Annotated in this window: 60 protein-coding genes and 1 riboswitch (2 of these 61 running past the window's edge); of the genes, 43 read left to right on the top strand and 17 right to left on the bottom strand. The window is 41.2% G+C overall.

What is annotated here, in order from left to right:
* Positions 1 to 356: the 5' portion of a flavodoxin family protein gene (locus tag RSX31_RS14895; RefSeq protein ID WP_148995307.1), read on the bottom strand. 181 nt of this gene lie to the left of the window's left edge; 356 of the gene's 537 nt are visible here — the first part of the coding sequence; the start codon lies at positions 354 to 356; its stop codon lies beyond the left edge, outside the window.
* 78 nt (positions 357 to 434) lie between these two features.
* The gene (locus RSX31_RS14890; RefSeq protein ID WP_148995306.1) at positions 435 to 890 is read right to left on the bottom strand and encodes a hypothetical protein; all 456 of its coding nucleotides are present in this window, start codon (positions 888 to 890) and stop codon (positions 435 to 437) included.
* Positions 891 to 965: 75 nt separating this feature from the next.
* Here RSX31_RS14890 and RSX31_RS14885 point away from each other — a divergent pair, with 75 nt between their 5' ends.
* From RSX31_RS14885 to RSX31_RS14870, 4 genes are all read left to right on the top strand, one after another.
* Entirely contained in the window at positions 966 to 2,432 is a 1,467-nt protein-coding gene (locus RSX31_RS14885) for a DEAD/DEAH box helicase (protein WP_397548099.1), read from the top strand.
* A 185-nt stretch (positions 2,433 to 2,617) separates the two neighbouring features.
* A complete protein-coding gene (locus RSX31_RS14880; protein ID WP_315635029.1) occupies positions 2,618 to 4,198 on the top strand; it encodes a long-chain-fatty-acid--CoA ligase in 1,581 nt (526 codons plus the stop codon).
* 179 nt (positions 4,199 to 4,377) lie between these two features.
* Positions 4,378 to 5,235: a dimethylarginine dimethylaminohydrolase family protein gene (locus RSX31_RS14875; protein WP_315635028.1), complete on the top strand. Its 858-nt coding sequence runs from the start codon at positions 4,378 to 4,380 to the stop codon at positions 5,233 to 5,235.
* 176 nt (positions 5,236 to 5,411) lie between these two features.
* Positions 5,412 to 6,791 carry an alkaline phosphatase gene (locus tag RSX31_RS14870; RefSeq protein WP_315635027.1) on the top strand — a complete coding sequence of 460 codons (1,380 nt, stop codon included), beginning with the start codon at positions 5,412 to 5,414 and terminating at the stop codon, positions 6,789 to 6,791.
* A 65-nt stretch (positions 6,792 to 6,856) separates the two neighbouring features.
* Here RSX31_RS14870 and RSX31_RS14865 read toward each other — a convergent pair whose 3' ends face one another.
* A complete protein-coding gene (locus RSX31_RS14865; protein ID WP_148970097.1) occupies positions 6,857 to 7,036 on the bottom strand; it encodes an H-type small acid-soluble spore protein in 180 nt (59 codons plus the stop codon).
* A gap of 114 nt (positions 7,037 to 7,150) precedes the next feature.
* On the opposite strand from RSX31_RS14865, the gene RSX31_RS14860 reads away from it, so the two are divergent.
* A complete protein-coding gene (locus tag RSX31_RS14860) occupies positions 7,151 to 7,306 on the top strand; it encodes a hypothetical protein (RefSeq protein ID WP_187443631.1) in 156 nt (51 codons plus the stop codon).
* A gap of 57 nt (positions 7,307 to 7,363) precedes the next feature.
* On the opposite strand, the gene RSX31_RS14855 is transcribed toward RSX31_RS14860, so the two are convergent.
* The gene (locus tag RSX31_RS14855) at positions 7,364 to 7,504 is read right to left on the bottom strand and encodes a hypothetical protein (protein WP_187443387.1); all 141 of its coding nucleotides are present in this window, start codon (positions 7,502 to 7,504) and stop codon (positions 7,364 to 7,366) included.
* Positions 7,505 to 7,686: 182 nt separating this feature from the next.
* Here RSX31_RS14855 and RSX31_RS14850 point away from each other — a divergent pair, with 182 nt between their 5' ends.
* From RSX31_RS14850 to RSX31_RS14830, 5 genes are all read left to right on the top strand, one after another.
* Positions 7,687 to 8,685 carry a permease gene (locus tag RSX31_RS14850; protein WP_315635026.1) on the top strand — a complete coding sequence of 333 codons (999 nt, stop codon included), beginning with the start codon at positions 7,687 to 7,689 and terminating at the stop codon, positions 8,683 to 8,685.
* A 14-nt stretch (positions 8,686 to 8,699) separates the two neighbouring features.
* The gene (locus tag RSX31_RS14845; protein ID WP_315635025.1) at positions 8,700 to 9,602 is read left to right on the top strand and encodes a TIGR03943 family putative permease subunit; all 903 of its coding nucleotides are present in this window, start codon (positions 8,700 to 8,702) and stop codon (positions 9,600 to 9,602) included.
* A 109-nt stretch (positions 9,603 to 9,711) separates the two neighbouring features.
* Complete coding sequence (locus tag RSX31_RS14840) at positions 9,712 to 10,869, top strand: FAD-dependent oxidoreductase (protein WP_315635024.1); 1,158 nt, start codon at positions 9,712 to 9,714, stop codon at positions 10,867 to 10,869.
* A gap of 42 nt (positions 10,870 to 10,911) precedes the next feature.
* On the top strand, positions 10,912 to 12,096 hold the full coding sequence (locus tag RSX31_RS14835; protein WP_315635023.1) for a GTP-binding protein: 1,185 nt from the start codon (positions 10,912 to 10,914) through the stop codon (positions 12,094 to 12,096).
* A 188-nt stretch (positions 12,097 to 12,284) separates the two neighbouring features.
* Positions 12,285 to 13,709 (top strand): esterase/lipase family protein, encoded by a 1,425-nt coding sequence (locus RSX31_RS14830; RefSeq protein ID WP_315635022.1) that lies wholly within the window; start codon positions 12,285 to 12,287, stop codon positions 13,707 to 13,709.
* Positions 13,710 to 13,788: 79 nt separating this feature from the next.
* On the opposite strand, the gene RSX31_RS14825 is transcribed toward RSX31_RS14830, so the two are convergent.
* Complete coding sequence (locus RSX31_RS14825) at positions 13,789 to 14,103, bottom strand: thioredoxin family protein (protein WP_282138478.1); 315 nt, start codon at positions 14,101 to 14,103, stop codon at positions 13,789 to 13,791.
* 124 nt (positions 14,104 to 14,227) lie between these two features.
* Here RSX31_RS14825 and RSX31_RS14820 point away from each other — a divergent pair, with 124 nt between their 5' ends.
* Positions 14,228 to 15,268, top strand: coding sequence for an oxidoreductase (locus tag RSX31_RS14820; RefSeq protein WP_315635021.1), 1,041 nt, complete (start codon positions 14,228 to 14,230; stop codon positions 15,266 to 15,268).
* 43 nt (positions 15,269 to 15,311) lie between these two features.
* Here RSX31_RS14820 and RSX31_RS14815 read toward each other — a convergent pair whose 3' ends face one another.
* The 4 genes from RSX31_RS14815 to RSX31_RS14800 all read right to left on the bottom strand — a co-directional run bounded on the left by RSX31_RS14815 (position 15,312) and on the right by RSX31_RS14800 (position 20,703).
* Entirely contained in the window at positions 15,312 to 16,406 is a 1,095-nt protein-coding gene (locus RSX31_RS14815; RefSeq protein WP_315635020.1) for a Ger(x)C family spore germination protein, read from the bottom strand.
* Positions 16,403 to 17,491: a GerAB/ArcD/ProY family transporter gene (locus RSX31_RS14810; protein ID WP_148970088.1), complete on the bottom strand. Its 1,089-nt coding sequence runs from the start codon at positions 17,489 to 17,491 to the stop codon at positions 16,403 to 16,405. Before RSX31_RS14810 ends, RSX31_RS14815 begins: the two co-directional genes overlap by 4 nt.
* Positions 17,492 to 17,508: 17 nt before the next feature.
* Complete coding sequence (locus RSX31_RS14805) at positions 17,509 to 19,014, bottom strand: spore germination protein (protein WP_148995294.1); 1,506 nt, start codon at positions 19,012 to 19,014, stop codon at positions 17,509 to 17,511.
* Between the two features lie 726 nt (positions 19,015 to 19,740).
* Complete coding sequence (locus RSX31_RS14800) at positions 19,741 to 20,703, bottom strand: ABC transporter substrate-binding protein (protein ID WP_315635019.1); 963 nt, start codon at positions 20,701 to 20,703, stop codon at positions 19,741 to 19,743.
* Between the two features lie 225 nt (positions 20,704 to 20,928).
* Between RSX31_RS14800 and RSX31_RS14795 the strand changes: the two genes are divergently transcribed.
* The 5 genes from RSX31_RS14795 to RSX31_RS14775 are packed head-to-tail and all read left to right on the top strand — an operon-like array spanning position 20,929 to position 24,858.
* Positions 20,929 to 21,915 (top strand): FecCD family ABC transporter permease, encoded by a 987-nt coding sequence (locus RSX31_RS14795; RefSeq protein ID WP_315635018.1) that lies wholly within the window; start codon positions 20,929 to 20,931, stop codon positions 21,913 to 21,915.
* Between the two features lie 3 nt (positions 21,916 to 21,918).
* Positions 21,919 to 22,974: a FecCD family ABC transporter permease gene (locus tag RSX31_RS14790; RefSeq protein ID WP_148970084.1), complete on the top strand. Its 1,056-nt coding sequence runs from the start codon at positions 21,919 to 21,921 to the stop codon at positions 22,972 to 22,974.
* Positions 22,975 to 22,989: 15 nt separating this feature from the next.
* Positions 22,990 to 23,808 carry an ABC transporter ATP-binding protein gene (locus RSX31_RS14785; protein WP_315635017.1) on the top strand — a complete coding sequence of 273 codons (819 nt, stop codon included), beginning with the start codon at positions 22,990 to 22,992 and terminating at the stop codon, positions 23,806 to 23,808.
* 35 nt (positions 23,809 to 23,843) lie between these two features.
* Complete coding sequence (locus RSX31_RS14780; RefSeq protein ID WP_187443629.1) at positions 23,844 to 24,566, top strand: IucA/IucC family C-terminal-domain containing protein; 723 nt, start codon at positions 23,844 to 23,846, stop codon at positions 24,564 to 24,566.
* A gap of 28 nt (positions 24,567 to 24,594) precedes the next feature.
* A complete protein-coding gene (locus tag RSX31_RS14775; protein WP_397548098.1) occupies positions 24,595 to 24,858 on the top strand; it encodes a DUF2573 family protein in 264 nt (87 codons plus the stop codon).
* A 151-nt stretch (positions 24,859 to 25,009) separates the two neighbouring features.
* On the opposite strand, the gene RSX31_RS14770 is transcribed toward RSX31_RS14775, so the two are convergent.
* Positions 25,010 to 25,357: a spore coat protein gene (locus tag RSX31_RS14770; RefSeq protein WP_148970081.1), complete on the bottom strand. Its 348-nt coding sequence runs from the start codon at positions 25,355 to 25,357 to the stop codon at positions 25,010 to 25,012.
* Between the two features lie 16 nt (positions 25,358 to 25,373).
* On the bottom strand, positions 25,374 to 25,637 hold the full coding sequence (locus tag RSX31_RS14765) for a hypothetical protein (protein ID WP_148995288.1): 264 nt from the start codon (positions 25,635 to 25,637) through the stop codon (positions 25,374 to 25,376).
* 315 nt (positions 25,638 to 25,952) lie between these two features.
* Here RSX31_RS14765 and RSX31_RS14760 point away from each other — a divergent pair, with 315 nt between their 5' ends.
* From RSX31_RS14760 to RSX31_RS14750, 3 genes are all read left to right on the top strand, one after another.
* Complete coding sequence (locus RSX31_RS14760) at positions 25,953 to 26,870, top strand: proline dehydrogenase family protein (RefSeq protein ID WP_148995287.1); 918 nt, start codon at positions 25,953 to 25,955, stop codon at positions 26,868 to 26,870.
* An 84-nt stretch (positions 26,871 to 26,954) separates the two neighbouring features.
* Positions 26,955 to 27,470, top strand: coding sequence for a GNAT family N-acetyltransferase (locus RSX31_RS14755; protein ID WP_315635016.1), 516 nt, complete (start codon positions 26,955 to 26,957; stop codon positions 27,468 to 27,470).
* Positions 27,471 to 27,634: 164 nt separating this feature from the next.
* Entirely contained in the window at positions 27,635 to 29,098 is a 1,464-nt protein-coding gene (locus tag RSX31_RS14750; protein ID WP_315635015.1) for a potassium/proton antiporter, read from the top strand.
* A 111-nt stretch (positions 29,099 to 29,209) separates the two neighbouring features.
* Here RSX31_RS14750 and RSX31_RS14745 read toward each other — a convergent pair whose 3' ends face one another.
* The 3 genes from RSX31_RS14745 to RSX31_RS14735 form a co-directional block, all read right to left on the bottom strand.
* Positions 29,210 to 29,836, bottom strand: a complete 627-nt coding sequence (locus RSX31_RS14745) for a YczE/YyaS/YitT family protein (RefSeq protein ID WP_315635014.1) — start codon at positions 29,834 to 29,836, stop codon at positions 29,210 to 29,212.
* A gap of 472 nt (positions 29,837 to 30,308) precedes the next feature.
* Entirely contained in the window at positions 30,309 to 30,446 is a 138-nt protein-coding gene (locus RSX31_RS14740; RefSeq protein ID WP_148970075.1) for a YuzL family protein, read from the bottom strand.
* Positions 30,447 to 30,513: 67 nt separating this feature from the next.
* Complete coding sequence (locus RSX31_RS14735; protein WP_315635013.1) at positions 30,514 to 32,115, bottom strand: bifunctional metallophosphatase/5'-nucleotidase; 1,602 nt, start codon at positions 32,113 to 32,115, stop codon at positions 30,514 to 30,516.
* A gap of 245 nt (positions 32,116 to 32,360) precedes the next feature.
* Here RSX31_RS14735 and RSX31_RS14730 point away from each other — a divergent pair, with 245 nt between their 5' ends.
* From RSX31_RS14730 to sufB, 21 genes are all read left to right on the top strand, one after another.
* Positions 32,361 to 34,745, top strand: coding sequence for a 3-hydroxyacyl-CoA dehydrogenase/enoyl-CoA hydratase family protein (locus RSX31_RS14730; protein ID WP_315635012.1), 2,385 nt, complete (start codon positions 32,361 to 32,363; stop codon positions 34,743 to 34,745).
* A gap of 37 nt (positions 34,746 to 34,782) precedes the next feature.
* Positions 34,783 to 35,961, top strand: a complete 1,179-nt coding sequence (locus RSX31_RS14725; protein ID WP_148970072.1) for an acetyl-CoA C-acetyltransferase — start codon at positions 34,783 to 34,785, stop codon at positions 35,959 to 35,961.
* A gap of 70 nt (positions 35,962 to 36,031) precedes the next feature.
* The gene (locus tag RSX31_RS14720; RefSeq protein ID WP_148970071.1) at positions 36,032 to 37,816 is read left to right on the top strand and encodes an acyl-CoA dehydrogenase family protein; all 1,785 of its coding nucleotides are present in this window, start codon (positions 36,032 to 36,034) and stop codon (positions 37,814 to 37,816) included.
* A 157-nt stretch (positions 37,817 to 37,973) separates the two neighbouring features.
* Positions 37,974 to 38,753, top strand: coding sequence for an SDR family NAD(P)-dependent oxidoreductase (locus tag RSX31_RS14715; RefSeq protein ID WP_315635011.1), 780 nt, complete (start codon positions 37,974 to 37,976; stop codon positions 38,751 to 38,753).
* 32 nt (positions 38,754 to 38,785) lie between these two features.
* Positions 38,786 to 39,088, top strand: coding sequence for an ArsR/SmtB family transcription factor (locus RSX31_RS14710; protein WP_044338179.1), 303 nt, complete (start codon positions 38,786 to 38,788; stop codon positions 39,086 to 39,088).
* A 117-nt stretch (positions 39,089 to 39,205) separates the two neighbouring features.
* Positions 39,206 to 39,562, top strand: a complete 357-nt coding sequence (locus RSX31_RS14705; RefSeq protein WP_148970348.1) for an arsenate reductase family protein — start codon at positions 39,206 to 39,208, stop codon at positions 39,560 to 39,562.
* A gap of 128 nt (positions 39,563 to 39,690) precedes the next feature.
* The gene (gene gcvH / locus RSX31_RS14700; RefSeq protein WP_148970068.1) at positions 39,691 to 40,074 is read left to right on the top strand and encodes a glycine cleavage system protein GcvH; all 384 of its coding nucleotides are present in this window, start codon (positions 39,691 to 39,693) and stop codon (positions 40,072 to 40,074) included.
* Positions 40,075 to 40,172: 98 nt separating this feature from the next.
* A complete protein-coding gene (locus RSX31_RS14695) occupies positions 40,173 to 40,409 on the top strand; it encodes a YusG family protein (RefSeq protein ID WP_315635010.1) in 237 nt (78 codons plus the stop codon).
* Between the two features lie 182 nt (positions 40,410 to 40,591).
* A complete protein-coding gene (locus RSX31_RS14690) occupies positions 40,592 to 40,951 on the top strand; it encodes a toprim domain-containing protein (RefSeq protein WP_148970066.1) in 360 nt (119 codons plus the stop codon).
* A 5-nt stretch (positions 40,952 to 40,956) separates the two neighbouring features.
* Complete coding sequence (locus RSX31_RS14685) at positions 40,957 to 41,271, top strand: thioredoxin family protein (RefSeq protein WP_282138664.1); 315 nt, start codon at positions 40,957 to 40,959, stop codon at positions 41,269 to 41,271.
* Between the two features lie 278 nt (positions 41,272 to 41,549).
* On the top strand, positions 41,550 to 41,900 hold the full coding sequence (locus RSX31_RS14680) for an SCP2 sterol-binding domain-containing protein (protein ID WP_282138463.1): 351 nt from the start codon (positions 41,550 to 41,552) through the stop codon (positions 41,898 to 41,900).
* A gap of 111 nt (positions 41,901 to 42,011) precedes the next feature.
* Positions 42,012 to 42,118, top strand: a riboswitch (SAM riboswitch).
* Positions 42,119 to 42,267: 149 nt separating this feature from the next.
* The gene (locus RSX31_RS14675; RefSeq protein WP_315635007.1) at positions 42,268 to 43,290 is read left to right on the top strand and encodes a methionine ABC transporter ATP-binding protein; all 1,023 of its coding nucleotides are present in this window, start codon (positions 42,268 to 42,270) and stop codon (positions 43,288 to 43,290) included.
* Positions 43,287 to 43,955: a methionine ABC transporter permease gene (locus RSX31_RS14670; RefSeq protein WP_315635006.1), complete on the top strand. Its 669-nt coding sequence runs from the start codon at positions 43,287 to 43,289 to the stop codon at positions 43,953 to 43,955. The genes RSX31_RS14675 and RSX31_RS14670 overlap by 4 nt, the downstream gene beginning before the upstream one ends.
* Before the next feature lie 15 nt (positions 43,956 to 43,970).
* On the top strand, positions 43,971 to 44,792 hold the full coding sequence (locus RSX31_RS14665) for a MetQ/NlpA family ABC transporter substrate-binding protein (protein WP_282138460.1): 822 nt from the start codon (positions 43,971 to 43,973) through the stop codon (positions 44,790 to 44,792).
* 139 nt (positions 44,793 to 44,931) lie between these two features.
* Positions 44,932 to 45,297 (top strand): carboxymuconolactone decarboxylase family protein, encoded by a 366-nt coding sequence (locus tag RSX31_RS14660; protein ID WP_079532028.1) that lies wholly within the window; start codon positions 44,932 to 44,934, stop codon positions 45,295 to 45,297.
* Between the two features lie 553 nt (positions 45,298 to 45,850).
* The gene (locus RSX31_RS14655; protein WP_187443439.1) at positions 45,851 to 45,997 is read left to right on the top strand and encodes a hypothetical protein; all 147 of its coding nucleotides are present in this window, start codon (positions 45,851 to 45,853) and stop codon (positions 45,995 to 45,997) included.
* Positions 45,998 to 46,348: 351 nt separating this feature from the next.
* Positions 46,349 to 47,134 carry a Fe-S cluster assembly ATPase SufC gene (gene sufC, locus RSX31_RS14650; RefSeq protein ID WP_044338171.1) on the top strand — a complete coding sequence of 262 codons (786 nt, stop codon included), beginning with the start codon at positions 46,349 to 46,351 and terminating at the stop codon, positions 47,132 to 47,134.
* 17 nt (positions 47,135 to 47,151) lie between these two features.
* A complete protein-coding gene (gene sufD / locus RSX31_RS14645) occupies positions 47,152 to 48,462 on the top strand; it encodes a Fe-S cluster assembly protein SufD (RefSeq protein WP_315635005.1) in 1,311 nt (436 codons plus the stop codon).
* Positions 48,462 to 49,691 (top strand): cysteine desulfurase, encoded by a 1,230-nt coding sequence (locus tag RSX31_RS14640; RefSeq protein ID WP_315635004.1) that lies wholly within the window; start codon positions 48,462 to 48,464, stop codon positions 49,689 to 49,691. Before sufD ends, RSX31_RS14640 begins: the two co-directional genes overlap by 1 nt.
* Positions 49,681 to 50,121, top strand: a complete 441-nt coding sequence (gene sufU / locus RSX31_RS14635; protein WP_044338168.1) for a Fe-S cluster assembly sulfur transfer protein SufU — start codon at positions 49,681 to 49,683, stop codon at positions 50,119 to 50,121. The genes RSX31_RS14640 and sufU overlap by 11 nt, the downstream gene beginning before the upstream one ends.
* Before the next feature lie 39 nt (positions 50,122 to 50,160).
* Positions 50,161 to 51,558, top strand: a complete 1,398-nt coding sequence (gene sufB, locus RSX31_RS14630; protein ID WP_148970815.1) for a Fe-S cluster assembly protein SufB — start codon at positions 50,161 to 50,163, stop codon at positions 51,556 to 51,558.
* Between the two features lie 75 nt (positions 51,559 to 51,633).
* On the opposite strand, the gene RSX31_RS14625 is transcribed toward sufB, so the two are convergent.
* The 3 genes from RSX31_RS14625 to RSX31_RS14615 are packed head-to-tail and all read right to left on the bottom strand — an operon-like array spanning position 51,634 to position 55,230.
* Positions 51,634 to 52,878, bottom strand: coding sequence for an MFS transporter (locus RSX31_RS14625; RefSeq protein WP_315635003.1), 1,245 nt, complete (start codon positions 52,876 to 52,878; stop codon positions 51,634 to 51,636).
* 30 nt (positions 52,879 to 52,908) lie between these two features.
* Positions 52,909 to 54,087 carry a hypothetical protein gene (locus RSX31_RS14620; protein ID WP_315635002.1) on the bottom strand — a complete coding sequence of 393 codons (1,179 nt, stop codon included), beginning with the start codon at positions 54,085 to 54,087 and terminating at the stop codon, positions 52,909 to 52,911.
* Positions 54,088 to 54,090: 3 nt separating this feature from the next.
* A complete protein-coding gene (locus RSX31_RS14615; RefSeq protein WP_315635001.1) occupies positions 54,091 to 55,230 on the bottom strand; it encodes a ThiF family adenylyltransferase in 1,140 nt (379 codons plus the stop codon).
* Positions 55,231 to 55,743: 513 nt separating this feature from the next.
* Between RSX31_RS14615 and RSX31_RS14610 the strand changes: the two genes are divergently transcribed.
* The 3 genes in view from RSX31_RS14610 to RSX31_RS14600 are tightly spaced (at most 27 nt apart) and all read left to right on the top strand, a layout consistent with a single transcriptional unit that may run on beyond the window.
* A complete protein-coding gene (locus tag RSX31_RS14610) occupies positions 55,744 to 56,586 on the top strand; it encodes a DUF72 domain-containing protein (RefSeq protein WP_148970795.1) in 843 nt (280 codons plus the stop codon).
* A gap of 21 nt (positions 56,587 to 56,607) precedes the next feature.
* Positions 56,608 to 57,432, top strand: coding sequence for a sulfite exporter TauE/SafE family protein (locus RSX31_RS14605; RefSeq protein ID WP_148970794.1), 825 nt, complete (start codon positions 56,608 to 56,610; stop codon positions 57,430 to 57,432).
* 27 nt (positions 57,433 to 57,459) lie between these two features.
* Positions 57,460 to 57,481 carry the beginning of a bifunctional metallophosphatase/5'-nucleotidase gene (locus RSX31_RS14600; RefSeq protein WP_315635000.1) on the top strand. 1,331 nt of this gene lie beyond the right edge of the window, so only the first 22 of its 1,353 coding nucleotides appear in the window; its start codon is at positions 57,460 to 57,462; its stop codon lies off the right edge, out of view.

The raw sequence follows: 57,481 nt of genomic DNA, 5'->3' as shown, positions 1-57,481 counted from the left end.
GTTATCACTACATATGCTTTTTTCTTCGTAAGCTCTTCTTTTAAGTTAAAGCGCTCATCGCGCAGGTACTGACTCCATCGGTCAAAGAAGTTTTTCATGGGACCGCTCATTCCGTACCAATAAAGAGGTGTAGCAAATAGTAATACGTCATGCTCTTCTATTAATTGGACCAGTTTTTCGTAATCATCATCGACAGGAGAGAATCCACCTTCAGAGTGTCTTAAGTCTTCGATCGGTTCAATATGCAGGTCCGTAAGAGATACGACAGTGTGGTCGGTTCCTTCTACGATTTTTTTTGTAAGGTATTCTGAGTTGCCGTTTTTTCGCGTACTTCCTAAAAGGGCTAATACTTTCATTTATCAACACTCCTCAGTGAATTCAAATTTACAGCTTGGCCATTTTTTCTAGTATTGCACATGAAAATAGACCTCTTATCAGCGTCTGCGAAACCCTTCCTCACGTAAATACAACGCTGCTTCATCATACCCGCCAAAGCTGTCTTCCAGGTTATCGCCGGCATAAATATTCCAGCGGTCATCCTCTTCGATCAACATGAGGGAATGTCCTTCAGCATCTTTCCACATCTGTTCCACAGGAGGCACGATTTCTTCTTCCGTTGCCAAATGATCAATGGAAGCCCGGATAATTTCGCGCAGTTTTTCACCAGAAAAATCACGGATATTCACGAGACCTTTTTTATTGGCTTCATAATCGGGAAGCCCTCCCGTATAAACAAAACCGTTTCCGTTCGGATGAAGATGGTACACCACAGTCGTCTTTTCATAAAGACTTTCTTCAAAGTGGAAATTCACCCGATTCAGTGAAACGTCCTTCCGTGAAAGTTCAGGGAACTCTTCGATTATGGTTAATTTATCTTCATATGTCAGCATTATTACTCCTCATTTCATTTACGATTTTCCCATTATAACATAGAGCCCTATTTTCTAAAGACGATTAAAGGTATAATGGGGTACAAAGAGGTGACCCCATTGAATGATTTTACATCCTTAGGAATTGAGCCTAAGTACGTGAATGCGTTAAAAGAACAATCCATTTCAGAGCCAACACCGATTCAGAGTGAAACCATCCCTGTACTATTAAATGGTGAAGACGTGATTGGACAGGCACAGACCGGAACGGGGAAAACGATGGCATTCCTTTTGCCTATGCTTGCCAAAATTGATCCAACGAGAGATGAGATCCAATCTCTTATTGTGACTCCGACGAGAGAGCTCGCGATTCAAGTAACTGCTGAATTAAATCAGATTCTTTCTTCTACTGAAGATGACATACATGTATTAGCTGTGTACGGTGGCCAGGATGTCGAGAAGCAAATTAAGCGACTGAAGAATAAGGCGATTCATATCGTGATTGGAACTCCTGGACGATTGCTTGATCACGTTCGCCGGGAGACTGTGGACTTTTCGAATGTATCGTTTTTAGTGTTGGATGAGGCAGATCAAATGCTCCATATCGGATTTTTTGATGAAGTCGAGTCAATCATTCGCGAGACGCCGTTCACCCGTCAAACCGCGCTATTCTCTGCGACGATGTCAAAGGATATCCGTAAGATCGGAAAGCGCTATATGAACAATCCACATAATGTACAAATTCGCGAAAAAGAAAAAATTGTGCAGGAAATCCAGCAGGAAATCGTGGAAACGACGGATCGCCAGAAATTAGATGCCCTTAGTCAAACAATTCATGACGTTCAGCCGTTTTTAGGCATCATTTTCTGCAGAACGAAAAGAAGGGTCAGCAAGCTGCTGGGAGATCTGAAAACGAGAGGATTCCTGGTGGATGAACTGCACGGTGACTTATCTCAAGCGAAAAGAGAAGGAGTAATGAAGAAGTTCAGAGAAGCGAAACTTCAGCTTCTTATCGCGACCGACGTGGCTGCTCGTGGTCTTGACGTTGAAGGAGTCACTCATGTATTCAACTATGATATCCCTCAAGATGTGGAAAGCTATATTCACAGAATCGGACGTACGGGACGTGCCGGAAAAGATGGGCTTGCCATCACCTTTGTTGCACTAAAGGACAAGCAGGATCTGGAAATGATTGAAAACGGCATAGGCCGTTCATTGCCTCGTCGTGTCGTGGAGGTCGCTCCTTCTAAGGAAACCGCCAATGTCCATAAGGGATCAAATGAAAGTGCGAAGGATAGACGTGAAAAGAATATCCAAGCGAATAAAGAGCGAAAAGCAAGGTCTCCACGGGGAGGTCGGTCTCGTAACAGTGAAGGTGGTGACTCTTCACGCAGTCGTCGATCGAGAAGGGAAGAATCATCATCCCCACGTGGAGGAGACTCAGCCAGTTCCTCAAGAGGCAGACAATCCAGACCAAGTGATTCCGGCAAATCAAGAAGAAGCGACTCCAGCGCAAAAAGAAACAGCCAAGGCAAATCCTCTTCAAATAGAAGAGGCCGCTAACTCAAAAAGCATGATGACCAATGTGTCATCATGCTTTTTGGTTAGAAAATCTTTCAGCAAAATACTGACCCCTATAAAATCAGTACCTCCATATAAAATTTCAGAATATTCCCAATCTACTCCTGAATCTGCTAAAATAATGAATATAAATAGTCATTAACCAACAGAAGGGATGGGTTGTACATATGCATGTACCTTTAGTGTTAACGGATTTTTTAGATCGGGCAGTCGAGCAATATGGAGAAAAAGTTGCGATTATTGACGATGTGAAGCGTTTGACATATAAGCAGCTGAATGCCCGTGTGAATCAACTGTCTAGAGGACTAATGGAATTGGGGATTGAAAAAGGGGACAAGGTTGCGTATCTGGCTCCGAATACAACCGAGATGCTGGAAGGGTTCTATGGAGTCTATGGTGCAGGAGGGATCATGACCCCGCTTAATACGCGCTTAAAACCTGCGGATTATCAATTTATCCTGACACATAGCGAGAGCAAAGCATTATTTGTTGATGAGGAACTTTATCCTCTGGTGCAGCCGATTTTGTCTAAGGTGCCGAATTTGAAGCATATTGTGATCCATGGTGATTCCAGAGATGGATATCCCGGCTATGACGAGTGGCGCGGCTCATTCAGCAGCGAAGCTTTCGATCGCGTAGACCTGGAAGAAACCGATATCGCTTCATTATTATATACAAGTGGAACGACAGGGGATCCGAAGGGAGTGCTCCTCACACACCGATCAAATTATCTGCATGCCCTATCCTCCATGCATCATTTGCGTGTTTCCGATCAGGACACTTTGCTTCACGTGCTGCCAATGTTCCATGTGAACGGATGGGGGTCGCCCTTTTACTATACTGCCAACGGTGCGACCCAGGTGATGCTCAGAAAGGTAGAACCGGAGACGATTTTAGATAAAGTCGAGAAACATGACGTAACGGTTATGCATATGGCGCCGACGGTTCTGAATATGCTTCTGGAAAACTATCCGGACAGGGAGCGGACTATCTCTCGAAATGTAAGGGTTGTCATTGCGGGCTCAGCCCCTCCACCAGCCTTTGTCCGAAAGGTGGAAGAGGATCTGAAATGGGAGTTCATCCAGGTGTACGGAATGACAGAAATCTCTCCACTCATCACTACGTCCATCCTGAGATCTTCAGAACAGGACAGACCAAAGGAAGAAAAGTACCGGTTAAAGGCGAAAGCCGGATACAGTATGATCGGCAGCAAGGTGAAAGTAGTGGATGAGGTCGGAAACGAAGTGCCCCGTAACGGGAAAGCGATTGGAGAAATCGTTACCAGAACGAATACAGTGATGGAAGGATATTACAAAAACCCTGAAGCCACCAATCAAGCCATTCGAGATGGATGGCTCCATACAGGTGACATGGCGACCGTTGACGGGGATGGCTTCATAGAAATTGTCGACCGGATGAAAGACGTCATCATAAGCGGCGGAGAAAACATCTCTTCTATTGAAGTAGAGGGGGCTCTCTATGAACATGACAGTGTCCTCGAAGCAGCGGTGGTAGCCATCCCCCATGAGCGTTGGGGTGAAGTGCCCCATGCAGTCGTTGTTATCAGGGAGGGTCACAGCTTAACGGAAGAGGAGCTTATCGAATTCAGCAGAGAAAAGCTTGCCCACTTCAAAGCTCCGAAAAGTATTACGTTTGCAAAGGAGTTACCTAAGACCGCTTCAGGAAAAATCCAAAAGGTTTTGATCCGAAAAGAATACTGGAAGGATCATGACAGGATGGTTCATTAATGGAAGGAGGTGTGCGGATGCATGCCTTTTTCGTCTGGACAAATGCCCTTATTTCTTAATTACAGGATGCCCGTCGTGCCTGTTTAGGCTTCTTCAGCATAAATTATAAAAAGGAAGTTTTATCAGCATAATAACAGGGAATAGCAGTTTTTAAGAGTAGACAAATGGAGGGTGTAAAGATGAGTTTAAATTCCCCGTTGGTTCCAAATCCAAAAACACATTGTGCCAATGAGTATGGAAAGTTAAAGAAAGTGGTCGTTGTTTCACCTGAAAATATGCAAATAAATGAAATCATAAATGAGACTCAAAAGCATTTCCTAAAGGAAAATATCAATATAGAAAAAGCGGTTCTGCAGCATAAAAACTTTGTTGATACGTTAGAGAAAAACGGTTCAGAAGTCATTCACCTGCAGCCATTACCAGAGTTTAATGAACAAGTCTTCACAAGGGACATCGGGTTCACGATTCATGATCAGTTCTTCGTTGCATCGATGAATACCAATGTCAGGCGGGGCGAAGTGAAAACGCTGAAGAAATGGCTGGAAACCAATGAAGTGCCTTATAATGAACTTCTCCATTCCATTGAAGGAGGGGATGTGCTCGTTGATGAGCAGAATATTTGGATCGGGGTGAGTGGACGGACGAACCAATTGGCCATCCAATCCTTACGAAATCAGCTCCCCCAATTTACCGTTCATGAGTTGCCATTAAAAGAAGGTGTCCTCCATTTAGATTGTGTATTTACGATCATTTCAAAGGAATGGGCACTTGTATATCCACCGGCCTTTACAAAAGAGGATCTTGAAACAATCAAGAAACATTATAATATCATCACTGTCACGGACGACGAACAGTTTCAAATGGGCCCCAATGTATTAGCAATCGGTAATGAAAAAATCATCAGTCTTACTCAAAACCAAGACTTGAATGAACGAATAAGATCGAAGGGTTTTGACGTAATCGAACTTGATTTATCCGAAATCATCAAGTCAGGCGGATCATTCCGTTGTTGTACGCTCCCTCTGATTAGAGAGTAGATGAGGTATTATTGACTATGAACTGGATAGATTTATTAATGAAAAACAGGTGACTTAATACCTGTTTTTCTTCATTTTACAGAAGCTTTACACTACTGTAGTACTTTTGCAAATGACTCTTCATATTTCCCCTTTATCCTGCAAATGTAGTCGAAATTACAGGAGGTAGGGGAAAAATGAAGAATTCTATGAAGAAAATTATTCCGTTAGCGGTTGTGTCAACGTTGGCTCTAGGAACTGTAATAGGGATGAACCAAGATAATTCAGAAGCACAAGCGAAGGAATCCAAGAACGGTAAAGCCAAGAACGTCATCTTTATGATCGGTGATGGAATGGGTGTTCCTTACACAACGGCTCTTCGCTATATGAACGACAATCCAGAAACAGTTGAAATGGAAAAAACGGCATTTGATCCTTACCTTGTCGGATTACAATCCACTTATCCAGAGGATGAGAAAGAAAACGTAACAGACTCAGCAGCTGCTGCGACGGCGATGAGCGGTGGAGTCAAGACATATAATAATGCGATAGCAGTCGATAATGATAAAACCGACGTTAAAACCGTATTAGAACAGGCGAAAGAAAACGGTATGTCTACAGGAATTGTAGCGACATCAGAAATCACCCATGCGACTCCAGCCTCTTATGGAGCCCATGAAGAGCAGCGTAAAAGCGAAAATGCGATTGCGGATGACTATTATGATGAAATGATTAACGGTGAACATAAGATTGATGTCATGCTGGGCGGAGGGACGGACTTCTTCGAACGTGATGACCGAAATCTTGCCAAGCAGTTCCAAGAGGATGGATACAGCTATGTGAAATCCGCTGAAGAACTTAAAAATGATGACAACAAACAAGTTCTTGGTCTTTTCTCTGAAGTCGGAATGGACAAGATGATCGACCGTGATGAAGAACAGCCAAGCTTAGCGGATATGACGACATCTGCACTCGACCGTTTAAAAGGTGACAAGGACGGATTCTTCCTGATGGTGGAAGGCAGTCAAATTGACTGGGCTGGTCACGATAATGATGTTGTCGGGGCTATGAGTGAAATGAGAGACTTTGAGATGGCACTTGAAGAAGTAAGAGATTTCGCGAAAGAAAATGGTGAAACATTGGTAGTTGTTACAGCAGACCACTCTACAGGGGGAATCTCGATTGGTGCAGACGGTGAATACAATTGGGATCCGGCACCGATTCAAGCTGCAAAACGCACTCCTGACTTTATGGCAGAACAAATTGTAAATGGTGCATCAGTGGAAGAAACATTAGCTGAAAATATCGACCTTGAGCTGACGGAAGAGGAAATCGCTTCTGTGAAAGAAGAAGCAGAAAAAGGCGATCAAACCGAAATCGATAATGCCATCGAAAAAATCTTCGACAAACGTTCAGGTACTGGCTGGACAACGGATGGACATACAGGAGATGACGTTCCTGTGTATGCATTTGGTCCTCAAAAAGAGAAATTCTCTGGCATGATCGATAACACAGATCAAGCGAAAATGATCTTTGAATTATTGAAGAATAAAGGGAAAATCAAAGATAAGAAATAAGCTTAATTGAGATTAGACCATGCTTGTCCCTCTTTTTGGGATGGAATGCATGGTCTTTTTTCCGATTATGCTTCTTCTAAATCTGAAACACTTACTTCAGAACGTTCTTCTAAAGGTCCACGAAGATGAACAACGGCTGTTTTTCCATCTTCATGAACAGAGTCAATCCAAACGGATGCATCTTTATATTTTACTTCAATATCCGCTGAAGAAGATAAAATCTGTTTTACACGATTAGAATCCATCACTTATGTCCTCCTTATATTCTATTTTCATTGGTTAGTTTGTCCATTTTTCAGAGAATAATGAGCGTATATTTCATTTGCAATCCGATACTCTAATAGCGAAAGGGTGACGACATGAAGAAGCAGAATGAAAGAACATCCACTACAGAAGCAAACATGGAATTGAATGAAAGATTTTATGGAAGTAATGAAAAAGAAGTTGATCCGGCACCGCCCACTTATATTCAAAATAATACGGCCGCGGTGAGGATTACTGGTGATGATGAGTAAGAGTACCAGCTGAATCATAACAAAAACCTGCCCGATCTTCCATCGGGCAGGTTTTTGTCATTTCGTTTTATTACGTTGGTCTTTATTATGCTTATTCCCCTTACTATTGTCTCCACTCGTAATTTCTTTAGCAAACTCCGTCGTTCCGCGCTTAGGTGAATTTTGGTTTTCGCTGCCTTTGTTGTTCTTTTTCGTCATTTCATTTCCTCCATTCTACTCGATTCAATAGTAGTTTTTGAAGATTAACAAAAGGTTATGCACAAATAGAAATGTTAAAGAAAGATTAAAAAATAATTTAGCATAGTTTTTTGGGACAAGAATAAGTTATAATATAAAACGAAATGATTACGATTAAAACTTTAGAAAGGAAACGTAAATGAATGAATTCTTTGAGGAACTTTAGTCAAGAGATGACAGGGATAGTATTATTCATGTTATTTATTGTTCTTTTTTTAGCGGGAGATTGGGTAAAAGATTATATCCCTGACGAGTTTCTTACTTCTTCGATGGTGAATGTCATTACGATATTCCTGAGTATCTTGTTAGAAGCGATCCCTTTTATCTTAATTGGTGTCTTCGCATCCGCACTTATTCAAGTATTTGTTTCTGAGAGTCTATTACAAAGAATCATTCCGAAGAGGTTCCCATATCTGGCTCTCTTTCCTGCAGCTGTAGTGGGGGCGTTGCTTCCTGTTTGTGAGTGTGCCATTGTACCAGTGGCCAGGAGGTTAATTAAAAAAGGGATGCCTGCTCATCTAGCGATTGTCGTCATGGTTACGGCACCTATTTTAAATCCGATTGTATTTGCTTCTACTTATTATGCGTTCCAAAATAATATGACGGTTGTTTGGGGCAGGATGGGGATTGCTTTAATAGCAGCCTTGATCATCGGGGCACTATTGTACAGGTTTTATGGAAAGAGAAACCCGCTTATACAGAAAGAGCATGATCACGGGCATCATCATGATCACTCTTCCAATAAACTAATGCAGACGATTGTACATGCAAGTGATGAATTTTTTGACATGGGTAAATATCTTATCATTGGAGCATTCGTTGCAGCAGGATTCCAGACATATCTTGATAGAGAACTGTTAGTGGGGATAGGGACGAATGAGGTACTGGCACCGGCAGTCATGATGGGGTTTGCCTATATTATTTCATTATGTTCGGAGGCTGATGCATTCGTGGCATCGTCGTTCGGCAGTATATTTTCCGCATCGTCCATATTGGCATTTCTAGTATATGGACCTATGATTGATTTCAAGAATACTTTATTGATGCTTGCATACTTTAATAAAAAATTTGTCCTGATCTTTATTGGGGTCGTGACGATTGTTGTGTATACATGTACATTGATAGTCCAATTATTTGTATAAAGGAGGCGAGAGGTATGAAACCATCCATACAGTTCCATACATTCATCCGGGGAATCATCTTAATCGGATATGCCCTATTGGTATTGAAACTATTCTTAACGTTTAATCTGCAAAACTTTGTTGCGCCCAAAATGCATGGTTACATGTATTTTGCTCTGGGGGTTTTCATAATCCTGGGTGCGATCCAAATCATCCGGGGGACTTCTTCAGCTTCTGCAAAAGAACACCATTGTGATTGTGAAGGTCATGAACTGCCGAAAGGCTTCATGAGGTCCAGCATGGTATATGCCCTGTTCATTTTTCCGATTGTGGTTGGGTTCCTGCTGCCGGATAACTTATTAGATAGTTCCGTAGCGGCTAAGAGAGGGGTGAAAGTAGGGAATAGTCTATTTTCAACACCGCCATCCAGTGAACAAAAAGGGTTGAATCAAGATGAGGGTGCTGAAACAAGTTCGTTTGCAACTGAGCCCACCCTCGGTCCATATGATGAGTTTCCCGTTGAAAAGGATTTCGACAAGTTGAAAGAAATCGTAAATAAAAGAGAAAAAATAGTCGTAAGAGATGAACAATATATTCAGACATTAAGTATTGTAGACGAAAAGCTGGACGATTTCGTTGGAAAAGAAATTCAGCTTACAGGCTTTGTGTATAAAGATGAAGGATTTGCAGAAGATGAACTGGTGATTTCCCGCTTTACCGTGACGTGCTGCGTAGCAGATGCCTCTGTTTATGGATTGTTGGCCCGGGATTCAGGACTGAGTAAACTTGAACCCGATACGTGGATTAACGTGAGTGGCGTGATCGATAAGGTGGATTTCAATGGTCAGGCAATGCCGGTCTTAAAGAATCCCGTGTTCGAAGTAATAGATCCGCCTGCTAATCCATATGTAGAGGAGTTCTATATTAAAATTGAATAAAGGATGAAAATTCTTACTTTTATGTAAGTAAGGATTCTCTTATATTGAGTAAATCGTAATTATTTCGTTTTAATTTTAATTTTAATAGATATAATCAGGTGGTGATAATATGTATGATTGGATCATAATCGGTGGAGGTATCCATGGATGTACAGTGGCTACGTATCTTGTGAAGAAAAAAGAGGTGCCAATTCATAAAATATGTGTAATCGATCCTTACCCAGAGCCCCTCTTTAAGTGGAAAAGGCTGACAGGATTAATTGATATGCCATACTTACGTTCACCTTTTGTCCACCATTTGGATACAAATCCCTTTAGTCTGCAATCCTTTAAGAAGGATGAAGGAGAAAATTTCTACGGGCCATATAAGAGGCCGGCTCTTTCTCTATTTAATCAACACAGTTCCACAGTATTAGATGAAATTGAAATCTCTAAAGCATGGTTTCAGGGAAAAGTAGAACACGTTGAGAAACGAGAGAACGATTGGATAGTGAGAACCAGTGGTTTGGACCATTTTCTTGGAAAGAACATTGTGATTGCAACGGGAATGAATAATCAATTAGCATATCCGTCGTGGGGAAGTGATCTCGCTGCGGCCCGACCAAAACAAGTCGGCCATTTATTTGCTGAGTCCATTCCGATCATGGAGCCCCCAATCGTCGTGATTGGAGGGGGAATCTCGGCTGCTCACCTTGTGATTAAGCTGAGTAAAAAATATCCTGGAAACGCATATCAAATTGCCAGGCAGCCTTATAGAGTTCACGATTTTGATAGTGATCCCGGCTGGCTTGGGCCTAAGCATATGAGCGGCTTTGAAAAGCTTACCCGGTATGAAGAAAGAAGAGAGGTCATTGACCATGCCCGTCATAAAGGGTCTATGCCAAGTGAACTAGCAAATAAGTTGAGAAATTTGAAGCGAAACAATGCGTTCACCTTTATCCAAGATGAAGTCCAATCATGGACTGTAACAGGTGATGAGATAATACTGCATTTGACGAAGGAAAAGTCGATTGTAAAAGCAAAAACCATCCTATTTGCCACCGGATTTTCAAAAGAGGTCTTGAAGGTGGACTGGCTGCAAAAACTCATTCAAGAGGAAAAGTTAACGTGTGCGAAATGTGGGTTTCCGGTAGTGAAAGAAGACTTGTCATGGTGTAATCATTTATTTGTGACAGGGCCCCTGGCTGAGTTGGAAATCGGGCCGGTCTCACGTAATATTTCCGGTGCAAGGAAAGCAGCAGAAAGAATAGTAAATCATACAATTTAAATCGTAATGATTACGATATTTAAAAGGAGATGAATGTTTATCATGAAAGTACCAGTAACAGTATTAAGCGGTTATTTAGGATCAGGCAAGACAACGTTGTTAAATCATATTTTACATAATCGGGAAGATAAGCGAATAGCGGTTATTGTGAATGATATGAGTGAAGTGAATATCGATGCGTCCCTCGTGAAGAGTGGCGGATTTACCAGAACTGAAGAAAAATTAGTCGAGCTTCAAAATGGCTGTATTTGCTGCACCTTGAGAGAAGATTTAATGATAGAAGTACAGCGATTGGTCGATCAGGGGAATATTGATTATATTGTGATTGAGTCTACCGGAATCTCGGAACCGATTCCCGTAGCTCAAACATTCACATATATGGATGAAGAGATGCATATTGATCTAACGATAAACACAAGACTGGATACGATGGTGACGGTTGTAGATGCCAACCGATTCTGGCATGATTTTGCAAGTGGTGAAACTCTGCTGGATCGAAAGCAGGCAACAGACGAAGGGGACACAAGGGAAGTAGTGGATTTACTGATTGATCAAATAGAGTTTGCGAATGTGATTGTTTTAAATAAAGTAGACTTAGTGGAAGAAGTGGATGTAATAGAATTAAAAGCTGTCCTTCATAAGTTGAACCCGGAAGCTAGAATCTTTGAAGCTTCACATTCCAACATTTCATTGGATCAAGTACTGAACACCCAATTATTTGATTTTGAGAAAGCCAGCCAGGCAGCCGGGTGGATAAAAGAATTACAAGAAGAACACACACCCGAGACTGAAGAATATGGAATCTCTTCTTTTGTGTATCGGCGTAACAAGCCCTTTCACCCTGAACGTTTTATGACATGGATGGAGGAGTGGCCGGTTGACATCGTGCGTGCAAAGGGGTTCTTTTGGCTGCCGACCCGAAACGACATGACGGGCTTATTATCCCAGGCAGGTCCATCGATCATCATTCAGGGGGCAGGGGAATGGGTAGCTGCTTATCCTGAAAATGAGAGAAAGGAAATCCTCGCTGAAGAAGTGGAATTAGCTGAGAAATGGGATCCTGTTTATGGGGACCGAATGAACGAAATCGTATTTATCGGTCTTGGGATGAACAGGAAAGAAATAGAGGAGTCATTAGATAGCTGCTTGTTAACAGAAAAAGAAATGGCAGGGGATTGGACAAAATTTAAAGACCCGATCCCTGCATTTGCGGTGGAAGATAGATAGACGAGAAAAGCCAGGCGCTTGAACGTGCCTGGCTTTTTTCATTCGTCTTCTTTTTGTGAAGACGGATTATGAAACATAAGATACGAACATGGAAGTTGTAACTTTATTCCTATATTTATCATTCCTACTGATATTTTGATTCTTCTAAACGATAATGAAGATAGGGTATCTTAAGGGAGGTAAAGAAATTGCATGAGAAAATGGATGGGATTCAGAATGCGTCGGGAATACCGGGCAGGTGGTTTGTCGATGAAATGGCAGAAGGATCGGAGGGATATCCGATTTTATTTATTCATGGGATTCATGCCTCGTCAGACACGTGGATAAGAGAAAATGATCTACAGGAATTTTCGCGGAAATATGGACACCAAGCCGTTTTTATTGATTTGCATCCAGACGAAGATATGTGGAAAAATGGGCAGCTTTTAGAGAAAAAGCTTCGTGAGATTTATGACCATTTTAAGAGGAAGGTAGTGGTTGTGGGCCATAGTAAAGGAGGGATCGATGTTCAAACAGCATTGGTTCATTATGGTGCCGGACCATATGTAGAGAGGGTCATCACTCTTTCGTCCCCTCATCATGGATCAGAGCTTGCAGACCTTGCCTATAGTAAATGGGCCGGCTGGTTAACCGATGCTTTAAAAAGTAAAGATAATGCCGTGTTCTCCTTGCAAACGGGATATATGAAATCTTTCCGTTCCCAGACGGATGAACTTGAACTTGCAAAAGCCATTCCATTCTATACATTCGGTGGTACAGGATGGGGTGGGATGAATTCTGCATTGTATTGGGGCGGGTTATACTTAAGCCGATTTGGACAAAGTGATGGGGCGGTGCTGGTAACTAGTTCACGCCTTCCTTATGGGATAGAGGTGGGTGTCCAAGACTGGTCTCATACGACGATAAAAGAAGGTGGGGAGATTTTCCCTTATTTGAAGGATCTCTTAACGGAACAGGTACATGAGGTATCATATGCTACCATGAGCGGACTTGCATATGAGGGAGAAACATCGGTCCTCCATAGAGGCGGGGTATTTGCGGGCGTTGGAGTGGAGAGCTTTTCAGTGGAGGAAGAGGTGGAGAAAATCTCCGTGGACTGGATCAGCGATCAACAGGCTACGACCTATGAGCTCATTAGTCCTGACGGGCAGGTGTATAAACAGTTCATGGTTACGGAAGATGCGACAGGCTTTTTCCCTGGTGCTTATCATCATTCCATTATCATTTCAAAGCCGCTTTTAGGGGAATGGGAAATGAAGGCATATAATAGTCAAAGTGAAAAATACATGTTAAGCATTCTGTTTCATACAGGAAATAGTAAAGCGTGGAATCAGTTTGCGGGGGATGGAGAATCTTTAATGGGTCCATGGAATGCACACGACAAACCTGTAAAGAAAACATATACCATTCATCATATCCCGACGAAGAGCGGAAACAAAAATCAAACCACCCTCATTACAACTGAAGATCTATCTTCTCTGCCCCTTGCTGAATTTGAAGAAGGAGTCCATAACATCACCATCGATATAGAAGGGGAGACTCACGAAGGAAATGAATTTCAGAGAACGATTATTCAAACGGTTTATGTGGATGGAAAAGGGAATATTTATTGATCGACGAATCGGTCAGAAAACGGTGGAAAACCAAATAACAAGGTCCGTCCCTCTGCATAAACGGGGACGGACCTCTGGATTATAGTGCGCTTAGGAATTCTGTTACTTGTTCGGGTGTTTTGGCGTTGGCACTGTGCAGGTGAGCGATTTTTTCGCCGTCTTTGTAGACAAGCAGGCTTGGGATGCCCATGACGTCATACTTTTCGGCGATTTCAGGAATTTCGTCTTTATTGATGTCGTACCATTTATATTGATCGAACTCTTCCATGATCTCATCAATGAACATATCCATACGACGGCAGTCAGGACACCAGTCAGCGTGGAATTTCACGATCACCGGCTCTGCTGAACTGATTAAATCTTCAAAGGTTTCTTTGTTTTTGATTGATTGCATGCTGTTAACCTCCTTTTTTCATTATTTTATACAAAACATCAATCAATTGTAAAACGAATCATTTTTCGTCTGAACTTGTACATGATAATATGGGAATACATTTTGAAAGAAAAAGGTGACATTTATGCAACCGATTAACGTTGGATTAGTAGGATACGGTTTTTCAGGACAAAGCTTTCATCGCCCGTTACTTTCCCGCTTGGAGGAATTTCATATCGAAGCGGTGCTTTCTTCTGATGAAGAGAAAGTGCTGAAGGACATTGAGGGTGCGACTGTGGTTTCATCCCTTGAGGATTTACTTCAACAAGACATTGAATTAGTTGTGATCACAACGCCAAACCATCTTCACTACAGAATGATTAAGCAGTCATTACTTGCTGATAAACATGTAGTGGTAGAGAAGCCATTTGTGACGAATAGTGTGGAAGGGGAAGAACTGTTAGCTTTAGCCAAAGAGAGAGGCTTGCATCTTTCCGTATTCCATAACCGCCGTTGGGATGCCGACTTTTTAACCATCCAAAAATTACTTACAGAAGATGCTTTAGGACAAGTCTATACATATGAAGCCCACTTCGACCGTTTCCGTCCGATTATTAAAGATCGTTGGAAAGAAAATAAAATTGAGGGAGCCGGCGTTTTATATGATTTGGGTTCTCACCTCCTTGATCAAGCACTCACACTGTTTGGAACACCAAAATGGGTGCAGGCAGATGTGTTCCCGCAGCGAAATCCGGAGAAAGCGGAAGACTATTTCCACATTACCCTCGGGTATGACGTATTGAGAGTACAATTATACTCCCGTTCTATAGTCCTTGATCCCGGACCACGCTATCAGGTTCATGGATTACAGGGTAGCTATGTGAAGCACGGAATGGATCGTCAGGAAGATGATTTAAAAGCAGGGAAAAATCCTCTTGGTGAAGAGTGGGGAATGGAAGACGAGGAAAACTGGGGTATTCTTACAACACTATCTGGTGAAGAAGTGACCTCAGAAGTCATTCCTTCTGAAAAGGGGGATTATACTCAATTCTATCTGGGGATATACGGAACCTTAAGGGAAAACATCCCTCTTGCCGTGAAACCGGAGGATGCTTTACAGGTGATCAAAATCATTGAAGCTTGTAAAGAAAGTGCAGAGAGCAAACGTGTTATTCCACTGAAATAGTGTAGAAAGGCTCCTAATAATAAGGAGCCTTTCTTTATGGATACTATTCTACCGTACCTGCTTCTAAGATCTGAACCTTTGCGTCCACATTGAATTTTACACGGGGATAAATGCTTTCTTTCCATTCTTTAATATCAAACCCACGTACCCCATGTTTTTGATTTTGACCGATGCCGACAGGGTCGATGCCTAATTCCTGAAATTCCTTCAGCATGGTTAAGCATTTTTCTTCTATATCTTTTTCCATTTTTTTCTCAACTTCTCCGACTTTATCAGGTGTCAATTTTTTTCCGGTATACTCTCTGACAATTCCCCTGACCTTGATTCTCATTGTCACTTCAACAGGATCAGCTTTATGTTTTATGATAATTTTGTGCTTTGAAATCAGACTCGTTACGGAAGCCTCAACCGTTTCTTCTGCAGCGCCAGGCTTTTTCCCCATTTTGATGACATGGCTTCCTTCAGCAAGTTTATCCACTAATATTTTAAAGAAAAACATATCTTCAGCAGGGATCTTTTTGACCATTTTGTCTTTATCGAAGAGGGCAATACCTGTAATCGCTATACTTTCATTAGAGAGCTGCTTCAATATAGGAAGATAGGCTGTTTGTCCTTCTTGGAAATAATTAAATAGAAATAAATGTAAATTCGTTTCCGGTAACTCTCTTCGTTTAATGTTGTGTGTAATCAGGTTAGAAATATACGTTCCATTGCCCCTTAACCCATAATTCCCTTTGATCAGTTCACCTGCGTCTCCATCTACTATCGTTACATATAGCCTTGCGCCAATACTGGCGTCTCTTTGGAGGGAATCACCGATATCGATGATTCCTTTCTTTGCCAGTTTTTCTCCTATCAACACAACATCCAAGCTTCCTCTTACAAGGGGCTGCTGCGCCCTTCTTTCTAATTTCTCCAGCACTTCCCGTGTGGAAGATGCTTCCGCGGACAGCGTGCCGTTTTGGATGGATTTATCGGATAAATAAATGGGGAACAAAGCTGTCCCTCTAATTTTATTCTCTCCCACATAATCATAGGCCTTTGCCGTTTCAACATATAAATCGTCAAGAATTTCCTTTTCTACGCATCCTGTTAGGAACAATGAACATATAAGGAAGAGGATTAAGGATTTTTTCATTTTTTTTGTCTCACCTTCTTCATGATAGTCACCAGTACCAAGAGGGCAGGTATGTAAAAAAAGTTGAAATAAAAACCGATTTGTCCTGAAATTGTGTTCAAGAAATTTACCTGTTTTCGGTCAGTGATAAACGTTAATGTGCACAAACAGAGAATACAAATGATGATTAAGGCATGACGATGTCTTAAGGGTGTCATTCGCTTTATGGTCCTGCTGGCACACCATAGAGAGATACACACGTTAGGCAGAATCACTAAGCACCAATTTGCGATTCCGATATATTCAAAACGTTCAACAAAGGGCATTTCGACGATTTTCCACATGGAAAGGGTGGCCCAAACAGTTTTTTCTAATTGCTTTTGACTGAAAAAAGCAAACGAAATGATGGCAATCAAGGTGTAAATGATGGTAGTTGTAAAAAGCCCCCAATGAGCATATTTCTGAGACTTTTTCGCATCTTTAAGATAGGGATAGAGCATCAGTATGGCTTCGTATCCCAGATAAGTAAGTGACATATTTTTAGTGGAAATTAAGATGTCTTTGATAGAGTGATCAAATACCGGTAAAATGTTTCGGAAATCTGCGTAATTAAATGTAAACGCAAAGGTTAAGAGCAGATAACTGGGTAGTACAGTTCCAAAAAAAGCTGTACCTGCAATGGTGCGGACTCCTCCATTCACAATATAGTAGACGAGGATTAAGAAGAACAACGCAAACATAAACGTACTTAATCGGGGATACATCCATACTTGCAATACCTCGATATACGTCCTCATAATCGTTATCACGAGCAAACTAAAATAAAGGGAAAATAATAAGTTGAATATATTCCCGACCCATTTTCCAAAAGCCAAGGTATGAGCAGATACAAGGTCCCCTCCGGATTTTTCTAAAATTAAGTACATAATGAACATGAGGATATGAGTAAAAATACCTGCCAGGATGACAGAAATCCAACCATCATACCCCGCATTCATCGAAATGATTCGTTGGAACCCCAGAACACCTGCCCCGACTTGAATCGAATGTATAAGAAAGAAAACAAGGAATGGGGATATTTTTCTTCTATCTGGAATGGTTAGCATCTGATCACCTCCGACCTTTATTCATCTATATCCAGCTTTTTCTTTCCTTCAGATGGGCGGAACCGGTAAGGTTTTTTCGTTCTTAAATATTCTGGACGTCCAGCTTGTTTATTAAATGGGAACCGAATCAGAGCGTCTTTCAGGTCCTTCATCCTCGGTGGATAGAGCGGCTCCAGGAACGGTCTTCCCAGTGAGGTTAATTGTAATAAATGCCCCATAAGTAAACAGAAACAGAAGACGATTCCTAATAATCCCCATAGTTGTGCGAACAACAAGAAAGGGAATCGGAGCAAACGAATAGTATTACCCATTCGGTACACGGGAGTCGTAAAGGAAGCAAGCGCAGCAAGAGCAACTAAAATGAGCAATACATTACTCGTAATCCCCGCCTCTACGGATGCGGTCCCGATTACGATCCCTCCAACGATACCGATGGTTTGACCAACTTTGGTCGGAAGGCGTGCTCCTGCCTCACGCAGTAATTCAATCGTTAATTCGAGAAATAACGCCTCTAATATAGGAGGCAAAGGAATTTCTTGTCTCGATGTTACAAGGGTGGCCATTAAATCCTTTGGAATGAGTTCATAATGATACGTCAGTGCAGCAACGTAAATCGGTGTAATCAAAATCGAAAACCCTACTGCGAAAACCCGCACTAGACGGAGGAATGAGGCGATCGAGAAATTCAAGAAATAATCCTCATATGCATTAAAGAACTCGACAAGGGTCGTGGGTCCAATCAAGGCATGAGGAGACCCGTCTACCATAACCGCTACTTTTCCTTCCACCAGTACAGAAGCGACACGATCGGGTCGTTCTGAATCCAATAGCTGGGGGAAAGGGGAATTGCTATTATCGGCAATGAGCTGTTCAATAAATGAACTGTCCATGATTTGATCAAAATCCACGGCTCGTAAACGTTGACGCATCGTATTCACATTGGCTTCATCCACTAAACCATCAAGATAGACTAAAGCGACTCTCGTGTGAGTCAGTTTTCCGAGGTTGAATTCTTCTACTAATAGCTCTTTAATAGGAAGACGTTTTCGGAGCAGATTAAGGTTGTCACTGAGAGATTCCACAAAGGCCTCTTTCGGACCAACCACACTGAATTCCACTTCCGGTTGGGAAACCTTTCTTCCCATTTCATTCTTCGTAGCGATGAAGGCGAATTTCCGATTAGAGGCATCCATCGTTAACAAGGTATATCCATTAAAAAGTTTTTGTTCAATTTGAGCTTCATCCTTGGATACTTCTATATCCAGGACAGGAACTAACGTCTTTAAGTCATCAAATGAATGAAAATCTTTTGAAAGTAAGGAGGGAAGAACATCCTCCTGCAGAATCTTCCCATCAATCAGGGTGGTAATGAAATGCAGACTGAATTTGGCCCCTGTATGAGGGTTCTGATAAAAGGCTTGTTTATAGTCAGCCGATTTTTCAGCTTCCTGCTTAAAGCTTTCATAGGTCTGTTTATTCTTCGTGTTATCGGTGTTTTTCTTATTTCTAAAGAATGGAAACATACTAATCCCTCATGTTCGATGTATGGTCTATACTGTAGTGTTTCCGAAAATAGGAGAATTATGAAATAGGATGGGGGAAGTGGGAAAAAACGTTAAGGGCTGCTAAATAACCAGGAGGGTAAGCTCGAGGTGGATCGATCCGAGTTGGGAATGAAAAAAAAGGCTCTTTTCGTAAAGATTGTTGCTTATTATAGAGGAGAAAGTAATAGTTGATTTCCGCTCCAGGATGCTAGCTTTCCGCGGGGCTGGCGGTGAGCCTCCTCGGCTGCGCCTCCGGGGTCTCACCTGTCCAGCTATTCCCGCAGGAGTCGAGCATCCTTCCGCTCCAATCAACTTTCTGAGGATGAATCCTTAATGGGGAACAATTAATACAAGAATTTTAGCAAACAATCTCATTTAAGTTAAGTAGAGATTGATTTTCCTTTTCAGAAAAAGAATTATTTTTTTAGTTACTTTGTTTTCTTGCACACCTTGAAGCTCTGTCAAGAAAATTCTGTAAAAGATGGTGAGGGGAACTGCGCAGATTCCTGCGGAAGTACGGGCGTGTCGGCGAAGCTGAGGAGGCTCGGCCGAACGCTAGCTGCAAGCGGAGCAGTTCCCCTCGCCATCCAGCATAGGCTGGTTGACAGTGCCTTGGCAGATTCTATGGTAGAAAACAACAATCTTTGCGAAAAGAGACAATACAAAAGACTGGACAAGGGAGATCCCTTATCCAGTCTCATTTGGTTATTCCTGTTCCAGGAAAAACTTTTCGATATCATCAAGCATCGCATTTGCTGCCACGACACCACCTGCAGTGTTCCAGATTGCATCACTTACCTCGTATACCTTGTCTTGTTTTGCTACTTCAAGGTTTTGGAATAGAGGATCGTTCAGCCACTCTTCAGCTAGCTTGTTCGCTTCTCCATCACCTGTTTCATATGTGAAGTAGAATAATACATCTCCATCCATTGCCGGGATGCGCTCTTTTGTCACACCTTTTTCAGCAAAGTCGTCAACATCCTGACCTTCAGGACGGGCAAATCCTAATTGATCCAGGATCACACCTGAGAATGAATCTTTATGGTAGATACGTACGTCACCTGCTAAAAAGCGGACCATAGACACTTTTTGATTCAGCTTGTCTCCAAGTTTACCTTTAAGATCTTCAATTCGCTGGTCATACTCGGCAAGTACTTCTTGACCTTTTTCTTCTTTGTTTACTGCTTTAGCGTATAATTCAAAGTTCTCTTTCCAGTTACCGCGTAATGTTTCAGCCATCACCGTTGGAGCGATGTCTTTCAGCTGATTGTATTGCTCTTCTTGACGCATTTTGTTCCCGATAATAAGATCCGGTTGAAGCTTTGCTATGGCTTCCATGTTTAATTCGCTTTCAGTTCCGACCACTTCAACATCTTTCATATCGTCGGCAATATGATCGTACCAAGGATCACCTGTCCAGGATTGTACAGCACCAACAGGGGTCACGCCCATTGAGAGAAGAGCCTCTGTTCCTTCATTTGTAAGGATGACAACCTTCTTAGGAGTTCCTTCGATTTCAGCCGTACCCATTGCATGTTCCACTGTGTAGCTTTCTTCTTTTTTATCATTGTTCCCTGCAGAACCTTCTTTTTCTTCTTTATTACCGCAAGCTGCTAAGAATAGAAGTGAAGCGATAAGGAATAAAGATAATAAACTTCTTAATTTCATATGTATGAATCCTCCTGAAAATGATATATGGTTGATAATGATTATCAATTACAACTTTTATATTAGATGAGAAGGTTTTCATTGTCAACACTTAAATGATAATGATTTTCAAAATCATTGACGGTTGTTTCATTCTTCTTTAAAATAGTAATGAAAGAAAAGAACGTGAACTTTAATAGATTTTCCTTTCCTTATTTCTATAAGGGATAGAAAGGTTACCGCATAATGAAAACTCAAAACCAATTTTTTCTGTTTATAGGAACCATCCTTTTTCTCATAGTGTGTATAGGAATCAGCATTGTTTACGGGTATACGGATACGTCGTGGAGAATAGCTCTTGAAGCGTTTACCAACCCGGATGGATCGACTGAGCATATCGTGCTCCAGACAATCCGCTTACCACGTGCACTTATTGCTGCGACAGTGGGGGCATCCCTCGCAATTTCAGGAGTCCTGATGCAAACCTTGACCAAGAATCCGTTAGCATCTCCCGGTATTTTCGGGATCAATGCCGGTGGTGCCTTTATGGTGGTAGTGGCGGTTACGTTATTTGGTGTAACCAATCTTCAATCCTTTACGTGGCTGGCGTTTCTGGGAGCGGGACTTGCTGCCGTCGGAGTGTATGTCATCAGCTCCGTCGGGAACAACGGCTTGACCCCCATGAAGCTGACGTTAGCAGGGGCTGCCATAACGGCAATGTTTTCTTCATTTACACAGGGTTTGCTTGTACTGAATGAAGCAGCATTAGAGCAGGTTTTGTTCTGGCTTGCAGGATCTGTTCAAGGAAGAAGCCTGGACATTTTATCCGGAGTATTTCCTTATATCGTGGCAGGATGGATACTTGCTCTCATGTTGGCAGGAAAAATGAATATACTTGCCATGGGAGAAGATGTTGCCAAAGGGTTGGGACTTAAAACAGCCTTGATTAAATTTATCGCATTACTTGTGGTCGTGCTCCTGGCTGGAGGTTCTGTAGCCATTGCAGGACCAATAGGATTTATCGGGATTGTAATCCCCCATCTTGCGAGAAAAATCATCGGGGTGGATCATCGCTGGTTGATTCCTTACTCAGGGTTACTCGGAGCTATTTTACTATTGGCCGCTGACATCGGAGCCCGTTACATCATCATGCCCCAGGAGGTGCCGGTTGGTGTTATGACAGCCATTATTGGTGCACCATTCTTCGTGTACGTTGCAAGGAAGGGGTTTTAACCGATGAATAAGTTTATTGGGAAACGCTGGCTCAAGGACCGGGTTTCTATGCTCGTTGATATATCAGCAATGAAGAAAATCATGATATTAGGCGTCATCACTTTACTCGTCCTTATTATGAGTACGGGTATTGGTGACTTGAAAATAGCACCCTGGAAGGTCGTAAGCGTCTTCTTTGGGGGCGGAACAAGTTTAGAACAGCTTGTTGTTACATCATTTCGCCTTCCAAGGATTATCATTGCTCTGCTCGCCGGGATGGCATTGGCCGTTGCAGGCGGGATTTTGCAAGGAATGATTCGAAATCCGTTGGCGTCCCCGGACATTATCGGGATCACCGGAGGGGCGGGTGCGGCGGTCGTCGCTTTCCTGACACTTTTCAGTAACGATGATAATACCTTGATGGTCAGTATTAAATGGATGCCTGTTGCAGCATTTATCGGTGCAGCTGTCATTGCCTTTTTAGTCTATTTCTTGGCATGGAGAAAAGGTGTATCCCCTGTCAGGCTCGTATTGATCGGAATCGGTATATCAGCTTTGACACAAGCATTGACTACATTGCTTATGATCCTCGGCCCTATATATAGAGCCAGTCAAGCAAATATATGGATTACAGGTACCGTTAACGGATCCGACTGGCAGGATGTGTGGATTCTGCTTCCATGGAGCCTGATTTTTATAGTGTTGAGCTTTTTTATTACCCGTCAATTGAATATCCAGGAACTTGGAGAAGAAATCGCTACAAGTGTTGGAGGGAACGTCCAGAGACAACGCTTTTTACTTCTCCTTATGTCAACGGCTCTAGTGGGTGGAGCGGTTGCCTTTGCAGGGGGGATCGGCTTTGTAGGTCTGATGGCTCCTCATATGGCAAGAAGGATGGTAGGATCATCTTTCGGTGCGTTACTTCCGACTGCCGCTTTTATAGGTGGTATTCTCGTGATGGTGGCAGATCTGATAGGCAGGACTCTATTCCTGCCGCTGGAAGTTCCAGCAGGAGTATTTACAGCAGCAATTGGAGCACCTTATTTTATCTATCTTTTATTTAAAACAAGAAATTCTTAAAGGAGTTGGCCATTAATGAGTGACATTTTAAAAACGAAGGATTTGACTCTATCTTACGGGGAACGAACGATCATTGATGAACTGAATATTGACATTCCAAAAGGGGAGATTTCTGTCTTCATCGGCGGAAATGGCTGCGGTAAATCGACTCTTCTTCGGTCCATTGCCAGATTGCTAAAGCCTAAGCAAGGATCGGTTCTGTTAGATGGGGAAGCCATCTCTCGTTTATCAACGAAAGAAGTCGCTCGTAAAATGGCCATTCTTCCTCAATCGCCAACAGCTCCTGAGGGATTGACCGTCCTGCAGCTGGTTAAGCAAGGTCGGTACCCTCACCAAACATGGCTCAAGCAGTGGTCCCATAAGGATGAAGAAATTGTCCAGGACGCACTGAAGGCAACAAAAATGGAAGAACTGCAGCACCGGAAAGTGGATGAACTTTCAGGGGGACAGAGACAGCGTGCTTGGATTGCGTTGACTCTAGCGCAAGACACAGACATCATTCTGTTGGATGAACCCACTACCTATCTCGATATGACCCATCAAATTGAAATTCTTGATTTATTATTTGAACTCAACGAGAAAGAACAGCGAACCATCGTCATGGTCCTGCACGATCTTAATTTAGCCTGTCGCTATGCCCATAATATTGTCGCCATCCGTGATAAGCAAATTTATGCCCAAGGGAAGCCTGAAGATGTAATCAGCTGTGAACTCGTGAAGAATGTATTTGATATGGATTGTCAGGTATCACGTGATCCTTTGTTTGGAACCCCGTTATGCATCCCATTTGGTAAAGGTCGCTGCATTCTGAATGCTGTGGGTGAGACGGGATGATGAATGTCCTCACCCAGGGACAGTGGGATACTCTTATGAAATATCGTTTTCATAGAGAGTGGGATCCTGCTTTTAAAGGGGAAGAGGCAAGCTGTTTCTTAGGGGAGATTGAAATGAAAGCTTATCTAACCGGCAGGCTTTCGGCAATCGGGACAGATGATCTTAAGGTAGCAGCGTCCTTATTCATGAAACGCTATGCTTTCATAGCAGCAATGGGATTAATGGCGATGACGTATTGGAATAAGAAATTAAACCTCAAGCCTGAAAACCTGATCCTGGTGGACGGAGACAAGAATGGATTATGGATGCCTCAGTTTTATTTGAAAGATGTAACCGTTACTGAATTCACTTCCACCGGGGAGAAAGAGGAATATATTCAGTCGATCTTTCGGGAGCATCTTAATGGAGTGATACAGTCGTTAAAGAAAGCGACAAAGCAGTCAAATCTTATTCTATGGGAAAATATCGCTGTCTATGTTTTCTGGATTTTCGAGAGTGATGATGTTTTTTTAAACGAAGGAATGAGAGCACAGCGAGATCAACAATTCCGCCAGCTGCTATCGGATGAAAACAGCCCATGGTTCGGACAGTATCATAAAAATCCATTGGCCCGTTACTATAGTGAAAAAGTAAATGTAGATACTGTACCGGAAAAGGTTCGTGTTCGTAAAACCTGTTGCTTCTCCTATAGATTGGAAAATGGGGAGAAGTATCGTTGTAAAACATGTCCGCAAACCTGTCGAGTGAAAAGGACATAGCTCAATATTCACAAGGAGGTTTAAGATAATGAAAGAATTCCCGGAACAATTTGATGCATTGGTTGAAAAATACACTGAGCTATTAGTAGGTGATACCGATTCGGACAAGAAAGAAATGGTCACCCAATATGCTCTGTACTCTTTCATAGCGAAAAATATGCCTGCACTCGTGAAGCATTGGAATTCATTATATCCAGATGGTAAAGATGAGATGAAACGAATCGTCGGCCAGATAAAAGAGATGAATGAAGCTCATCGTGCGGAAATGAATAAGAAAAAGAAGGAAGAATAAGAGGTTTTTATGAGTAAAGTGCCCTTTTAGAGAGGGTGCTTTTTTTATTGGATTTTGTCTGAAGTCGGGATTCAGAAGATTATTTTACAGACACGTCTACTTATCACGCATCACAAAACAAAAAAGGCAGACCAGCGTCTGCCTTCTGACATTATTGAACCTGCCCGCCATACCCATATGGGAATTGGGAAGAATACTGTTGGTGCTGCTGATAGGATTGTTGAATCTTTTGACTGTCGGCAGCTTCAAGCTTGTACCAGCCTTTGCGGAACATTTCATTGTATAGTTCGCGTTGAGCATTTTGGGTTTCGTTAAAAATCGTGAGCAGATCTTGATATAACGCTTGATGACTCGCTTCGTTCAAAGCTGTACAGTAAGAAGCAGTCATGTACTTCTCGTGAGACAGCACATCAGTAATGAAGTCTCGATCATTCATCTGTGGCGTTTCCGGTACTTGTGTTTGCGGGTTTTGAATTTTTTGCTGATTCTGTTGATTCATCTATTGGGACTCCTTCCTACATCATGTTTTGGTTTTGATTAGCCGTATTCAAATGTGCAAGTAGTTGTTGGTAGTGACGTTGATGCATCTGGCCGCATTTATCCAACTCAGCTTTAATCTCAGTATCCTGACAGTGGGCAGCTGCAAAATGGCACTTCTTCATGGCATTAAGATTCCATGCAAGCATGTCATTTAAATATAAAGAATCCTTCGTTGTAAGCATTTGCGGTGGTTCAGTATAGGCTTGTGGCTGGCTTCCTTGTTGAGGTTGTTGTTGCATATTCTTTTCCTCCTTTTCAATCTTTGAATACCCTTTCTTTGTATGACCGATAGGTAATATTACCCTGTATACGACCCCTTAAGAAAGTTTTATAATCATAGGGCAAAGGTTATTTTTCCTAATGCTCAACATGATTATTCACGTGTTTACAAATTTCGATAATATTCTACTCAGAACGTATTGAAAGTATATTCAAAACGTTGAAAAGGTGATAAAATGTTGGTAGATATATAATAGTATGAAATTTTCCTTTTTTAGCAATAAAGAAAACGGTTTCATAGTATGATATATATGTTTTTTCAGGGGGTAAGCAACATGGAGCAAGCAATGCGTAATTTCTTTTTATTCCTTTCAAAAAATAAGCCGATGACGAAACTGGCTAAGAAATATGGCCTGCGCTTTGGAGCCGGCCGATTCGTTGCAGGATCTTCCATTCTGCAGGCAGTTGAGGTTATTCGTGAACTGAATAGTCAGAATCTTGTTGTAACGATCGACTATTTAGGTGAGTTTGTGGACAATGAGCGAGAGGCAAACGAAATGGCCCTGGAATGTGTAGAGGCTGTTCGTGCGATCGGGAGAGAAAACCTGAAATCTCAATTATCCCTGAAGATGACATCAATGGGGTTGGATATTTCCGAAGAGGTTGTCATGAAGAATATGAGGTTGATTCTTGATGAAGCAACTAAGCAAAATGTATTTGTGACCATTGATATGGAAGACTATTCCCGCTGTGGAAAGACCATTGATATCTTCAAGAGGTTAAAGTCCGAGTATGATAATATCGGCACGGTAATACAAGCCTATTTATATAGAACAGAAAAGGATATGGATGATTTGAATGCGTATTCCCCCAACCTGCGTCTAGTAAAAGGGGCCTATAAAGAATCACATGAAGTTGCGTTTCCCGAGAAGAAGGATGTAGACGATAATTTCAAAAAAATTATTAAAACTCATCTGTTGAACGGCAATTATACGGCTATTGCCACTCACGATGATGAGATGATCGAATATACGAAGAGACTCGTGGAAGAGTATAACATTCCTCGTGATCAATTTGAATTTCAAATGCTTTTTGGCATTCGTGTAGAGCGCCAGCATGAACTGGTCAAAGAAGGCTATAAAATGCGCGTATACGTTCCATACGGTACGGATTGGTACGGATACTTCATGAGAAGACTTGCTGAAAGACCGGCAAATGTCGCCTTTGTTCTAAAAGGGGTCATAAAGAAATAATAATAGTAGATAGTATTAAGACTCTATGGATGTTCATGGAGTCTTATTTGTATATTTTAATCATGGAAAGGAGGTTAAGGAACAATGATAATTGTCCCGTTTCGAGTGGAAGGAAAGTATTTTAAGAAAATGATCAAGCTTTATTGCCAGCTCTTTGAGGTGGACGCGGCCGGCATGGAACAACAATTTAAACGTCATTCTACGTACCCGCAGTTTGAAGGGTACCTGGCTATTGTGGGTGATGAAGTCGCAGGGTACGTATATGGATATTCTTCTGAAAAAGGGCAATATTATCACGAGCTATTATCCCGGCATCTACACCGGAATCGTGAATGGATGGAGAATTGCATGGAGCTGGTCGAACTTGGCGTTCATCCCGATTACAGAGGAAAAGGTATTGCTAAACGACTGATGGGAATATTATTGCAGAATAGAAGAGAAGAAAGAGCAGTACTTACCACCCGCAAGGATAATCAATCAGCCATTGACTTTTATCATTCTCAAGACTGGAAAACCCTTCGTGATGGTTTCTTTCCGAATGTCCCACATGAATTTATCATCATGGGGAAAACTTTAAGCAGAAAAGACAGGAGTCGTTGATTTCCGCTCAACTTCTAAACAGTATAAGGGAAATGGAGTTCATCCCGCTCATACTTTAAGAAGTTTTGATCCATACGGTCACAGGCAAGGCTTTTTAATTGTTACGTTATTCACAATATTATATAATAAAAGAGAATAATCTTCATGAAATAAGAGGCGATAAAATGGAAATTACCATTGATAACTTGACTTTACTGCTTGGCCTCTTGCTTTTAGTCGGTGTTGTCACCGCTAAGTTCTCCACACGGTTAGGCGTTCCCTCACTTATTTTATTTATCATCGTAGGTATGGTTTTAAATACATATTTCTTCTTCGATAATGCTCCAATGACACAATTCATCGGAACACTTGCTTTAATCATCATCCTGTTTGAAGGTGGACTTCAGACGAAATGGAGTAATGTGAAAAGTGTCTATAAACCTTCATTATCACTGGCAACCATTGGAGTCATTGTGACCACACTTTCGATAGGAGTGGCAGCAAAGTTCATCCTCGATGTAAGCTGGCTGGAAGGGATGTTATTCGGGGCAATCGTTGGTTCAACGGACGCTGCAGCGGTTTTCTCCGTTTTAGGGAACAAAAACATCAAACCGAAAATTTCTTCTACACTGGAAGCAGAATCAGGCAGTAACGACCCGATGGCCATCTTTTTGACGGTAGCTTTTTTGCAATTGATCCAATTTCCCGAATTAAATCCTGCTACCTTGATTTTAAGCTTTTTTTGGCAAATGGGTATGGGGCTGGTACTTGGACTGGTGCTGGGATGGGCATCTGTATGGATCATCAATCGGATTAACCTTGATTCATCCGGGTTGTATCCAGTTCTGTCCATTTCACTGGCTATCTTCACATACGCTTTTACGAGCATACTTGAAGCGAGCGGTCTATTAGCTGTCTATATCATGGCGATCGTAGTCGGAAATCAGGAATTGACCTACCGACATTCGATTGTCCGCTTTAATGAAGGATTTGCCTGGATGATGCAAATCGTCATGTTTATCCTATTGGGTTTATTGGTTTTCCCTCAGCATTTGCCAAGCATTGCGTGGCAAGGAATCGTCCTATCGATTCTACTGATTGTCGTAGCGAGACCACTGGGAGTGTATTTAAGCCTTGCCCTGGCAAAGAACTTCTCGATAAAAGAAAAATTCTTCATCTCTTGGGCTGGTTTGAAGGGCGCGGTACCAATCGTATTAGCAACGTATCCAATGGTTGCCAATATCGAAAACAATGAAGTCATCTTCAACGTCGTGTTTTTCGTTGTTCTTCTATCCGCTCTGATACAAGGAACGACCATCTCACCTTTAGCAAACTACCTTAAGCTTGCAGGAGAAGAAAGACCCCCTGTCGCTCATAGCATAGAACTCGTTTCAATTGGTAAAACAAACAATGAAATGCTCGAAGTTCTCATTAACGACGATGCCTATATTACAAACAAGGCGATTAAAGACATCAATCTCCCTGAGAAAACATTGATTTCAGCGGTTATCCGAAACAATGAACTGATCACTCCAATGGGAGACACCGTCATCAAAGCAAATGATACACTTTATGTGCTGGCAAATAAAAGCCAGAGAAAGCGTATCAATGAGCTCTTGAATTCTAAAGGGGGATTAAGTTCAACGTAACCAGAGCAATTGTCGCCGGGCACGAGCCGCTCCTCATTCAGGATGAGCCAAAATCTATGTCACAAAATAAAAAAGCAATCTCCCACTAGGAAGATTGCTTTTTATTATTGATTACTCAGCAGAAACGGCTGCTTTACCCATTGATTTTCTTTCAAAGAGTTGTTCGAAAATCGGGAAGCTATATTGAACCACGAATCCTAATAGGAGCGTAACAATGATCGTACCGATTCCGATATCTCCCTTAAACAGGAATGCCAGTGACAGGGCAAATCCTTCACTGATGATTCGCGAATTACGAAGATTTAAACCGAAACGCGTATGGATGGCCACCATAAGTGTATCCATTGGACTTGCCGGGAATTTTGCCTGTAAGTAAATCGCAATCCCAAGTCCCATTGTCAAAATACCTGAAGCAAGGGTGAACACCTGATTCATCAGCATCTCAGGAGCGTAATCATTAAAGACAACCAGTAACCAAAAATCAATCAAAAGGCCAATCACAAGAATGGACCCCGCAGCCAATACATCAGGCTTCTTCTTCATAATAAGAGCATTAAGGACGATCAGTACAACCCCATTTATGAAAACAGCGGTTCCAACCGTAATACCGAACATATTCGATTCCCCAACGGCCAGGGCATCCCAGGCAGAAGCACCCAGGCCAGATTTAATAATCAAGGCAACCCCCATCGTCAAAATAAAAAGTCCAATCGTAAAAAACATAAGTCTGCGCTTCATTATATAGTCTCCTTATCTGTAAACGTTATCATTACTGTACTTTAAAAAACAGACGAGCTACCTTAGGTAATGATGATAAAGTAGGAGGTCTGACAACTTAAAATTTATATTCTTAGTTTACTGTAAAAGTGGGGACAAGGCAAAGTTAATTTTTGCATGGGGAGGGGAAAAGTCTGGGGATTAGTGTGTGTGGTTGGGAAGGGAGGGAAAAAGTGTTTGCGGTTGGCGAAATTTGTCGGACGGTCGATATATTGAAAATATGGTTGATAAAATGAAAGAACGGTCGATAAATCCTGATAACGGTTGATATATCGAAATAAAAGTCAAGTCGATAAATCCAAAGAACGGTCGATAAAGTTCCCAAAGCCTTTTAACACACCATTGAAACGTCAACCACACACTAGCACATTACCACACCAAACCAAAAAAACACCCGATCAACAAGATCAGGTGCTGCATTTACTGAAAAATACTATGGTTGCTTCTTAAATTGATTGTTTTGACTGTTTCTTTTCCCTCCGCCGGCCATCTCAACGGTAGGACCAGCGTCTCCCTTCACGCTTGCTGCACTCACTCCAGCCTTGGAAGGATTTTTCTTATGCTTAGCCATGTCGAACACCTCCATTACTAAGATTCCCATATCCGTTTAGAATTATGAAAAAGAAGAGGGACGGACCTCAAAATGAGGTCCGTCCCTCTCCATCGACCACAACTTTCCAATTGTGGTTACAGGCAGCTTTTATGGTTGGGTACTTGAGGAAGTAGTCAGCAATCAACTCGGTCATGTCGATTTGTATTTCTTTGATAATCTTCTTGTTTTTGAACATGGTGTATTCGCCGCCGCCTCCTGCACGATAATTGTTCATGACGACTTGATATTTCTGTTCTTCTGCTAAGGGTACACCATTGCAGAAGAGGGAGGTGACGCGTTCACCTATTGGATGGCTGATATTCAAAACGTAGTCAATGCCTTCCCACATATCATAATTATAATGCTGAGGTTTAGGAGTGGTGAAATCCGGGTTCACACTAAGCACCCCTGCTTGGTTTACAGCAAAATAAGATGCTGAGCGCTCAAGGGCAAGACGTATGTCCCTACCTGTAAGTTCAAGAACGGTTAAAGTATTGGGATAGATATAGTTAGACACGATGTCCCTCAATGTGACTATACTTGGCAGTCCCTGCTGTGATTCACTGAATAGTGCCGTTGCTGAAATGGAGACGTCCGCTGCCTCCAATTGGACGCGCTGGATGAACTCAATGAATGGATGTTCCTTAATACGAGCCTCGAATATATCTTCTATCTGCATATTTCCTTCAATCTTACCAATGGGCTGGTCCAGCCAGGATTGTGTTTTGCTTTCAATGTCACCGGCGATGGAAAGGACCATTTTATCGGCCTCAATTCCATCCATTGAAATGACCTGAGGCTCTTTGTTTATAATAGTCCATCCTTGCTTGTTCCGTTTTAACTCAATCGTTACTTTTCCGATGCTCTCACCATGCATTCCCGGCTGAACGATTGAAACACCATTGATGGTGCCGGCAAGTTTTCTGTGTTGATGACCAGTCAGCAGCACATCGACTCCTTTTACTTCCTGGCAAATTTTATAGCCCTGGTTTTCACCAGTTTGTCGTTCAGTTGGTGACCCGGTTTGAATATCCTTTTCAACCCCCCCATGATACGAAACAATTATCACGTCAGGTTTTTCTACTGTGTGGATGTAGGACACCCAATTCCGGGTGGAGGTAAAGGCATCTTCAAATGACAAATCGACAATGTGAGAGGGATTTTCCCAGTTTGGAATATAATGTGTCGTTACACCAAGTACAGCGGCTTTCACCCCATTGGGGAACACTTTGATAAAGTAAGGGAGTCCGAACAATGGCTTCATAGTCACCTTATCGAGGATGTTAGCGGCCAAAAAGGGATACTCTGTTTCTTGATGAGCATTACGTAAGGGTTCCATTCCATAATTGAATTCATGATTGCCAATCACGGCTGCATCATAATTCAATTCATGTAAAATAGAAACAAAAGGGTTTGGCAAATGACGAGCTTGTTTCATATAATAATAAGTAAGGGGGGTGCCTTGATAGAGATCCCCGTTATCAATGACCAACACATTGCCGGTTTGGCTCCGTACTTCTCTAATAAAGGTAGCGATTCTACCTAATCCAACGGTCGCCTTTTTCTTCGTTCCATATAAGTAAGGGAATATGTGGCCATGTATATCACTGGTTTCTAGAATGGTGATAGATGTCGTCTGCTTTTTCATTTGATCCTCCATATCCTTGAAATTTTCAGTACCTTATTTTGTTATCAAGTGTACATTATCCGGAAAGAACATGACACTGTAAAAACATCAAAGTTTTTGTAAAATTTATCATTTTTAGTCTTTTAAATATTGCGATATTTTAGAAAATACGATATATTAGATGTAACAGGAACTCATTCGAGTCTTTTTTTTGAGTAAAAAATGAATGAGTATTCATTCAAAGTGTGTAAAAGGGGGAAATACCATTGGTTCGTAGAATTCAGAAAGCCGCAGTGTTAGGATCAGGAGTCATGGGTTCAGGAATTGCCGCTCATCTTGCAAATATCGGCATCCCGACAATGTTATTAGATATCGTACCAAGAGAATTATCCGACGAACATAAAGCAAAGGGACTGACAGAAGAGAGCAAGGCGTTTCGTAATCAATTTAGTGAAAACGCTTTAAAAAAGCTCTTTAAACAAAAACCGGCGCCATTGACATCAAAGCAAAACGCTTCACTCATAACAGCAGGCAACTTCGAGGATGATCTTCAGAATATCGGGGATTGTGACTGGGTCATTGAGGTAGTCGTTGAGAATTTAGATATCAAGAAGAAAGTGTTCGAGCAAGTGGAGCGATACCGGAAACCGGGTAGCATCATCAGTTCAAATACATCCGGGATTTCAATCGAGGCAATGTCAGAAGGTCGAAGCGATGATTTCCAGAAGAATTTTTTAGGCACGCATTTTTTCAATCCGCCTCGTTACTTAAAGCTTCTTGAAGTGATTCCAACGAAGAAGACGGATCCGCAAGTGGTCAGTTTCATGAAGACATTTGGTGAAGACATCCTTGGTAAGGGTGTCGTGATGGCGAAAGATACGCCGAACTTCATAGCAAACCGCATCGGAACGTATGGATTGCTCATCACTGTTCAAGAAATGCTGAAAGGCGGCTACTCTGTAGGAGAAGTTGATTCCATCACGGGACCGACGATCGGAAGACCGAAAAGTGCCACTTTCCGTACACTTGATGTGGTCGGGCTCGATACATTCGCACATGTAGCGAAAAATGTGTACGACCAAGTGGAAGGTGAAGAGCAGAAAGTGTTTGAAGTACCGGCCTTCATGCAGAAGATGCTTGAAAACGGGTGGCTCGGAAGCAAGAGCGGACAGGGCTTCTTCCTGAAACAAGGAAAAGAGATCCTGGAGCTCAATCCTGAAACGATGGATTATCAGCCACGTCAGAAGCTGAAAACGGCCTCTCTTGAAATGGCGAAAAATGAAAAAGGATTAAAGAATAAAATAAAATCACTTGTGTATGCGAAAGATCAAGCAGGTACGCTCCTATGGAATATCGTGTCCCCGGTGTTAAACTATTCAGCCCAGCTGCATGGTGAAATCGCTGATGATATCGTAGGCATCGACCAGGCCATGAAATGGGGCTTTGGATGGGAAATGGGCCCATTTGAAACATGGGATGCAATCGGTGTTGAAAAATCTGTGACTCGCATGAAGGAAGAAGGCCACATCGTACCTGAGTGGGTGGAAACGATGCTCGCTGAAGGTCACTCCACTTTTTATAAAGATGAAGATGGCGAGCGTCACTTCTATCACAATGGAGACTATCAACTTGTAGAAAGAAACCCGAAGGCAATCGACTTAAAGGCGCTAAAGACGCAAGGGAAGCTGATCAAAAAGAATTCCGGAGCAAGCTTGATTGATATCGGTGATGGAATCGCGCTTCTTGAATTCCATTCTCCAAATAACGCCATTGGAATGGATATTACGCAAATGATCAATTTTGCAGTTGATGAAGTAGAGAAGAATTATAAAGGACTCGTCATCGGAAATCAGGGCAAGAACTTCTGTGTAGGAGCAAATCTTGCCATGATTCTTATGGAAGCACAGGATGACAACGTATTTGAAATAGATATGGTCGTCAGACACTTCCAGCAGGCGATGATGAAGATCAAATATTCAACGAAACCAGTTGTAGCAGCACCATTCGGCATGACATTAGGCGGAGGGAGCGAAGTCTGCTTACCTGCAGCCCATATTCAGGCGTCCATGGAAACCTATATGGGATTAGTGGAAGTCGGAGTCGGATTGATACCGGGCGGAGGCGGAAACAAAGAGCTCTATATGAAGCACTTAGCGAACCTTCCAAATGGAGTGGAATTCGATCTTCAAAAAGTAGCCAATAAAGTATTCGAATCGATTGCTATGGCGAAGGTTTCCACATCCGGTGATGAAGCAAGAGACAACAACTTCTTAAATAAAGCAGATGGAGTAAGTGTAAACAATGATCATCTGTTATACGATGCCAAACAGGCTGCACTAAGCCTGTATGAAGGTGGATACTCAGCACCGATCCGTAAGAAAGTACCGGTTGTGGGTGAAACAGGATATGCAACGCTTCTTCTTGGAGCTCAATCCATGCTCCAATCAGGATTTATTTCGGAACACGATCTGATGATCGCAAAAAAACTTGCCTACGTCATTGCTGGCGGGAAGGTTCCATACGGCACTGAAGTAGACGAACAATATTTGTTGGATCTTGAAAGAGAAGCATTCCTGAGTCTTGTTGCACAGCCGAAATCACAACAAAGAATGCAGCACATGCTTGTTAAAGGAAAACCATTACGCAATTAATCAGCGTTTATACCATATTAGAAAGCGGGGGAATATCATGCGTGAAGCAGTCATTGTTGCTGGTGCAAGAACACCAGTCGGAAAATCAAGAAAAGGATCATTAGCACAGGTACGGCCAGATGATCTCGGAGCACTTGTAGTTAAAGAAACCCTCAAACGTGCAGGGAATTATGAAGGCAACATTGATGATCTTATCATCGGATGTGCGATGCCTGAAGCAGAACAAGGGTTAAACATGGCAAGAAATATCGGTGGTCTTGCGGGCCTGCCTGATTCAGTACCGGCAATCACGATTAACCGTTATTGTTCATCTGGACTGCAATCCATTGCTTATGCTGCAGAAAAAATCATGCTTGGGCACTCTGATACAGCAATTGCAGGTGGAGCTGAATCCATGAGTCTTGTTCCCATGATGGGTCACGTAGTCCGTCCGAATGCGAAGCTCGCTGAAAACGCGCCTCAATATTATATGAGTATGGGGCATACAGCCGAGCAGGTGGCAAGAAAGTTCGGTGTATCCCGTGAAGATCAGGATGCATTTGCGGTAAGAAGTCACCAAAAAGCGGCCAAAGCTATTGCTGAAGGAAAGTTCGATGATGAAATCGTACCGGTTGATGTGCTTCATCGCTCAGTAAGCAATGAAAATAAACTGGTGGAGAAATCATTCCAGTTTTCAAAAGATGAGGGTGTACGTGCTGAAACAAGCTCGGAAGTACTGGCTAAGTTACGCCCGGCTTTCAATGTGAAGGGCTCTGTAACGGCAGGGAACTCATCCCAGACGAGTGACGGAGCAGCAGCTGTCATGGTAATGGATAGAGAAAAGGCTGGTTCATTAGGACTGCAACCAATGGCGAAGTTCAGAAGCTTTGCGGTAGCCGGAGTGCCACCGGAAATCATGGGAATCGGTCCAGTCGAAGCGATTCCACGTGCATTGAAGATGGCAGGGTTGGAGCTGTCGGATATCGGACTATTTGAGCTGAACGAAGCATTCGCTTCTCAATCCATCCAAGTCATTCGTCAGCTGGGCCTGGACGAAGAAAAAGTGAACGTAAACGGTGGAGCCATCGCTCTCGGTCATCCACTTGGTTGTACAGGTGCCAAGCTGACCCTTTCCCTTGTACATGAAATGAAACGCAGAAACCAGCAATTCGGTATCGTCACCATGTGCATCGGCGGCGGGATGGGTGCAGCCGGCGTCTTTGAACTAATAGGTTAATAGGAGGGACGGACCTCGAATACCGAGGCCCCCTGCTCCTTCAAAATAAAAATTTTTAGGGGGATTCGAAATGGCGAATCAAACAGAAAAGCTGATCAAGGGTGGAAGTTTTTTAATTGAAGATGTAAGTTGTGAGCAAGTTTTTACACCGGAGGAATACTCTGATGAACAAAAAATGATTGCCAAAACAACCGAGGATTATGTGTTAAATGAAGTGGTACCTGTTATCGATAATCTGGAAAACCATGAATTTGACCACTCTGTCCGCCTGTTAAAAGAAGCGGGGGACCTTGGACTTCTGGGTGCAGATGTTCCCGAAGAGTACGGCGGATTGGGATTGGATAAAGTAAGTTCGGCACTGATTGCTGAAAAAATGTCACGTGCAGGCGGATTCTCCATCTCTCACGGTGCACACGTTGGAATCGGGTCACTTCCAATCGTTCTGTTCGGAAACGAAGAGCAAAAGCAAAAATACCTTCCTCCATTGGCGACTGGTGAAAAACTGGCAGCCTACGCATTAACGGAGCCGGGTTCAGGTTCAGATGCGCTGGGAGCTAAAACGACAGCTAAATTGAATGCAGAAGGTACTCACTACATTTTAAATGGTGAGAAGCAGTGGATCACAAACTCTGCGTTTGCTGATGTATTCGTTGTGTATGCGAAAATCGATGGGGAGCATTTCTCTGCGTTCATCGTAGAAAAAGAGTTCCCAGGCGTTTCAACCGGTCCGGAAGAGAAGAAAATGGGTATCAAAAGCTCTTCCACTCGGACATTAATCCTGGAAGATGCTGAAATTCCAGTGGAAAATCTTCTTGGTGATGCAGGGAAAGGCCATATCATTGCATTTAATATCTTAAACATCGGCCGTTACAAATTAGGGGTAGGTGCTGTCGGAGCAAGTAAACGTGCATTAGAGGTAACGGTACAATACACGAATCAACGTCAGCAATTCAAAACACCAATTTCTGCTTTCAACCTGACAAAAGAAAAACTGGCAACGATGGCGTCTAAATTATACGCAGCAGAAAGCTCCGTTTACCGTACAGTAGGATTGTTCGAGGATCGTATGAGCAAGCTTACGGATGAAGAAGTGAAGAACGGAACTGAAGTGGCAAAATCGATTGCAGAATACGCGATTGAGTGTTCACTGAATAAATTCTTCGCAACAGAAGTACTGGATTATGTAGTCGATGAAGGTGTTCAACTTCACGGTGGATACGGTTTCATGCAGGAATACGAAATCGAAAGAATGTACCGCGACTCCCGTATCAACCGTATCTTTGAAGGGACGAATGAAATCAACCGTCTTCTGGTTCCTGGCACGTACCTTCGTAAAGCAATGAAAGGTGAACTTCCATTACTTCAAAAAGCACAGGCCCTTCAAGAAGAACTGATGATGCTTATGCCTGAAGAAGTAGGAGATGAGCCGCTTGCTCAGGAAAAATACCTTGTGAAAAATGCGAAGAAAATCGGCTTGATGCTATCCGGCTTAGCTGCTCAAAAATTCGGTAAAGCTCTTGAAAAAGAGCAGGAAATCCTTGTGAACATTGCTGATATCGTTTCAAACGCATACGCGATGGAGTCCGTTGTTCTCAGAACAGAAAAAGCGATTCAAAAAGGTGGAGTAGAGAAAGCTCAGCAAAAACTTCTTTACACACAAATCTTCTGTCAAGAAGCATTCAACGAAATCGAACAGCATGCAAAAGAAACACTGGTAGCAACTGAAACGGGTGACACACTGCGCATGATGCTGTCAGCACTGCGTAAATTTACCCGCCATACACCAATCAACGTGATTGCAGTCAAACGTGCAGCATCAGAAAAGCTGATCGACGCAGAAAAATATACAGTTTAATTGAGAAGTTAAAGGGACGGACCTCTGAATGGAGGTCCGTCCCTTTATGTTTGAAGTAATCCTCCAAACTTGACTTAGCCATCACAACCAATTATTATATGTTTAAACACTTAAACGTTTAAGTGTTTAAACATATAAGATAAGGTGGTAATCATAGATGAATAAAACAGTATTAATTACAGGGGCTTCAAGTGGTATAGGCTTGCACTTTAGTCATAAATTTGCAGGTTCAGGTCATGATGTGATTCTTGTAGCAAGAAGTGAAGAGAAGCTTCGTATTCTATCAAAAGAAATAGAAAGTAAGTACGGTGTGAAAGCATATGTCATACCATCAGACCTTTCCAAGCCAGGAGCATCTGAAACGTTATATGAGGAAGTCAAAGCAAAAGGGACCAAGGTTGATTTCCTAATCAATAATGCAGGCTTCGGTTTGTTTGGTGAATTCGAACAAACAGTGCTCTCAAAAGAGCTGGACATGATTCAAGTGAATATCACTGCCCTTACCGAGCTAAGCAAGTATTTTGGAAGGGAAATGGTGAAGCAGAAACGTGGACATATCCTAAATGTCGCATCAACAGCCGCATTTCAGCCAGGTCCGTTAATGGCCGTTTACTATGCTACAAAAGCGTATGTCCTTTCACTCTCAGAAGCTTTGGCTAATGAATGGGGACCACACGGAGTGAAAGTGACTGCTTTGTGTCCCGGAGCTACCCAAACGGGATTCAGTGATGCAGCTGACCTGCAGTCTTCAAAACTATTTCAGTCTGGTGTGATGAGTGTGGAAGAAGTGGTAGCAGAGGGATATAACCAAATGATGACGAAGAACAAAACCGTTATTATCCCGGGTTTTAAAAACAGAATGCTGACTCAATCCGTTCGTTTTATGCCGAGGAAATTGGTCGCAAATATTGTTCGTAAAGTACAAGAACGGGTATAATTGAATGTGAATGAGTTTGAAGGGAGAAGACTATGGGTCAAAAAGCAATCGATACCTTTCGTGCTTGCATTCCATTATTTCAAGCACTGAGTGATCCTTATCGTCAGGACATAATATTACTTCTTGCCGAACAAGAACCTCTTACGGTCAATCAAATAACTGAAAATCTAACATTATCTCGCCCGGCTGTTTCTCACCATTTAAAGATCCTGAGAGATCAGCAATTAGTGTCATTAGAGCAAAAGGGGACACAGCGCTTCTATTCTCTTGAATTGGATAATGCAACCGTCCTTCTAAAGGAACTGGTTGAGACGGTTGAAAAACAATGTGAGTAATGTTTCACAAAAGAAGGATAATAATCAATATTGTCGAATGTAGAGATAGATTCGTGCAATACAGAATGCTGGATGGAGCCTTGCTTCATCCAGATCATAATGAAAGGTGGTGGAATGATGTCATTGACTTTTTATTCTTATCCCAAGTGTGGTACATGCCGCAAAGCAAAGAAGTGGCTGGAAGATCAAGGTATAGCAATGAATGAAATACATATTGTGGAAAACCCGCCGTCAAAAGACGAGCTCAAAAGCCTATATGAAAAGAGTAATTTATCTCTAAAAAAGTTCTTCAATACTAGTGGTAAAAAGTATCGTGAACTAGGCTTGAAGGATAAAGTGAACTCTGCTTCTGATGAGGAATTATTAGAAATCCTTTCCACAGACGGGATGCTGATCAAGCGTCCGATTACGACGGATGGAAACAAGGTGACAGTAGGTTTCAAGGAAGAAACCTTTGAAGAAACGTGGAAGTAAAAAGAGGACTGTGATTACCAAATCATGGACAATGAAAAAGTTTCATTATTCACGCTTAGTTTTCTTGCTTTTTCAATGAAAAGTGTGTCAATATTAGGTTGTATAACTAGCATTTGGAGGGATAGAGAATGAGTACACCGAAAGAACTTCGTTATTCAGAAGAACATGAGTGGGTCAAGGTTGAAGGGGAAAATGTACGCGTAGGAATCACATCATTTGCACAATCTGAACTGGGCGATATCGTATTCGTTGAGTTACCAGAGGTTGGAGATGAGATCAAAGCGGACGAACCATTCGGTAGTGTTGAATCGGTTAAAACCGTTTCCGAGCTATATGCACCTGTATCTGGTAAGGTGGTAGAAGTGAATGAAGAGCTATCGGATAGCCCTGAATTCGTGAACGAATCACCTTATGAAAAAGCATGGATGATCGTTGTTGAACCAACAGAAGCTGGAGAAGTAGACAAGCTTATGACAGCTGAACAGTATGACGAAATGATTAATGAAGGATAATTTCTACCATGCACCTTGAGAATTTCTCAAGGTGTTTTGTTTTTTATTTTGGGTACCATATGAGTAGACGTTTTTTCACATAGAGAGGATGAATACAAATGGTACTTGAGCCTAGGAAATTAGATGTAACCAATAGAGTGACAGGAAAACTTAAAGATGGTGAAGTAGAACTATATTTAGATAATCAGCCAATCGGCAGAATGGCTTTGCCTCTTGACGGAATAATTATGGAGCCGAACTTTGAAGCAAAAGAAAATAAAATATATCAAAGCTACACATCCACAGAAGGCGATCAGGCAAGATACACAGATTGTGATGAGGGTGGCTGGTGTTAGAGATGCTCGTGGTGCCAGATTCATTTACGAATCTGGCACTATTTGTAAAAAATAGTTGGTTTATGCAAACCACTTGCACTTTTTTTTATAAACATGAGAAAATATAAGTAGAAAGTGGACATCATCTCTTGTTATTTGAATATACTATCGTAATCTTATTTATGAAAGATAAGGTGATGATCATGATGGAACTTGACGAAAAAGTAATCATTGTCGAAGGTACAACTGATAAACGAAAAGTAAGGGATATCATTAAAGAACCGATTGAAATTATTTGTACAAACGGGACCATTAGCATTACGAAAATGGACGAACTCATTGATGCTTTATTGGAAAGGGATGTCTATATATTAGTAGATGCTGATGATGCAGGTGAAAAACTACGTAAGCAATTTAAACGTGAGTTTCCTGAAGCTGAACATTTGTATATTGATCGAATGTACAAGGAAGTGGCCGCAGCTCCGGAGTATCACCTCGCATCAGTTCTTATTGGAGCCAATATAGACGTTCATAAAGAATTTCTAGGAAAAAGGATGATCTAGTTTTGATTGAGGTAAGTAGTACCGAAACTTTAAAACAATCGATTGAAGACCATGCGTTCGAAGCTGTTTATTTATATACACCGATGTGTGGTACCTGTCAGGTTGCAAGCAAGATGATTGACGTAGTGGAGAAGCTTCCACAATCCTATCATTTTTCGAAGGCCAACCTGAATTACTTGCCCCAATTTGCAGAAGAGCAATCCATCGAAAGTGTACCCTGTCTACTTTTATTTAAAGATGGCGTCGAACAGGAAAGGATTTATGCCTTTCAATCCGTGCCATTTTTATATGAAACCCTAAACAAGACCGCGGATAGCTAGAGGGATAAGAGACCTTTTGGGAGAAGGTCTTTTTTATTTGTCTAAATTCACCTATTTCTTCATGAAATCCAATTATAGAACGATTTTCTTTCTACATACGAAGACATATTTCTCGGGAAATGTTGCGAATGACATCATTTTTTGACTGGTTATCATCCAAATTCTTACTGTTCGACAAATTAGATGATTCTCTTCAAAACATGTCGAGAAAGTATAAGAGGGGAAAATACCTAAAAGTGGAATTGTTATTATATAGAAGTTTCACTGGGAGGGTATTCATGCGAATAAATTTAGAGGAATTAGTAGATCAATGTCATTCAAGGTATCACTTACGACTCTTATTTCCAGATAGCCCGTTTATTCTTCAGTTTGATTGTGGAAAAAATTTGTACGGTATTTCAATTTCAAGCAAGGGATGCACAGTGTTGGATGAATTGGATAGGGATGCTCATTTCGTCATTGAAGGAATGGAGGAAACAGTGGTTTCTCTTCTTATGGGGGAAGAACGGTTGTCTCAACTGATTGAGGACGGATCCCTGGAAGTAAGGGGAGGATATCGTCCGCTATTATTTGTGGAGTCAGTTCTTTGGCTAACAAGATCCAGAGAAAAAGAGCCGGTTGAAGTTTAAACATCAAGTAGAAAAAAATAATTGACACACTCTATATCCGGTGATAGAATCTCTCTTGTAGCAAATTTTCAGAGTCTTTAACTAATCCAAATAATTAAATAATATACTTTACTCTTATTTAGAGAGGTGGAGGGACGTGCCCTATGAAGCCCGGCAACCGTCAATGAAAATTGAAATGGTGCCAATTCACTCAAAGCATTTGCTTTGAAAGATGAGAGAAAGGATAGTCCTATATGATTATGCCTTTCTGCTTATCGCAGGAAGGCATTTTTTATTGCTTCAGAAAAGGAGCAGGAAACATCAGGCAAGTACAACTATTATTCTGATTAAACAGGTCGTTTTACTCCGAAAGAAGGTGGAATACAACATGATTACCATTTCAGATGTGAAGAAAATATATCAATCCAAATCGGGTCCGATCTCAGCCGTTGATGGGGTCAATATTGATATTGCCCAAGGAGAAATTTTTGGAGTGATTGGTTATAGTGGGGCAGGTAAGAGTACGCTGATCCGGATGCTTAATGGTCTTGAAGTTCCTACAGATGGAATAGTGGACGTGAATGGTCAAATCGTTTCCCAGGTAAAGGGGAAAAAGCTGAGGGAAGCAAGACAGTCAATAGGCATGATTTTTCAACACTTTAATCTCCTCTGGTCTCGTACTGTATTAGAAAATATCCAGTTCCCATTAGAAATTGCTGGAGTATCTAAGAAAGAGAGAGTGCAAAGAGCCAATGAATTATTGAAGCTTGTAGGCTTGGAAGGCAGAGGAGATGCCTACCCGTCTCAACTGAGCGGCGGACAGAAACAACGAGTGGGGATTGCGAGATCCCTTGCAAACAATCCCGATGTCCTTCTATGTGATGAAGCTACTTCCGCTTTAGATCCACAAACAACCGATTCCATCCTTGATTTATTGGTGGATATTAATAAACGCTTAGGGCTGACGATTGTCCTGATCACTCATGAAATGCACGTAATCCAGAAGATCTGTCACCGTGTGGCAGTCATGGAACAGGGAAAAGTCGTGGAACTCGGGGATGTATTGGAAGTGTTCCGAAATCCACAAGAGCAAGTGACAAAGCGTTTCGTAAGAGAAGTATCGGAAGTAAAGGAAACGGGTGAAACCATTGAACACTTACTGACACAATACCCCAATGGAAAAGTGCTCAAATTTACATTTGTAGGTGAGTCAACTGAGCAGCCGCTCATCACCACGCTGATAAGAAAGTTTGATTTAGACGTAAACATCCTGCAAGGACAAATCTCCCAAACCCAAAAAGGTGCCTATGGAACGTTATTTGTTCACCTTGATGGGGATGAACAAACCATTAAAGATGCATTGGCGTTTGTTCATACGCAACTGGTTAAAGTGGAGGTGTTGAGAGGATGATTGAAAATTTATTTCCAAATGTAGATTGGGAGAAGATGTGGGAAGCAACCTTCGAAACCCTGTATATGACTGGGATGTCAGTATTGATTACCTTTGTACTCGGAATGATCCTTGGGACTTTACTCTTCCTCACTTCTAAGGAAAACCTATGGGAAAACAAACTGACATATACGATAACAAGTGCAGTCGTAAACGTGTTCAGATCGATTCCATTCATTATATTGATCGTGTTGTTAATTCCGTTCACCAAGTTTTTATTAGACACAATCCGCGGAGCGAATGCAGCTCTGCCCGCACTGATCATCGGAGCTGCTCCATTTTACGCCCGCATGGTAGAAATAGCTTTAAGAGAAGTGAACAAAGGAGTCATCGAGGCAGCGAAAGCGATGGGGGCGAAGACGAGCACAATTATATGGAAAGTACTCATACCGGAATCCATGCCGGCTTTGATTTCAGGGATTACGGTGACAGCCATAGCCCTTGTTGGATACACGGCAATGGCCGGGGTCATCGGAGCAGGCGGACTTGGTAACTTAGCTTATTTAGACGGCTTCCAACGAAGCAGGGAAGACGTGACGATCGCCGCAACCATTATGATATTACTCATTGTGTTTGCGATACAGATACTGGGTGATTTCTTTACAAATAAATTAGATAAACGATAAAAGGAGAGAAATAAAATGAAAAAATGGGTAGCAGGAGTTATAGCAGCAACAAGTATTTTTGGTTTGGCAGCATGTGGGAGCGGTTCAGGCTCTGGAAATGACGAAAAGGAATTGGTAGTAGGAGCTTCTAATATTCCACATGCTGAAATCCTTGAAAAAGTGAAGCCTGTCTTAGAAGAAAAAGGGATCGACTTGCAAATTGAAACGTATCAAGACTATATCCTCCCCAATAAAGATCTGGATAATGGAGATATTGACGCAAACTATTTCCAGACCACACCTTATATGGATTTGCAAATGAAGGAAAATGAATATGATTTCGTCAATGCAGGCGGGATTCATATTGAGCCGATCGGTGTTTATTCTAAAAAATTCAAATCTCTCGAGGAGCTTCCTGAAGGCGCTACGATATTAATGAGTAACTCTGTATCGGATCATGGACGTATCCTTACATTGTTAGAGAAAAAAGGTCTCATCACGTTAAAGGACGGGGTGGAAAATACGCAAGCCCAACTTGAAGACATTAAAGAAAACCCTAGAAATCTCCAATTTGATTATGAGTACGAAGCAGCTCTTCTCCCACAAATGTATGAAAATGAAGAAGGGGACGCGGTTGTCATAAATTCTAACTATGCCATTGATGCAGGGTTGAAACCTCTTGAAGATTCAATTGCCATTGAAGATAGTAACTCTCCTTATGTGAATGTGATTGCAGTTAACAAAGGTGATGAAAACAAAGAGGAAGTAAAAGCTCTAGTGGAAGCACTGCGTTCGAAAGAAATCCAGGACTTCATTAATGAAGAATGGGATGGAGCCGTTGTGCCGGTAAGTGAATAAAGTGTGCAAACCCGATTCTGTCAATGTACAGAATCGGGTTTTTTCATTGCAAGGTCTTCCCTAAATTTTTAACATAATCATTTCCTTATTGGTTCATACTATTTTCGATGAATCTATTTCAGAAATGGAGCTGATTGAAATGCAGATGGAACCAAGAAATACAACAGAAGCTGCCCTTCATGATTATAAAATGGGACTTGGAATCTTCACTGAAAAAATGCCTGAACTGGCCGAACAGTATAATACGTTCACTGAGCACTGCTTTAGAGAAGGGGTTCTTTCTAAAAAAGAAAAGCAGTTGATCGCGTTAGGAATCAGTCTTTATTCCCAGGATGAATATTGTATCATCTACCACACAAAAGGATGCCTTGATCAAGGGTGCTCAGAAGAAGAAATCCTTGAAGCAATTGGAGTAACTGCTGCATTTGGCGGCGGAGCGGTCATGAGTCAGGCTGTGACGTTAGTACAGCAATCCATTCAGGATTTGAATCAATTGAAGCAATAGCAACTAACGGGAGGTGATACACTTCCCGTTTTTTTGTTTTAGAAGTGAAAGATGGTCGATTGTTTTAGAGTGGCTATTTTTATTCAAAAAAATAGAATATTGGATTAAAATTACTAAGTTGATTGGAGCGGAAGGTGCTCGACTCCTGCGGGAATAGCGGGAAAGTTGAGACCCCGCAGGGCGAAGCCCGAGGAGGCTCAACTCACGCCCCGCGGAAAGCGAGCACCTGGAGCGGAAATCAACCACTACTAGCTGAGTATCATGGATAATAAACGAAGTCTTGGAAAGAATCTAATAAATATTCACTCGAACTTATAATTTTCCACAGGTAAGCTATTAATTGGCAGTATAATGGCGGAATTTTGTGAAAACTTAATGGTAACCCCTTGAGGTCAGGACGAAAAGGATGAATTTAAGAAAAAATGAGCCTATACCGGTTTTGTCTTGTGAAAGAGGGGGTAGTATAGTTGTAAAGTAATTAAAAACCTGAAAGGAATGATTCATTATCGACTCTCTTGAGAGTATCTCGTACACAAGTGAAATGGAAAAGGCAATGCATGGAGCCCATGGGATTGGTTATGAGGTGTACAAACGAAAGCATGATGTCAGAATGCAAGTAGAGAAAAGAAGAGAGCAGGAATATAAGGAAAGCAGAAGAATGATTGCGGCACTTGATCGTAAGGTGCACTCTAATATATAATAAGGAAGAAAAAAGGAAACCAGTGTAGACGATGCACTGGTTTTTTTATTGTTATGCAATTAGCGGCAAGCCTTAATAACCGAAGAACAAAGCGGACGGTCTCATAGGCTTTAATTTATTTCAGTGGCGGTATGTTCATCAAGACAGGAAACCGGACAAGAAATCCCTACATTTTTCCTTTATTTTAAGCTAACAATAGAAAAGGATTATCTTGTCAAGTTTACACTATCTGTATAGTTGAAAAAGTTGATTATAGCTTTTATTTGTTATAAGATTAGAATGAGAATAAATTGAGAATGATTAAAGAATTTAATTCTTAAATTCATTATAAAGTCACGGAGGTAAATACACATGGCAGGTTCTACTTTAACAATTAAAGATCTTCATGTTGAGATTGAAGGAAAGGAAATCCTGAAAGGGGTTAACCTTGAAATTAAAGGTGGAGAAATCCACGCAGTAATGGGACCAAATGGTACAGGTAAATCTACTTTATCTTCTGCTATTATGGGTCATCCAAAGTATGAAGTGACAAAAGGAAGCATTCACTTCGACGGTGAAGATGTTCTTGAAATGGAAGTGGATGAGCGCGCTCGCGTAGGTCTATTCCTTGCAATGCAGTATCCAAGTGAAATCAACGGTGTAACGAATGCAGACTTCTTACGTTCAGCAATCAACAGCCGTCGCGAAGAAGGCGAAGAGATTTCTCTTATGAAATTCATCCGCAAAATGGATTCTGAAATGGAATACCTGGAAATGGATCCGGATATGGCACAGCGTTACTTAAACGAAGGGTTCTCCGGTGGAGAGAAGAAGCGTAATGAAATCCTTCAATTAATGATGTTACAACCAAAGATTGCCATCCTTGACGAGATTGACTCTGGTCTTGATATCGATGCCCTTAAAGTTGTATCAAAAGGAATCAATAAAATGCGCGGTGAGGATTTCGGTTGCTTGATCATCACTCACTATCAGCGTCTTCTTAACTACATCACTCCTGATCATGTCCACGTTATGATGCAAGGACGCATTGTGAAATCAGGCGGGGAAGAATTAGCGCAACGCCTTGAAGCAGAAGGATATGACTGGATTAAAGAAGAGTTAGGAATCAAAGACGAAACTGTTGGCCAAGAAGCGTAAGTGTTAGGGGGATGAAAATGACTGTAGAAACGAAACTACCAGTAGATCAGGACTATGTCAGCTCCTACTCAAAACAACTCGGAGAGCCCGAATGGTTAACAACCCTTCGCACAGATGCCTTTGATAAAGTAAAGGATCTAAGCCTTCCAGTTGCTGATAAAACGAAAATCACGAATTGGAATTTTACTCAATTCCAGAAGCATACAGTGGATAGTGATACGTTCTCATCATTGAGTGAGCTGCCGGATGAAGCAAAAGAATTAGTTGATATAGAAAGCAATGACCAAAGTCTTTATATTCAACGAAATAATACACCTGCTTTTCTTTCTCTTTCAAATGAATTAAAAGACAATGGTGTTATTTTTACGGATATTTTTACAGCTGTTAAAGACCACGGTGAGCTTGTACAGAAGTACTTCATGACTGAAGGTGTGAAAACGGATGAGCACAAGCTTACAGCCCTTCATGCAGCATTGATGAATGGGGGAGTGTTCCTTTACATTCCAAAAAATGTAGAATTGACTCAACCGATTCAAGCGGTATACGTTCATGACAATGCTGAAGTAGCGATGTTCAACCACGTATTAGTAGTGGCTGAAGACAACAGCTCTGTAACGTATGTTGAAAACTACATTTCTACAACAAATGTTGAAGACGGCGTATACAACATCGTTACGGAAGTTTTGGCAAACAATAATGCTAAAGTGGAATACGGTGCTGTGGATAATTTAGCAAGCGGATTAACAACGTATGTTAACCGTCGTGGAATCGCACAAAGAGATGCTCGCATCGAGTGGGCTCTTGGATTAATGAACGATGGAGACACCGTTTCAGAAAACGTGACGAATCTTATGGGTGATGGCTCATATGGTGATACAAAAACCGTTGTCGTTGGACGCGGAAAACAGAAACAAAACTTCACGACGAAGGTTGTTCACTTCGGTAAAAACTCTGAAGGATACATCCTTAAGCATGGAGTTATGAAAGACGAAGCATCTTCCATCTTCAATGGTATCGGTAAAATTGAACACGGTGCGTCTAAGTCGAATGCAGAGCAGGAATCCCGCGTATTGATGCTGAGTGAAAAAGCACGTGGAGATGCGAATCCGATTCTTCTAATCGATGAAGATGACGTAACGGCAGGACATGCTGCGTCTGTAGGTCGAGTGGATCCGCTGCAACTTTACTACCTAATGAGTCGTGGAATTCCGCAACATGAAGCGGAACGTCTGGTTATTCATGGCTTCTTGGCTCCTGTTGTAAAACAATTGCCGAATGAAGGAGTTAAGAAACAACTTGTTGAGGTTATCGAAAGGAAAGTAAACTAATGGATGTAAAAGAGATTCGTAAACAATTTCCGATTCTCGACCAGGAAGTAAATGGCCATCCACTTGTTTATCTTGACAGTGCCGCAACATCGCAAAAACCGGTTTCCGTTATCGAAGCGATGAATGACTATTATCGTGGATATAACTCGAATGTTCACCGGGGTGTTCATACTCTTGGGACGAGAGCGACAGATGGATATGAAGGTGCCCGTGAAAAGGTCCGTAATTTCATTAACGCTTCCTCGACTCAAGAAGTAATCTTTACCCGTGGGACGACAACAGCAATCAATACAGTTGCAGCAAGCTACGGTCGCGCCAACCTTACCGAGGGTGACGAAATTGTGATTACTCACATGGAGCATCATAGCAATATCATTCCTTGGCAGCAGTTAGCCAAAGAAACCGGAGCTGCATTAAAATATGTTCCTCTTCAGGAAGACGGCACGATTGCGATTGAAGATGTACGAGCGACTGTCACATCACAAACGAAAATTGTTTCGATCATGATGGTTTCAAACGTGCTGGGTACAATGAATCCAATTAAAGAAATCACCAGGATTGCTCATGAAAATGGAGCAGTCATGGTCGTTGACGGAGCACAGGCTGCTCCACATATGAAAGTCGACGTTCAAGATCTTGACTGTGATTTCTTTGCCTTTTCAGGTCATAAGATGGTAGGTCCTACAGGGATCGGAGTACTTTATGGTAAGAAAAAACACCTGAACAAAATGGAACCGGTAGAATTCGGTGGAGAAATGATCGACTTTGTCGGGCTTCAGGAATCCACTTGGAAAGAGCTTCCGTGGAAGTTTGAAGGTGGTACACCGATCATTGCAGGTGCCATTGGACTTGGAGCTGCGATTGATTTCCTTGAAGAAGTAGGACTTCATAACATTGAAGAACATGAACATAAGCTTGCGGCTTATGCATTGGAAAAAATGAATGAAGTCGATGGCATGAAAATTTACGGACCAAGTGATCCCGGAAAACGCGCAGGTCTTGTTACGTTTAACATTGATGATGTTCATCCGCATGATGTGGCAACCGTACTTGATGCTGAAGGGATTGCCGTTCGCGCGGGTCATCACTGTGCACAACCTCTGATGAAGTGGTTGAACGTATCCGCAACAGCACGTGCCAGCTTCTACCTCTATAATACGGAAGAAGATATTGATAAACTTGTTGCAGGCCTATTGAAGACAAAGGAGTTTTTCAGCGATGTCTTTTAATAATTTAGATCAGTTATATCGACAAGTCATCATGGATCATTATAAGAATCCACGAAATAAAGGTTCTTTAGAAGATGGAAGCTTTACCATCGATATGAATAACCCTACTTGTGGAGATCGCATACACCTGACTTTAAAGGTGGAAGATGGTATCGTTCAGGATGCGAAGTTCGATGGAGAAGGTTGTTCGATCTCCATGGCTTCTGCTTCAATGATGACACAAGCGGTTAAAGGGAAAGAGATTGAGAAAGCATTGAAGCTTTCCAAGATCTTCTCTGATATGATGCAAGGCAATGACTATGACGACGATGTGGATTTAGGAGATATTGAAGCTTTACAAGGAGTCGCTAAATTTCCTGCCCGTATCAAATGTGCGACATTGGCATGGAAAGCGATGGAAAAAGGAGTGTCAGAGGAAGAGCAGGAATAATGCTCTCCTTCGGCACTACCAAAGAATGGAGGAATCAACATGGCTAAGAAAGCGCCTGAGATTGGAGATTATAAATATGGATTCAGCGACAAAGACGTCTCAATTTTCCGTTCCAAACGTGGTTTGACGCGCGAAATCGTAGAAGAAATCTCCCGCATGAAAGAAGAACCTCAATGGATGCTTGATTTCCGTTTGAAGTCACTTGAGCATTTTTATAATATGTCTATGCCTCAATGGGGTGGGGACATGCAGGAACTGAACTTTGATGAGATCACTTACTATGTGAAGCCTTCTGAAAAGTCAGAGCGCAGCTGGGATGAAGTACCTGAAGAAATCAAGCAAACGTTTGATAAATTAGGTATTCCGGAAGCTGAGCAAAAGTATCTTGCAGGAGTTTCTGCTCAGTATGAGTCAGAGGTTGTATACCACAACATGCAATCGGATCTTGAAGACATGGGGATCGTTTTTAAAGATACAGATTCTGCTCTTAAAGAGAATGAAGAACTTTTCCGCGAGCACTGGGCAAAGGTTATTCCTCCAACGGATAACAAGTTCGCTGCCCTTAACTCAGCGGTATGGTCCGGTGGATCTTTTATCTATGTTCCTAAAGGAATCAAGGTGGATACACCACTTCAAGCATATTTCCGTATTAACTCAGAGAACATGGGTCAATTCGAGCGTACACTGATCATCGTGGATGAAGGCGCAAGTGTTCACTATGTTGAGGGTTGTACAGCACCTGTTTACACAACGAATTCACTTCACTCTGCAGTCGTTGAAATCATCATCAAGAAAGATGCGTACTGCCGATATACGACGATTCAAAACTGGGCGAACAACGTGTTCAACCTGGTTACGAAACGTGCTGTATGTGAAGCGAACGCAACGATGGAATGGGTAGATGGAAACATCGGTTCTAAATTAACGATGAAATACCCGGCGGTTATCCTTAAAGGTGAAGGCGCTCGTGGTATGACACTATCCATCGCACTCGCAGGTAAAGGCCAGCATCAGGATGCCGGAGCGAAAATGATTCACCTGGCTCCAAATACATCTTCTACAATCGTTTCTAAATCCATCTCCAAGCATGGTGGTAAAGTAACGTACCGTGGAATTGTACACTTTGGCCGTAAAGCGGAAGGCGCACGTTCAAACATTGAGTGTGATACGCTGATCATGGATAACCAATCAACTTCTGATACGATCCCTTACAACGAAATTCTTAACGATAACATCTCGTTAGAACACGAAGCGAAGGTATCAAAAGTATCCGAAGAACAATTATTCTATCTTATGAGCCGTGGTATTTCAGAGGAAGAAGCAACAGAAATGATCGTAATGGGCTTCATCGAGCCATTCACGAAAGAACTTCCAATGGAATACGCAGTCGAAATGAACCGCCTGATCAAGTTCGAAATGGAAGGTTCAATCGGTTAATATATATAAACTCCCCTGGTATCTTTCACCAGGGGAGTTTATATATATATATAATTGAATCAATCATTATTCACCTTATAAAGGGCTCGCTTCTACATCAGTACAGTCAATCTTTTCTTGATTCTTCATGATGGAGGAATATCTTCTTAAATTAGGGGTGAATAACCAAAACATTGCTATTAAAATATTTCCTGTTGCTCCCATAATAAATACATTTTCTGCACCTATCCACTTTGCAACTGCTCCCCCTATGACTGCTCCTAGTGGCATGGATAAAACGGTGATGCTACCTATAAAAGAGAAGACTCTCCCGATTAATTCTTCACTGATGCTAATTTGTAATATGGTAAATATTGTAACGTTTAAGTATCCAATTGGTATAAAGGAAAGGCCAAATAGTATTAAGGATATTATGTGATTTTCAGCAAGTGAAGAAAAAATCCATAGTATTGAGGATATTGTAGAACCGATAATGACAGTCTTACCTATTGGTAACTTTTTTAATAATGAGGCACTTATAGAACCTAATAGTATTCCGGTAGTTAAGCTAGCCAGGTACAAACCAAAATATGCTGAATTTCCTCTATAGTCGGCGTATGCTGGTAAAATCGCGTTAATGGCACCGTAAATGAAGTTAGCAAAAATGATCAGTATTAAGAACTTTGAAATGAATGATCCCTTTACAACTTGAAATCCTTCAACCAATTCCTGTTTGTATTTTGCTTTGGTTATCTCTCCGTGCTGAAAATCTTTAGATATCAGGATCATTCGAAAAAAACCAGCAGCAATTACAAATGTAATTGCATCTATAATAAAAAGATTGATTGCTCCAAAGATAATAATTAGCACCCCTGATAATCCCATAAATATCAGGTCTGTCCCTTGATATGCCATGGACATTAAGGAATTACCTTGAACCAATTGATCTTTACCTAAAATTTTAGGAAGAGCAGCTTGTTGTGCAGGATATACAAATTGCTCAACAAATGCAGCTAAAGGCATTATAACCAAAATAATCCAAACGTTTAGAAAGCCTAAAAAATAAGAAATCGGAATAATTGATATTAAGGTGAATTCTATTAATTGAGTTCTTACAAGGATTTTGCGTAAAGACCACCTGTCAACAAGTGGCCCAATCAGGAATGTAAATGCTCCTGGTATCATAACCAAAGCTGTAGCAATTCCTGTAAATAATGGATCTTTAGTTAAATCGTAGACAAGCCAGATAGTGGCAATAGCATAAATACTATCTCCAATATTCGTTATGAGCCTTCCTAAAAACAAAAATAAAAAATTGTGGTTTCTTAAAATGGTTGACATGTATTTGCTCCTATTTTCATTCTATTATACTTAGGATTTCACCTGTACAGGTGAAGACTTATATTTTGAAAATGCACCAAAAAGCCAAAGTCCAACATTTATTAAAATAATGACTAAAGTTATGATCCCATCAATAAAAGTATACGAATTTGGTTGGGAATCGATCAATTGGTAAAGAGTATTTTGGATTATAAGTATCGAACTGGGTAAGGAATAGAAAGCAAGCAAGAATAAAGCGAAAATTGAACCCAATACATAAATTGCAGAGTAACACTTCACGAAAACGTTCTCTCTCTTACTTAACATATATAATGAAGAAGTATGAGATTTTCTTATTAAGGATTTTAGAAAATCGATTGCATAATCGTGGAGACTGGGTATGTTAAAAGCATTCATAATTACGTAATAAATATCTGTCCTTAAGAAAATCAAGCAATGAAAGCCGAATGTTAAAGTAACAAGTAGAGTCAATAAGGCAAAAAAATCAGGAATTACTGTGGGGAAAAGAATTCTAATTAGTAGAGAAATAAATAACACTACAGCATCAAATGCCATTCCTGCTAGATAAGGAACATATCTTTCTCTTTGAGAAACGGACCACAAACCACTTACATCAGCTTGTACTACTAACCAATACATACGGAGGGAAAGACTGAATTTTACAGGTATGCCAAGTTTAGACGTTGAAAAGAAATGGCCTGATTCATGAAAGAATGTTAATAACCAAGTAAGTAAAGTAACGGACAGCAAGCTTAGCCCAGATGAGTCAAATACCAGTATATCGTGATAAGTAGGAATTAGATCGCTACGAGTTGCAAATATAATCAATGAAGACAAAAACATAAGTAAATATAATGAGTTAGTAATTCTGTTAAATAGAATATTTGACAGAATAATAAGTTTTCGATTTTGCTTTTTTACTTCAAATGTTGGATGCAGGACCTTCCCATTTATTTCTGTAAGTAAATCTAACTCGTTTAAACTATTAACAAAGTCAAGAACATCGATATCTAACTTTTCTTCTTTGTGAATATTCTCAATGACTTCTTTTATTGTTAAGCTCCCATTGAGGTGATTAATGACGATTATTGCTTCTTCCGGTACTCTAATGTAAACATTATTTAATGTACTGCCAACAACATATTCTTCTGCATCTTTTTGTATTGAGAGGTTTGCTTTCACTTTAGAGTTAACATCTATTTTCCTCATTTTCTAAATCACCACTTTATCTTTTGCAATCGAAATCAGATGGTTAAGATCTACAGGTTCCGATGTTTTTAAATGGTTTCCACAAGTTGGGCAATCTTCTACTAAAGACCATTTTCGGGTCGCAACTTTTTCTAAAGAGATGGTTGCATATTCAGTAGTATAAGAAATATTTGGAGAATCAATAAAATTACATATAATATTGGATGTTTGACTAGTTATTAATCCAGCTAGAAAAGCTACGTTTGGAGCAAATGCAGTGTTTCTGCCTTCCATTTTAGAACCATAAGTTTGTCTTAATTCATCTTCAAATTCAGGGTTCTCCCTCAGTATCTGAATTAAATAGCAATCAAAACATGCGCTTTCATGGGGGAAAAAAGCTTGGATTAATAATTTATTTAAGCCAGTACCGCCTTGTATTAAAGGTATGTTATTACGAACGCAAGCGAAGTTAACCCACCGGGTGGATTGGATACTTGGCTGATCAATGGTATTAATAACAATACTGGAATCTAAAATATGAGGAAGCAATTCCCTTGAATTTGTTACTTTTAAATCTATAACATCTATGTTAATGTCACTGTTGCTCTCCATGATTTTTTCTTTTGTGACTTTCGTTTTTTGCTCTCCTATATTTTTTTCAGAGAATAAAAATTGCCTATTTAGGTTACTTAACTCAATCTTATCAAAATCTAAACCTAGGATAGATCCAATGCCCATCCCTGCTAAATTGCTTAAGATAATACTGCTGCCACCCAACCCGAGGACCGAGACTTTAGAGTCTCTAAGCTTTTCTTGATATAAGAATCTACTGTTGATTAAATTGGAAAATGAAGAAAAAAAGTTAAAGTGTGATTTGTATCTTTCTTGTTCTCCAGGAGATAAGGTTGTTTGGGAAGAGTGAGTATTGTCCTCTATCAAGCCATATGTATCTAAGTCATTGATTAAATCTAATAATACTTCTTTACGAAGCTGTGTCTTGTCTGAAATTTCCTTAATTGTTTGATCTCCATTAAGTTCTTTTAGAAGGTTTTTGAAGCTTCTATCTGGATCTTCGATTTCTAAACTGTCACTTTCAAGGTGTAAGTATAATTTGTCATCCTTTTCAATAATGGTTGTGTGTGTATTTTTAAAAAAGGGTTTCATTTTCATGTTCCTTTCAAATTAAAAAGCTTGAGAAATTATTCCCCAAGCTTTTCTTCGATTTTAATAGAAGTGAGGAAGCGGTTTTAAAGGTACTAACTTTTCTACTTTTTTAATAGTAATTTTCTTCACTTTTGTTACCTCCTTTGACTTTTTATGTACTTTTCTTAATAGAAGTGTGGAAGTGGTTTTAAAGGAACTAATTTTTCAACCTTTTTAATTGTGATTTTCTTCATTGAAATTCCCTCCTTTCAAAGTTGGATTTTTCTTACAATTACGATTATACACAATTGAAGATTATGTCGAATTGCGAATAGGCTTTAAGAATCATTACTAAAGTCTATTATTTCTAACAAATAATACCTTTTTTATAATTTAATATAACTTTAGGAATATTTTATTGAATTTAAAAACTTTTGATTTGTATCTAAAAGAATTAAAACAATTTATTAGAAATAAGGAGAAAGCGCAAGTATGATAAAATGGACATGTTCATAATAAAGCAGGTGATTGAAGATGATATACATAGGAGTAACAGGCTGGGGAGATCATGATACCCTTTATGAAAATGTTTCCCAGAGAGATAAATTAAAAGAATACGGTGCACATTTTCCCATTGTAGAGGTGGACACAACTTTCTATGCTGTCCAGCCACTTCGGAATGCTGAAAAATGGGTAAGGGAAACACCGGAAGACTTTAAATTTATTGTTAAGGCTTACCAGGGAATGACGGGGCATCAGCGGGGAGAGATCCCTTTTGAAACAAAAGAAGAGATGTTCAATGCCTTTAAGGAATCCCTTGTTCCGTACGTGGATGCAGGAAAATTAGCGATGGTTCTGCTTCAATTTCCCCCTTGGTACGATTGTAAAAAAGAGCATGTTGACTATATCCGGTACTGCAAGGGACAGCTAGAGGGATTTCCACTTTCGTTGGAGTTTCGCCATCAAAGCTGGTTCAGACCGGAGTTTCGGGATAAGACATTGACGTTTATGAAAAAGGAAGGATGGATCCATAGCATTTGCGATGAACCGCAAGCAGGGGAAGGATCTGTACCACGGGTATTGGAAACCACTCATAAGGATGCCACTCTGATTCGTTTTCACGGCAGGAATCTGTACGGCTGGAATAAACCGAATGGGGAAGACTGGCGCGAGGTTCGTTATTTATATCGCTATAATCGTGCTGAACTGGAGGAATGGATTCCGCATATTCATCAGTTGCACGAAAACTCTGAAGATCTATACATTCTTTTCAATAATAACTCCGGTGGAGATGCTGCTGCCAACGCGAAAGAGCTCATTGAATTATTAGATCTTGAATATGGAGGGCTTGCACCAAAGCAACTGGATTTATTTTAGCTGACAGGAGATGAAAGACAGATGGAATGGATCATGCTTCTATCAATCGGACTTTTAGCAGGAGCGATAGGATCCCTCGTAGGACTGGGGGGAGGAGTCATCATTGTTCCTGCCCTTATCTATTTCGGTACATATACAAGCTTGATAGAGGGAATGAATCCTCAGACAGCTGTAGGAACATCATTGGTCATTATGATTTTCACAGGGTTATCATCCACCCTGGCTTATTTAAAGCATAAGACCGTTGATTATAAAAGCGGCCTGATCTTCTTTGCCGGAAGTGGGCCAGGTTCGATACTTGGAGCATGGGTAAACAAGGGATTGAACATGGAAAGCTTTAATTTATATTTTGGTATATTTATGATTCTGATTGCCATAGTGCTCATGATTAGAAACAAGTTAAAGCCTATTGAGACATTCAAGAGTGCATCGTTTCAACGGGAATTCACCGATCCTGGCGGAAACACCTTTCGATATGGGTATCCTCCTTTATTAGGGGCGGCTATTGCCTTTGCAGTTGGATTTACATCTGGATTATTTGGCATTGGCGGTGGATCATTAATGGTACCTGCAATGATCTTGATTTTTCTTTTTCCACCTCATGTAGCCGTCGCGACATCCATGTTCATGATTTTTCTATCGGCGTTGGTCAGTTCAGGAACGCATGTCATGTTTGGCAATGTAAAGTGGTTATATGCACTTGCACTCATTCCCGGTGCCTGGATAGGGGCAAAGTTTGGGGCCTATTTGAATACGAAGCTCGAATCAAAAGTATTAGTGAGTGTTTTGCGGATTATATTAATTTTAATTGGAATTCGATTGATTTACCAAGGTATTACAGGATAATATACCTCCAATAGGAGTGAGCAAATAGTGAAAGAAACCATTCATATTT

The sequence above is a fragment of the Rossellomorea yichunensis genome, assembly GCF_032337515.1.
In the GTDB taxonomy this organism is placed as follows: domain Bacteria; phylum Bacillota; class Bacilli; order Bacillales; family Bacillaceae_B; genus Rossellomorea; species Rossellomorea yichunensis.
The sequence above is the reverse complement of the archived record's forward strand: the minus strand, read 5'-3'. Positions and strand labels throughout refer to the sequence as shown.

Bases quoted from the DNA above. Each gene is read 5' to 3' on its own strand.
- RSX31_RS14890 (WP_148995306.1), bottom strand. From the start codon at position 890: ATGCTGACATATGAAGATAAATTAACCATAATCGAAGAGTTCCCTGAA.
- RSX31_RS14885 (WP_397548099.1), top strand. From the start codon at position 966: ATGGGGTACAAAGAGGTGACCCCATTGAATGATTTTACATCCTTAGGA.
- RSX31_RS14880 (WP_315635029.1), top strand. From the start codon at position 2,618: ATGCATGTACCTTTAGTGTTAACGGATTTTTTAGATCGGGCAGTCGAG.
- RSX31_RS14875 (WP_315635028.1), top strand. From the start codon at position 4,378: ATGAGTTTAAATTCCCCGTTGGTTCCAAATCCAAAAACACATTGTGCC.
- RSX31_RS14870 (WP_315635027.1), top strand. From the start codon at position 5,412: ATGAAGAATTCTATGAAGAAAATTATTCCGTTAGCGGTTGTGTCAACG.
- RSX31_RS14865 (WP_148970097.1), bottom strand. From the start codon at position 7,036: ATGGATTCTAATCGTGTAAAACAGATTTTATCTTCTTCAGCGGATATT.
- RSX31_RS14860 (WP_187443631.1), top strand. From the start codon at position 7,151: ATGAAGAAGCAGAATGAAAGAACATCCACTACAGAAGCAAACATGGAA.
- RSX31_RS14855 (WP_187443387.1), bottom strand. From the start codon at position 7,504: ATGACGAAAAAGAACAACAAAGGCAGCGAAAACCAAAATTCACCTAAG.
- RSX31_RS14850 (WP_315635026.1), top strand. From the start codon at position 7,687: ATGAATTCTTTGAGGAACTTTAGTCAAGAGATGACAGGGATAGTATTA.
- RSX31_RS14845 (WP_315635025.1), top strand. From the start codon at position 8,700: ATGAAACCATCCATACAGTTCCATACATTCATCCGGGGAATCATCTTA.
- RSX31_RS14840 (WP_315635024.1), top strand. From the start codon at position 9,712: ATGTATGATTGGATCATAATCGGTGGAGGTATCCATGGATGTACAGTG.
- RSX31_RS14835 (WP_315635023.1), top strand. From the start codon at position 10,912: ATGAAAGTACCAGTAACAGTATTAAGCGGTTATTTAGGATCAGGCAAG.
- RSX31_RS14825 (WP_282138478.1), bottom strand. From the start codon at position 14,103: ATGCAATCAATCAAAAACAAAGAAACCTTTGAAGATTTAATCAGTTCA.
- RSX31_RS14820 (WP_315635021.1), top strand. From the start codon at position 14,228: ATGCAACCGATTAACGTTGGATTAGTAGGATACGGTTTTTCAGGACAA.
- RSX31_RS14815 (WP_315635020.1), bottom strand. From the start codon at position 16,406: ATGAAAAAATCCTTAATCCTCTTCCTTATATGTTCATTGTTCCTAACA.
- RSX31_RS14810 (WP_148970088.1), bottom strand. From the start codon at position 17,491: ATGCTAACCATTCCAGATAGAAGAAAAATATCCCCATTCCTTGTTTTC.
- RSX31_RS14805 (WP_148995294.1), bottom strand. From the start codon at position 19,014: ATGTTTCCATTCTTTAGAAATAAGAAAAACACCGATAACACGAAGAAT.
- RSX31_RS14800 (WP_315635019.1), bottom strand. From the start codon at position 20,703: ATGAAATTAAGAAGTTTATTATCTTTATTCCTTATCGCTTCACTTCTA.
- RSX31_RS14795 (WP_315635018.1), top strand. From the start codon at position 20,929: ATGAAAACTCAAAACCAATTTTTTCTGTTTATAGGAACCATCCTTTTT.
- RSX31_RS14790 (WP_148970084.1), top strand. From the start codon at position 21,919: ATGAATAAGTTTATTGGGAAACGCTGGCTCAAGGACCGGGTTTCTATG.
- RSX31_RS14785 (WP_315635017.1), top strand. From the start codon at position 22,990: ATGAGTGACATTTTAAAAACGAAGGATTTGACTCTATCTTACGGGGAA.
- RSX31_RS14780 (WP_187443629.1), top strand. From the start codon at position 23,844: ATGAAATATCGTTTTCATAGAGAGTGGGATCCTGCTTTTAAAGGGGAA.
- RSX31_RS14775 (WP_397548098.1), top strand. From the start codon at position 24,595: ATGAAAGAATTCCCGGAACAATTTGATGCATTGGTTGAAAAATACACT.
- RSX31_RS14770 (WP_148970081.1), bottom strand. From the start codon at position 25,357: ATGAATCAACAGAATCAGCAAAAAATTCAAAACCCGCAAACACAAGTA.
- RSX31_RS14765 (WP_148995288.1), bottom strand. From the start codon at position 25,637: ATGCAACAACAACCTCAACAAGGAAGCCAGCCACAAGCCTATACTGAA.
- RSX31_RS14760 (WP_148995287.1), top strand. From the start codon at position 25,953: ATGGAGCAAGCAATGCGTAATTTCTTTTTATTCCTTTCAAAAAATAAG.
- RSX31_RS14755 (WP_315635016.1), top strand. From the start codon at position 26,955: ATGATAATTGTCCCGTTTCGAGTGGAAGGAAAGTATTTTAAGAAAATG.
- RSX31_RS14750 (WP_315635015.1), top strand. From the start codon at position 27,635: ATGGAAATTACCATTGATAACTTGACTTTACTGCTTGGCCTCTTGCTT.
- RSX31_RS14745 (WP_315635014.1), bottom strand. From the start codon at position 29,836: ATGAAGCGCAGACTTATGTTTTTTACGATTGGACTTTTTATTTTGACG.
- RSX31_RS14740 (WP_148970075.1), bottom strand. From the start codon at position 30,446: ATGGCTAAGCATAAGAAAAATCCTTCCAAGGCTGGAGTGAGTGCAGCA.
- RSX31_RS14735 (WP_315635013.1), bottom strand. From the start codon at position 32,115: ATGAAAAAGCAGACGACATCTATCACCATTCTAGAAACCAGTGATATA.
- RSX31_RS14725 (WP_148970072.1), top strand. From the start codon at position 34,783: ATGCGTGAAGCAGTCATTGTTGCTGGTGCAAGAACACCAGTCGGAAAA.
- RSX31_RS14720 (WP_148970071.1), top strand. From the start codon at position 36,032: ATGGCGAATCAAACAGAAAAGCTGATCAAGGGTGGAAGTTTTTTAATT.
- RSX31_RS14715 (WP_315635011.1), top strand. From the start codon at position 37,974: ATGAATAAAACAGTATTAATTACAGGGGCTTCAAGTGGTATAGGCTTG.
- RSX31_RS14710 (WP_044338179.1), top strand. From the start codon at position 38,786: ATGGGTCAAAAAGCAATCGATACCTTTCGTGCTTGCATTCCATTATTT.
- RSX31_RS14705 (WP_148970348.1), top strand. From the start codon at position 39,206: ATGTCATTGACTTTTTATTCTTATCCCAAGTGTGGTACATGCCGCAAA.
- gcvH (WP_148970068.1), top strand. From the start codon at position 39,691: ATGAGTACACCGAAAGAACTTCGTTATTCAGAAGAACATGAGTGGGTC.
- RSX31_RS14695 (WP_315635010.1), top strand. From the start codon at position 40,173: ATGGTACTTGAGCCTAGGAAATTAGATGTAACCAATAGAGTGACAGGA.
- RSX31_RS14690 (WP_148970066.1), top strand. From the start codon at position 40,592: ATGATGGAACTTGACGAAAAAGTAATCATTGTCGAAGGTACAACTGAT.
- RSX31_RS14680 (WP_282138463.1), top strand. From the start codon at position 41,550: ATGCGAATAAATTTAGAGGAATTAGTAGATCAATGTCATTCAAGGTAT.
- RSX31_RS14675 (WP_315635007.1), top strand. From the start codon at position 42,268: ATGATTACCATTTCAGATGTGAAGAAAATATATCAATCCAAATCGGGT.
- RSX31_RS14670 (WP_315635006.1), top strand. From the start codon at position 43,287: ATGATTGAAAATTTATTTCCAAATGTAGATTGGGAGAAGATGTGGGAA.
- RSX31_RS14665 (WP_282138460.1), top strand. From the start codon at position 43,971: ATGAAAAAATGGGTAGCAGGAGTTATAGCAGCAACAAGTATTTTTGGT.
- RSX31_RS14660 (WP_079532028.1), top strand. From the start codon at position 44,932: ATGCAGATGGAACCAAGAAATACAACAGAAGCTGCCCTTCATGATTAT.
- RSX31_RS14655 (WP_187443439.1), top strand. From the start codon at position 45,851: ATGCATGGAGCCCATGGGATTGGTTATGAGGTGTACAAACGAAAGCAT.
- sufC (WP_044338171.1), top strand. From the start codon at position 46,349: ATGGCAGGTTCTACTTTAACAATTAAAGATCTTCATGTTGAGATTGAA.
- sufD (WP_315635005.1), top strand. From the start codon at position 47,152: ATGACTGTAGAAACGAAACTACCAGTAGATCAGGACTATGTCAGCTCC.
- RSX31_RS14640 (WP_315635004.1), top strand. From the start codon at position 48,462: ATGGATGTAAAAGAGATTCGTAAACAATTTCCGATTCTCGACCAGGAA.
- sufU (WP_044338168.1), top strand. From the start codon at position 49,681: ATGTCTTTTAATAATTTAGATCAGTTATATCGACAAGTCATCATGGAT.
- sufB (WP_148970815.1), top strand. From the start codon at position 50,161: ATGGCTAAGAAAGCGCCTGAGATTGGAGATTATAAATATGGATTCAGC.
- RSX31_RS14625 (WP_315635003.1), bottom strand. From the start codon at position 52,878: ATGTCAACCATTTTAAGAAACCACAATTTTTTATTTTTGTTTTTAGGA.
- RSX31_RS14620 (WP_315635002.1), bottom strand. From the start codon at position 54,087: ATGAGGAAAATAGATGTTAACTCTAAAGTGAAAGCAAACCTCTCAATA.
- RSX31_RS14615 (WP_315635001.1), bottom strand. From the start codon at position 55,230: ATGAAACCCTTTTTTAAAAATACACACACAACCATTATTGAAAAGGAT.
- RSX31_RS14610 (WP_148970795.1), top strand. From the start codon at position 55,744: ATGATATACATAGGAGTAACAGGCTGGGGAGATCATGATACCCTTTAT.
- RSX31_RS14605 (WP_148970794.1), top strand. From the start codon at position 56,608: ATGGAATGGATCATGCTTCTATCAATCGGACTTTTAGCAGGAGCGATA.